Consider the following 57,671-nt stretch of genomic DNA (forward strand, 5'->3'; position numbering starts at 1 on the left):
GTATTTCGTTCGGCGGGTTTGCTTCACTACTTCTCCTGGTCGAAAGTGGTGATGCATTCACCGCCTGAACCTACCGCCCGAAAAATAGCCCGAAAGTGTCATAAACTCACACAGTTTCACATTTGCAGCCCGTAATTTCTGGGGTTAAAGGCCAAAAATGTGAGCCTTTCCGGCGGCGTGGTTATCTGACCCAGCCTTTTCGATGCCGCCTCCTCCCCCATAGTCACTACCGAGTAGCCACCAAGCCTGCATCCGCGGACTGCAGCTTGCCGTCAACCATCTCCACGATTCGGTCGGCACCGTGGAGCTGCCCCAGGTCGTGGGTGATGTACAGGGTGGCCACACCCATCTTCCGCGTCACATCCATAATCAGTCGCGTCACCGCCCCTGCACTCTTCTGATCCAAAGCCGCGGTCGGTTCGTCGACTAGCAGCACTTCCGGCTCATTCATCAGTGCGCGCGCAACATTGACGCGTGCCTGCTGACCACCGGAAAGCTGGCTCACGCGACGTTCTCCCAGCCCAGCCAGTCCGACTGCCTCGAGCAATTCATCTGCGCGCTTCTCCGCTTCACGACGGCCACCCGCGGGCCACCCGAAAACACGGCCCAATCGCCGCATTGCGATGAGCTGCTGCTTGACCGTCAGCGCTGGCAGAAGATTCGGCTGCTGGAAAACGATGCCGATGTGTTCGCGACGAATCTTGGCAGCATCCGCGCCGCGAGCGCTCAGATCAATGGCCTTCCTTTCCGCACTCTCGTCCGCGCCTGCACCGTTCGCGTCCTGCTTGTTGGAGTACAGCGTGACATGTCCGGTATCGGCACTCTTCAAACAACCTGCGATGGTCAACAGAGTCGACTTGCCGGAACCCGATGGTCCGACCAGTCCCACTACCTCGCCTGCCCGGATCTTCAGCGAGATGTCATCCAAAATGGTGCGTTTGTTGTCGCCATCTTGGACGGTCAGCGAAATGTTCTTCAGAGCGAGTGCCACGGGAGCCTGGTTGTCGATGTAGGTAGTCATTTTGTCCTGAATTCCTCAATTCCTCAGTTGAAGGTTGTGCATGATTAACGCGATGTGAGTGTTCTGTGGGAAGCCGCCGTGCTAGGCCGTACTAACGAGCCACTACGCATTCGCCAATGCGGTGGTCGGATCGACGCGGAATACCGGCACCAGTGCCAGCAGCGCACCAACTACGCCGGTCACGGCCAGAATGAGCCCCGGCACGACGGTCGTGGAAGCATCGACCACAATTGGCATGACGTCGCCGCTCTGCAGAGCCCAGCCCGCCGCTGCAGTCACCGCAACACCGCCACCGACTCCGATTGCCAGCACGGCCAGGACCTGCGCCAGAGAGTCAGCCACCAGCACGGAGCGGGACGCACCGAGCGCCGAGGAAATGGCCACACCACGCAGTCGTTGAACGGTCCACACGGTGAAGAACGCGCCTACCACCAGCGCAGACATCACATACAGCATCGAGGTCATCGCGTTCAGCGAGGTCTGCTCACCCTGGTAGGAAGCCGACAGGTTATTGCGCTCGCCGTCGCGCAGAATGGTTCCTTCCGAGACATTCGGCAGCTGCGCCGCGGACTCGTCGACAACCATCGCCGCTGGCACCATCTGCCCCGGCGTCAGGTCTTCCATCACGCCGCGCCCGGCATAAATGACCGCTTGGTGGTCCAACCACTTATCTCCCGCCACGCGCGCAACGGTGGCCTCGTGCTCGCCCATCGCGCCAGACAGGGTCAGCGAGTCACCTTCCGCAATGGCGGTTTCACTGACGCCGTCGGTGACGGCCACCTGGTCGTCGTTAAGCGAAAAGTCGGAGATGACGGTGACGGGCGTTTCATCGACGCGCGCACGACTGACGTAGACATCGCGGACATTTGCGCCGTTGTCGCTCGCCCATGTCTGGACGCTCTTTCGCGCCGTCTCGCCGATGCTTGACGACGACAACGACGTAGCCCCCTCGGAGACGACGACGGCATCGTTTTTGCTGTAGACCTCGTCAAGTGCGGAGACGGACTGGGCGGACAGGCCTGCAGCCAAAGCCGAGAGGAACGTGACCATCACAGCAATCATCCCGACGGTGATGGTGATCAGTGCGGCACGGCCTGGAGCGGCTCGAAGTTCTTTCATTGACTGGTACATATTCATTATGGTCGTGGATTCAAAGGCGGATTTAATCGCCATGGAGGTTGAACTTCGTCTCCAACTTTCGGTTGATGTTGACAATTCCGGCTCGTCAGCGGTGTTTTGGCAGGCGGAACTGCCCTAAGCTCGAGAGCGTGGATACTCCTGAGACTCTGAACCGCAGCTGGCAATTACTGCGGTTTGCCCTGGATGTTTTGGTGCTGGTGCTGCTGGCGGTATGCGTGGTTCCGGATCCGCAGTGGCGAATCATCACCTATGCGGCGTGCTTTCTAGCGGTGTACATCGCAGGTTCCATTGGGCCGATTGGGCGGGCTCGGCATGGCAACGTAGCCAACGAGGTCGCGCTGACTAAGCCGCGTGGCCTGCTGTTGGGCTGGCTTGTGATTCTGCTGCTGTGCTGGGCGGCGTTGGCGTTTGCAACGCTGGATGCCTCGTTCCTGGTTTTCCCACTGTTTTTCGTAATTCTGCAGGTAACCGGCGGTCTTACGGCCGTAATCATGGTAGCAGCGACAACGGCGACGGCAATTGGCGCTATCGCTATTCATACTCCGCTGACATTTGGTGGTGTCCTTGGCCCCATTCTGGGCGGGACGTTTGTACTTACGGTGGGGCTGGGGTTCCGGCTCCTGCAGAAGGAGACTATCGAAAAGACCAAGGCGCTGGAGGAGCTCTCAGCCGCCCGCGCCCACTCGGAAGCACTGTCCCGTCGTGCCGGTGAGCTGGACGAACGCGCACGCCTCGCAGCCGATATTCATGACACCGTGGCGCAGGGGCTTTCCTCCATCCAGCTGCTACTGCATTCGGTGGAGTCCCGCATGAAAAGTGCTTCCACTCAGCATGACCAGACCTCGGTGGATTCGCTACAGCTCGCCCGCAAGGTTGCGGCCGACAATCTCGCCGAGACCCGGCGCATCATCGCAGCACTTCAGCCGGCTCCCCTCGAAGGCGCAGACCTATCCGGCGCGTTGGAGAAAGTCTGCTCCTCCACGGTGCTGGGCGATGCTGTCAGCTTCTGCGTCGACGGCACACCCACGCGGCTGCCGGCCACCGTCGAAGCAACCATCATCAGGGTGGCCCAGGCGAGCTTGGCGAACGTCGTCAAGCATGCACACGCCACGCGTTGCCGTGTCACCCTGACCTACCAGCCCGACGAGATTCTGCTCGACTGCGTCGACAACGGCATCGGCTTCGACCCCACCGCACCAACTAACGACGACAGCGTGGGGATCGCCAACGCGCGCCGACGCGTAGAGAAGCTCGGCGGCACCTTCACCATCGAGTCGGAACCGGGGCGTGGCTGCGGTGTCAGCGTCAGCATCCCGCACGAGCTCGCCTCTTAAAGTCCCGCGCCTGGTATGCAGGTAGGAAACGACCATTCACATCACCCGAGGAGTTAGCCAGGTGACCAAGCCCATCGGAGTCCTCATCGCCGACGATCACCCCATCGTCCGCGCTGGTCTTCGCGCAGTCGTTGAATCGGCGCCGGATATCGTCGTGGTTGGCGAGGCGGCCAGCGGTGACGAGGCGGTCGAGAAGGTGCGCGCATCGCTTGACGACGACTCTTGCGACCACATCGATCTGGTACTCATGGACCTTCGCTTTGGTGAGGCCCCTGGCACTGCTACCCGCGCAGGCGGAGTTGATGCCACCGCAGCCATCCGCGCACTGGCCGGGCGCGGCGCAAAGGCTCCAGAAGTGTTGGTGGTGACCAATTATTCTTCGGACTCCGATGTGCTCGGCGCTGTCACCGCAGGCGCAGTTGGTTATCTGCTGAAGGATGCCGCTCCGGAGGAGCTCATCGATGGTATCCGTCGTGCCGTTCGCGGCGAGACCGTGCTGAACACACAAGTGGCCGGGCGCTTGATGGGTCGGATGCGCAACCCCAATACAGCACTAACCCCGCGCGAACTCGAAGTGCTCGAGTTGGTCGCGCGGGGTATGTCGAATAGAAAAATTGCAGAACAGCTGGTGCTCACCGAAGCGACTGTGAAATCGCATCTGGTACATATTTTCACCAAGCTAGACGTCAGCTCCCGCACCGCGGCTGTTGCTCGGGCGCAGGAGCTGGGAATGTTGGGTGATTAGGAAACGGACTAACCCGCGTGGCTTAAATGATGGCCTCACTTAGAGGACATGGACTACCAAGAGCTGGTCTCGTCGGCGTTGCCCTTCTTCCAGGTCTCCCACGGGATGTTCCAGTCACCGAGTCCATCAACACCGGAGAGCGTCTCACCAATCGTATTCTTCACAATCACGATGTCACCGCGCTTAGTGTTGTCCAGGAACCACTTAGCGTTGGCGTCAGTGACGTTGATGCAGCCGTGAGACTGGTTGACGCTGCCCTGTGCCCACGTTGACCACGGTGCACCGTGGACGTAGATACCGGAGTAAGACATCTGCGTTGCATAGTTAACCGGCGTGACGTAGCCACCGTTTTCCAGAGACAGGCCGTAGGTACGAGAGTCCATCACCATGGTCTCGTTGCGATCACCGATGATGTACTGGCCATTCGGAGTCGGGTGAACATTCGACCCCATAGAGATAGGCATGGAGTTTACGACTTCACCGTTCCTCTTAATGACCATGGTCTTCGTCGCGTCATCAGCGATAGCAATGACTTCATCACCGATAGTGAAGCTGGTTTCGGCGGACTCCGCACCGTACATATCGTCACCAAGATCCGTGCCGTAAATATCGGACTTCACAGTAACCTTGGTCCCCGGCTTCCAGTACTCCTTTGGACGCCAGCGCACCTCACTGTTATTCAGCCAGTAGAAAGCGCCTTCCACCTTAGGCTCGGTGGTCACCTTAATTGCTTCCTCAGCAGCCTTGCGGTCCGAAATACTCGCGCTGAACTTCACAGCAATAGTCTGACCGACACCCACGGTGGAACCATCCAGCGGGGACAGATAACCATTTACCTGAGAAGTCGGCTCGACGGTGGTGAAAGAAGTAGCCAGCTTTTCTGTGCCCGAGGTGGCGTTAATCTCATAGGTCTTTGAGTAGCCCAGGGGTTCTGCAGTGGTCCACTTGGTACCACTGGAGTCGAGCTTGCCCTTGACCTCTTTGCCCTCAGGGTTGGTCATAACAACCTTGTCCAGGCGATGTCCCTCTTCCACCTGAACCGAAATCGGGTCAACCACCGAAACATCGGTGGCGTCGTCCTTCACACTGGCGACAAGACCAACGTCTGGCTTCTCCGCCTCTTGCTGCTCGGCATTATCTCCGCCGACGGTACAAGCAGCTAGCGAGATGGTGGTCGCAAATGTCACCACCGCCATCGACAGGCGCTTAAAAGATTGCCGCATGATCGTGCTTCACTCCAACAGTGCAATTATTAAGTAGTAAGTCCCGGGGACACACTGCGACACACAGCGGAGTCCTGCTACAGCCCCTGGTGCGCCCTCGAAAAAGGTCAGACTACCCTGCAGCGGCACTAGCCACCGATAAAACGCTCGCCCTAACTGAAAAGCCTTATTGACTGCCCAATCGCAGTCATCAACCCCTCACAGGGCGCAGCACGCAAAGTAGCCCAACGGTTCCTACAGTTAACCCTCTGGAAAATTGCTGTGCAACCCCAAAAAACCGGGGCACTTCAACCGACCTGGGAAAACAGCGCCCCCTTGAAGCTGCGTTACCGAAAAGTAATCAGTTCGCTATTCAAAAGTGCCACCGGACGCTTCCGGACGTTACTGAACACTGTCGAACGTAACTCCGACATCTATGCACACTCCCAACGTTGATGGCATTGATACAGGCCCTACCCCACTTTGAGGATTTCCAAACTTTTTTTGAACTTTTTTCAAACGGTTGCGCAAAACCTTTCAAAAAACATGCAAAAACACCGACCAAAAAACAGGGCCTGACCAGCCGATTTTACAAACAATCAGAAACCTGGTTATATATCTTCTCGTTGCCGGCGAGGAGCTCACACAGAGAGCACCAAGCAGGAAACAGTAAGCGCCATTAGCTCAACTGGCAGAGCAGCTGACTCTTAATCAGCGGGTTCGGGGTTCGAGTCCCTGATGGCGCACAATACAGACCGGGAAGGTAGAAATACCCTCCCGGTCTTTTTGTTGCATAACAAGCGTAGGCGCCAACTTGCAGCCCTCGCTCGCACCCCACGCCTGACTCAAACAAGGGTTAGATACGCAAAAGCGCACGGCCCCAGGTAACTACCCGAAGCGCGTGCGCTAACTACCGAAAAACTACTTAGCAGCAGTCTCAATCATCTCGCGAATGCGGTCGATTTCCTTGCTGCGGTTACGGTTGCGACGAATGCCCATTGCGATGCCGCCAACAACAAGTGCGGCAACGACACCCAGTGCTGCCTGCACCTTCGGCTCATTCAGAGCATCGAGAACGCGGGTCTTTGCGTCATCCGCAACGTTCTTCGGATTCGTTCGCACGGTTAGCTCATCCAGAGTACGGGCGAGCTGGTTACGGTTACGCTCAATATCGCGCTGGATATCTTCAATGCTGCGAGCCACGTAAACTCCCTAAAAAGTTGAATATCTAAAGTGATTGTTCGCCTAAAAGACTAACACTTCCACTACAGCAACGTGGGCGAGCACGGGGAAAAACTCAACGCATTGCTTCAGAGTCGCCACGCACCGCTCCAGAGTCGATACGATTAAGCCATGACTACTTCTTCCTCCAGCGACAAAGAATACGGCCAGAACAACATCCGACTGGAACCTGGCAATCCCGCCCCAGCGTTTACTCTTCTCAACGACGCCGAAGAGCAGGTTTCTCTGTCGGACTACGCGGGCAAGCCCGTGCTGATTTACTTCTACCCGCGGGCCAACACTCCAGGCTGCACCACTGAGGCATGCGACTTCCGCGATGAATCCGCAGCCCTGAATGATGCCGGCATTCCTGTCGTAGGTATTTCTCCGGACAAGCCGGCGAAACTCGCAAAGTTCCGTGAGGACCACGGCTTGAACTTCACCCTCCTGTCCGATCCGGACAAGGAAACCATGACCGCGTTCGGCGCTTTCGGCGAGAAGAAGAACTACGGCAAGATTGTCCAGGGCGTCATCCGCTCGACTTTCCTGGTCAATGCCGATGGAGAAATTGAAAAGGCCTGGTACAACGTTCGCGCCAAGGGGCACGTCCAGCGCGTACTGCGTGACTTGGGTGTGGAATCACAGGCTTCCGAAAGCTAACTAGCCGCAAGGCCTACTCTGACCCTGGCCCCAAACTCTCCTCCCACATCATCCCGATTAGACGGTTTCGTAGTAGTGACTCAATCCCAGGACGCACCGAATATTCTTCGTCCCCGTCGCACTCCGGCTCAGCAACGCAGCCGAGAGCGGTACGCACGCATGCTCAGCTCGGCACGCACAGTGCTCATCGAGCACGGGTTTGAGTCTTTCACTTTCGACGAAGTCGCTCGCATCGCAGATATCCCCATTGGCACGCTCTACCAATTCTTCGCAAACAAGTATGTGATGATCTGCGAGCTCGACCGTCAGGACACTGAGGCCGTCATCGAGGAAGTCTCACGTTTCGGAGAAACAGTCCCCACCTTGAAATGGCCGGAGTTTCTCTCGGAGTTCATCGATCACCTGGCAAAGCTCTGGCGCGAGGACGTTTCTAGAAGAGCCGTATGGTTGGCTGTTCAATCAACGCCCGCCACACGCGCAACTGCAGAAGATACGAAGTCACGCCTGGTCAACGAGATTTCAAAGGTGCTGCGCCCGCTGGTGCCGTCGTCAAGCGATGCGGAACTGAACTTCATCTCCGACCTCATGATTAACGCCACGTACGCCCTGCTGAATTATGCGGTGGACCATCCGGGAAGCGATGTTGAGCGGGAAGCTCATTACGAGCTGACGGTGCAGGAAATCAAACGCATGACAATCTCTTATCTCATGAGCGTCGCGGAGGCCGCAGACTAGAGAGCGCCCCTCGCCCACCTCGGCAGGGGCATTTATTGCCCTTATCAATACGCGGAGGGTAGGCTTGCCTTAGTTTACGCTTTACTCTGGTCAGCGCGGTGGGGTTCCCTGTTTTTCGCCGCGCCTGCGCCGGAACTCCCAAACAGAATCAGAGGTTCACATGTCCACGACGCAGGGCGCTTTCCGACGGAGCCTGCTTCCCCGCTCTATTGTTCTAGCTTCGGCAATCGTAGTGAGTACGGGATTTTTACCCGCAGTCCCCGCATCGGCACAGTCACTGCCATCGATTGGACAGCTCGGCGGTTCGCTCCCCGGCATCGGCGACCTTCTCGGCGGCAGCACCGATCAGTCTGAGCGCCAGCTCTCTGTGACCCCTGCCACCGATCTGTCCGACGGCGCCACCGTGACCATCAAGGGAGTCGGCTACCCCGCTAACGCAAATATTTACCTGGCCCAGACAATCGAGAAGCCAAAGTCGGGCTACCCTTCGACCTACGGCGAAGCGGCCAAGGTGACAGTCGGCGCTGACGGAAGTTTTACGCAGGAGATGAAGGTCGCGACCAGCTTTGGCGATGTCGACTGCACCTCCACCCAGTGCTACGTAGCCTCCTTTACTGCGTTCCCTAATCTTTCTGACCGCAGCAATGACCAGTGGGTCCCCATCACCTTCAAGGCGGGTGCTACTTCCCAGGCTGCTCAATCACAGGGTTCCACCAGCGCGGCACCGAGCGGTGGCCAGAGCACTGGTTCGGGCTCCCAGTCACAGTCGGGCTCGCAGTCACGGGGTAACGCATCGGTGAGCCTGTCCAAGACCTCAGACTTGAACCCGAGCGGCGACACCATTCGAGTCGAAGGCAAGGGATTCAAGACCTCTGGACCGGGCATCTACGTCGGTATCGCGCAAAATGACCAGATGGATGTGACCAACGCCGATTCCTTCGGCCCGGATACCAAGTTTGTGTCTACCTCCCGCGGCAACCTGAAGTCCGACGGCAGCTTCAGCGTGGACCTTCCGGTCAGCGCGAAGTTCGGCACGGCAGACTGCATGCAGAACGCTTGCTCGGTCTACACCATTGCTGCTCACGGTTCCTCCGACCGCAGCCAGGACACGGCGACCGCGGTATCGTTTGCCGGCGGAGCTGCCAAGCAGGACGCTACCCTGCCCTCCGGCGGTGGCTCCTCACAGTCCGCAGGCAGCGCAAGCTCCGGCACCAGTGGCAGCACTGGGTCTAGTGGAACGAGTAGCACCACCGGTTCCAGCGGCTCTAGCAGCTCCAACGGCAGCAGCTCCTCGACCGGCACCCCGTCGGTAAGCCTGTCCACCACGGAACTGAACCCGTCGGGCAGCACCGCAATTACCGTCTCCGGCACCGGATTCAAGACCAGCGGCAACGGCATCTACGTCGCAGTGGCTGAGAAGAACAAGTTCTCCACCACCAACGCTGATGCTTTCTCCGCCGCTGAGTTTGTCCGCACCTCCCAGATGTCCTCCGACGGCAGCTTCTCTACAACGCTCAATGTCGAGGCCGTCACCTCGGCCGCCAACTGCGTCGAAAATGACTGCGCACTCTACACCTTTGCTGCTCACGGTTCCTCCGACCGCAGCCAGGACACGGCCACGGACCTCAGCGTCGGCGGCTCCGCCAAGGAACGCGAAGAAGCTGTGAAGGCCGGTGCCTCCAAGACCGGAGAGTCCAAGGCCAGCGGCTCATCCAAGGCATCTGGCAAGGCTTCCGCAAAGTCCAACGCTTCCGGCAATGGCCTCGACGAAGTTGATGTGCAGACTCAGCAGGCCGCGACCAACTCCCCGCTCCAAACCGCCGCAGTCGCCGGAACCGGCGCAATCCTGGGCGCGCTAATCTTCGGTGCCGGCATCTTGGTCGGTCGCCGTCAAAAGTCCGTCGATTAGCGCGGTGCCGGACTAGTCCAGGCGTACGACGGCGATTGCGTAGTCGCCGTCGTGCGAGATGCTTAACGACGGCCCCAGCTGCCACTCCTGATCGTGGAAATGGCGGCTCACAGCACCGTGGAGACTGATGCTCACGCGACCGTAGGCATCCGGCTGCACCTCTATTTCCCGCCAGTCCATCTGATCGCGCGCAATCGGCGGTTGGCTGCCAAAGAGAGTCTGCGACCAGGCCTTGATGAAGGCTTCCTTCGCAGCCCAGCGGCCCGCTAAGTGACGCGCCAGCGCGCCGCCGACTGCTCCGCGGCGCCTAGCTACCAGTAGCTCCGCAGGTGTGAAAACCGCCTGCGCGAACTGACTGCCTGGCATATTCAGCTGCTCTTCGAAGCCCGGAATATAGACGAGGTCTACGCCAATCATGGCTGGAGGACACCATCGATCAGACGGGCGCCGTCGGAAAGCAGAACTGCCTTTTCCAATGCAGCGGGTGAACCGAACCGACCACCGTCCGCCAGGTTTCGCTCGCGTGGACGCTCGTAGAGAGCTTCCCCACCGTAAATCGCCTCATCAATGCGACGCAGACCAGCCGCTTCGCGGTTGTGCGCCGCGGACCGCCAACGCTCCGCAACCTCAGCGCCATCGTGCTGCACTATCGCTTGGTAGAAAGCTTCCGGGTGGACGACTGCCACCAGTGCCGAGACATGTCCGAACCCGAGCGAGGTAACAAAGCCAGCCTTCAGCGGCAACGTATTGCCGAAATTGACTGCCTTCGTTGGCCATACCAGACGCGAATGCTCAGCCAATGCGGGATCGACGCAGTCCAGCGATCGATTACCTGGCACAATGCCGCTGCGCAACACCTGGGTCAGACCAATGATCTGGAACGCTGCAGCACCACCCTTAGCGTGTCCCGTCAGCGATTTCTGAGAGACCACCAACAGCGGGTTAGAGCGCTCGCGACCGAGTTCATCTGCAATGCGTTCATGCAGTTCGGACTCATTTGGGTCGTTGGCATTGGTCGAGGTGTCGTGCTTGGACAACACCGCGACCTGATCCGCAGTGACATCGAGTACTGCAAGTGCGCGAGCCAATCGAGACTTCTCGCCGCCCTGAGCGGCCGCTAGCGCGCCCAAACCCGGCGCCGGAATGGATGTGTGCGCGCCGTCGGCGAAGGACTGGGCGTATGCGACGACACCGAGCACGGGGAGCCCCATGTCACGGGCGATGTCTCCGCGAGCCAACAGCACCGTGCCACCGCCTTGTGATTCCACGAAGCCTCCGCGTCGACGATCATTCGGCCTGGAGAAGTACTCATGGTCGATGCCTTTGTTTTCCATGGTGGCGGAGTCAGCTGTGGCGGCCATGTCGCCGAAACCTGTGATTCCCTCTGTGGATAGGTCATCAAAGCCACCCGCGACAACAAAATCTGCCTTACCCAGGGCAATCTTGTCGACACCCTCCTCCACCGACACCGCTGCCGTCGCACAGGCTGCCACAGGGTGAATCATCTGCCCGTAGCCACCGACATACGACTGCATAACGTGGGCGGCAATAACATTTGGCAATGCCTCCTGCAGGACGTCATTGGCGCGCGGTTGCCCCAGCAGACCGTCGATGTAAAGACTGCGCAGCGACTCCATCGCACCAATACCTGTGCCCTGTGTCGACGACACTCGCGCCGGGTTGACCGCTTCCAGCAGCTGCGCTGGGCTAAAGCCCGATGACAAGAAGGCATCGACAGTACAGACAATGTTCCACAAGCTCACGCGGTCCAGATTGTCCATCATGTCTGCCGGAATACCGTATCGTGCCGGGTCAAAGCCCTGCGGAATTTGACCGCCAACATAACGGCTCATCGCCATTCGGCGCGGTACCTGAACCGGCGTGCCAGCGGCCCGTGTCACAAGCCACTGCCCTGTCTCGGCATCGAAGCTCGCAGTGGTGTTGTCCGGGTTGGAACTGACAAAAGTCTCCGCTGCCGCGCGGTCACGCACAGCAAAGCTCAACGCACGATCCAGGTAGACCGTGGTCAGCTCAGTCATCGTATTATCAACCAAATCGCCATCATCGGCGTAACGACGCACACCAACTCGCGCCAGCACTTCATCGCGGTAACGCGAAGCAATATCGCTTTCTGCCAACGGTTGCCCGTCGGCGTCACGCCAGCCACCCTCATAGGAAATCAACCCCATTGACCAGGCTAATTCCACAATTCCTGCTGCAGAAATATCATCAACTTCAGCCTCAAAGCGCGTCCGGGAAGAACCGTACGGCCCAAGCTCACCGGCGCCCACGATGACCACCATGTCCTCCAGAGCCGCTGCGATGTCACCAAAGGTCGGTGTTGTCTGCGCAATTGGTCGGCGTGGGCTTGGCAGGCCGCTCAAAGCACGGCTTGACGACGGCTCCTGCGAGCGCGCCCCGCTAGAGATCTCAGAGTTTTGAGCTGCTGGGGCAGCCGCCTGTGCAGCCTCCTGCGCCAATTGCGCAATGTTGAGGTCGACGTCACCCAATCCGCCGGTGAGATCGGCCTGAATCGGGCGGGTTTGTGCCTTCTTCCGAGCCTCCGAGCTCGCGAGCTCAATGAGTTCAGCTGCCATTTCTTCGGTGGAGAAGGTGCGTACTCCCTTTGCTTCCACTGCAGCAACCAATGGGTCGTTTCCACCCATCAGGTTGGTGCCTCGAACCCACCCAATCTGTGCATGAGCCAGAGTGGTGCGGGTGCGCCAAGCGTCCTCCACATTCCAGCGCGCCACCACGGCGTCGAGTGCGGCCTTGGCTTCCCCATAGGCACCATCACCGCCGAAGCGACCACGGTTCGGTGAACCCGGCAGCACCACATGCAAACGATGCTGCAGATTATTGTCCCCGCCGAGTGCTGACATCCCTGCGATGAGTCGTTCCACCGACCACAGAAGCAGACGCATTTGGGTCTCGGACGCAGGACCGGCATCGGCAAGCGAGCCTGAGACCGTAGGCGCCGCGAACGGGAATAGCAACGTCGGTGACAGTGCAGGCTTGGTCACAACCACTTCCGCACCAATCGTCGTAGTCTGCTCGGTTCCGATCCAGTCGATAAGGGAATCCAGGTCCTGGAAGCTGGACAGGTTCGCCGGTACCACCCACAGCTTCGCCTCGCCCTGCGCATGCATACGGTAGAGCTGCTTGTAGAAGCTCAGGCGTTCGTGTCCAAGGCGTGAGGTAGTGACAACAACGGTTGCTCCCTGAGACAGCAACTGTGCAGTCACAGCGGAGCCAATCGAATTTGGCGATGCGCCGGTCACAACAGCGATGTCGGCATTCATCGATAGTTCGTCCACATTCGTGATGGACTCATCCGCCAGCTGTCGGTAGATACTCGCCAACTGTGTCCGCCCTGCCGCGTCTGCCTTGGCAGCCCACCACTGTGCCTGCTCGACTGCGGTTTCATGGATACTGCCCGGCGCGGTTTCAGCCACGTCTTCATCAGCGGCTGCCCAGAGGCGCGCTAGGTCATCGCGGGAGGTGGCCCAGCGGTCGTCGAGAAGCACTGCCTTGGTGGGCGTAAACGTCGGGGTGACCAGCTTCGGCCAGTCCGCACCGAGTTCAGCGGTGACAAGATTTACCAGGTTGCTGTCGGCGTCTTCGGCATCGAAGTCAATGGCACCGGTAATCTCGTGACCGAGTTGCTCCAGAATCGTGCGTGCAGCGGTGGCAAGAATGCCTCGCTGACCAGTCAGTTTATCTGCAAACTCAGTGAGCGCAGCCGAGTCGACCATTCCAGCACTGCTGTCGCTTGCCGACGGCTTAGCGACAGATACACCTCGCTGCGCGGCGACCGCGAGGATTGCTTCATCGATCAGCTGGTTGAGTTCAGCAGTACTGGTTGGGGCGGCCGGTGCCAGATGCGCAAGATCACCGCCGCGCAGGGATGCGCCCTCGCGAGTACCGAGCATCATCTCGGCGCTAACTGCGGTTGCCCACCCCTTGCCGAGCTGGCATTCATCGACCACATAGTCATCGATGTAATTCGCGCCTGCACCGGCAGGACCGGTAATCCGGCGAATACCGTCGGCAATGGCTTCGGAGAGAATCGGACCGAATGCCGAATACCCACTGGCCAAGCTATCAATCTTGTCCTTTAGATCAGCCAGTTCCGCATCTGCGGCCCCTTCGATTGAACCGAGGTCGAATTCCACTCCGAGATCGAGCAGCAGTTGATTGCGTCGAGATGAGACTCCATCGACCAGAGTCTCAATGGAGTCGGCGGCGCCGAGCTGGTCGGGGCGCACCTTCGTCCATTGGCAAATAAGAACTTCCAGCGCTTCTGCCGGGCTGACTGCGATATCAGCAACTTCGGCAGCCGGAGTGGCAGCACTCGTGATCGTGGTTGCCTGTTCGGTCGCCGCGGATTGGTCTGCGGATACCGCCGGCGCCGCTGATCCTGCTTCTCCCGATGCTCCTGCTGCTCCAGATAGGGTCTGCGCCGCGTCCTGCTCTGGTGTCACCTCCGACTCGGGCTCAGTCTTTTCCGGCTGAATTTGGTCGCGCATAAACGCTGCATCAGCATCACGCTCGAGATTGAGCACTCGAATGTCACGGCTTCGGTGGCGGGGCAACTGGCAGGTACGGGCAGCCAGGTTTGCCAGTGTGGGCGCTGTACCTACACCGACTTCAATAATGCGGCTGACACCGAGATCCTCAAGCAACAGATCCTGAGTTTCGACCCACCTCACCGGTGAGCAGAATTGCCAGGCCAGCAACTCGACCAGCAACATGCGGGCCAGGCGCGCCGGGTTTTCAGCAGCAGTATCAAAGTCGGCAAGGATGTTTTCCAGAATGTCTGAGTCGACGACTGCAGCCATCTGGCGGACGAACTTCTCGGTCAGCTCAAAAGAGGTCGCGGTGAGATTCGGGATATAGCGTCCCACCAGGCGTTCTGGAGCGATTTCCGCTGGCAGCAGCCGCTCCAGGTGTTTACGGAAGGAATCCACACCGTCGCGTAGGACACTGGAGTGGAATGGCACATCAATACCTGGGATACGCACGTATCCCTTGCCGTCCGAGCTGCGGCGCTCGCACTGTTCAGCCAGTGCCGCAAGGCCCGCGACGGTGCCGGCGACGGCGTACTGCTTGCCTGCCAGGTTGAGATTTACGACTTCGAGGAACTCACCGGTTTCCTGCGACAACCGATTAACAAACTCAGTGACCTCGTCCTCGCGTACGCCGATCTTGTCCGGACGCAGGGCGCACAAACCATAGTTGGACCTCCCCTGCTCATCACGTTCGACCAGTTCATGCATGGTCAAACCGCGGCGGTAGACAACCTCCAACACGGCATCTGCGTCAAGCGCACCAGCGAAAGCCGCCAGCGCGTTGTACTCACCGACAGAGTGTCCCGCAAAGTGAGCTGTTTCATCCAGCAGCCCTGCTTCACGGAGCTCCGCAACCTGCGCCAGCCCCAACGTCGCCATCGCAACCTGGGTGAACTGAGTCAGATTCAGGACACCTTCTGGGTGGAAATAGCGCACACCATCCACAACCACCTCTACCGGGTTGTCCCGAACAATAGCCAGTACGGAAAAGCCAAGCTTCTCTCGGGTCATCGCATCCGCCTGGTCCCACACGCGGCGGGCCGCTACGCTGCGAGTCCGGGCAGACAGCCCCATCCCCTGTGATTGAATCCCCTGGCCAGGGAAGACATATGCAGTCGTCGGTGCGGCAATTACAGCAGTGGCAGTCAGTACCAGCTCGCCCTCTACTGTGGCCGTGACTTCACGGACTTCACCGGCGCCTGGACGGTCATCAAAACCACGGCGTTCGACAGAGAATTTCACTTCCTGACCAGGTAGAACCGGACTCAGCATAGTCGCGGTGAACTCAATCACCCGATTGCCAATGCCGGCATCCGACGTGGCAACAGCCGCATGCTCGGCCATCGCCGACAGCCACATTCCATGGACAATAACCCCTGGTAGACCAGCGAGCGCTGCTGCCCGGGAATCGACGTGGATAGGATTGCGATCGCCTGTGACACAGCTAAATGGCTCCATCGCCTTAGGCGCTTCCACGGTCAAGGCACCGCGGAAACTCCGTGGCGTATCCGTGACCGTTGGAAATGGCACAGTATTGGTCCGCGCTGTCTCGCCGCCGTTTCGGCCACGAATGGCAAAGCGTTCACTCAAGGTGGCGAGCAGCGTATCGCCATCACGAACCTCCGCGCGCACCACAACTAACCGCCCTAAGTCCGTATCAACGACCTCGTCGACACGCGCACTAATCCGCAACGTTGTGGTTTCCTGAGGCAGAGCCCCAATCATTCGAATGTGATGCTCAAGGTGAACAAGCGCGAGCATGCCCTCAACAACATCAATGCCGGTCTCAGTACGCGCCTGCGCGACTGCCGCAAAAATCGCTGGCCAAGCATGCCCGACCAACGCGTCCGGCACCGTCGCCTGCGACTCATCGCCGGCAGCTGCAATAGTGACCGCATCGTAGTCAGCCATCGCCATCGGATCCCACACGGATTCCCACTCCGCGACCCCATCGACGATGTTTGCAAGCTCACCGCCAGCCGCGATTCGCGTCAGCTCCCGCATCGCGGCTGCCGCATCCTCATGCTTGACGACGGGCACTGCGCCCACCGCTGCACTCTGGCACAGGCGAATTCGCAGTTGCGTATTCTCCCCCGCAGCATCGGGCAGCGGAACGGTCAGCTGTGCCCAGACGAGCTCCTCCCCGCCCTCATCATTGCTGCCATCAGCTCCAATGGTCTCCAAAATGGCACCAGTACCTGGGTGCTCCAGGCGTTGTGAACGAGAGACATCACTTGCGTCAGATACACATACCCACTCATGTTCCGCGCCAAGTGCCAGCGCCGGATTCGGCTGCTGTCGACCAGCCCACCAAATCACAGGTGCTGCGAGCATCCGGCTGAGGGCGTCAACAGGTGCCTCCGGCAGGTAGCCGGTATCCATCAATGCCTGTGCAGTAGCTTTTTCAAACCGACCCAGAATTTCCGCTACTGGCTCATTCGCGCGGGTAATGCCCGAAACAGCCTGCGGCCCTGGGATGATGCAGACTTGATCCGCATCGTAGCGAGAGTCATGCGCCTGCCATAGGGAGTCCGATCGCCACCAGCGACGAACCTCATCATCGATAACCGGAACGAATGGCACAGGTTTGCCAGGTGTGCGGCAGAGCTCAGAGATAAAGAAGGTGACATCTGCTGGGTGGAGCTGGGTATCCAGATCCAGCAGGCCGGACAGTCGCGAGATTTCGTTCTGCGGCTGGGTGCGCAAACTATCGCCGTCGGCGAGCGCGTCAAACGTGCCCGCGTCGACTGCATTCAATCGTGCCTCTACTCGGTCGACGAGTGCGACAAAGCGCGTCGACCACGTCGGATCGAGGAACGTCCCTTCAGGCGCGCACAATTCGAGATAGCGGTTTAGCACCTCGGCATACGTCATGGTGACGACATCCCCGAAGTACGGCTTCGCGGTGGCGTTAATTGCCTCGATGATCTCTGCGCGTCGTTCGGTGACCTTAGTGAGGTCACCTGCGACTTCGTCAAGCAATCTGCCTGCGCGTGCTGCGGCGTTATCAATTTCGTGGATATCAGCGCCCAACTGGCTGCGCCCCGACGCCATGCCATCCATGGCGCTACCAGCGGGGATCCAGTTGTCAGTGCCGACGGTGTCGACCAGCATCTGTTTCACGGACTCAGAGGCGGTCGACTCCTTGGCTGCCATCGCAGCTGTGCCGATGATGACAGCATCGACCGGCATCGGCGCCAATCCGTACCGTGTCGACCACGTGCCCATCAGATAATCACGGGCCTGTTCTGGCTTGCCGATACCGCCGCCAACAGCAAGCACCACATCTCGCTTGCGGATCTTTGCGTAGGTGTTAATTAGCAGGTCATCGAGGTCTTCCCAGGAATGGTGGCCGCCGGCACGCCCACCTTCAACCTGCATGATGATTGGATACGGTGTGCCCTGCTGCGCCAAGGTGTCTGCAATTTCGAGCACCGACTCGATTTGTGCGATTGTGCCCGGTTTGAAGGAGATATGCGGAATCCCGCCCTCACGCAGCTGCTTTACTAGCTCAACTGCCTCGTCCACCTCGGGGATTCCCGCGGAGATGGTGACTCCATCAATCGGTCGCCCCGCTGCCACTGCGCGCGGGAGCAAACGGCGGCTTCCAATGTGCAAACCCCACAGGTACGGATCCAAAAACATGGTGTTGAACTGTGCACTGCGCCCCTCCTCGAGCAGATCGGAGAGTCGCGCCACATTAGCCTCGAAGATTTCCGGCGTGACTTGGCCGCCACCGGCCAGCTCCGCCCAGAACCCCGCATTCGCAGCAGCCGCCACGATCTCAGGGTCAACGGTTGTCGGGGTCATACCGCCGAGCAGAATTGGCGAGCGCCCGGTCAACTTGGTGAACTTCGTCTCGACACGGGGCTTGTCTCCAGTGACCAGACGCGGCGCAAACTCCAGCCACGATGTCGGATGCTCAATGTCGCTCTCAGACAGGACGCCCCTACCCGCAGCTGTCGCCGCAGGAATCACCGCCACGCCATAGCCTTCAGCGTTACGTTCTGTCAGCTTGACGACGCCTGTGTTCGGCCCCAAATCCAAAATGGTGGTTGCTCCTTGGTCGATGAGCCCCCGTACCTCGGCGCTCCAGTCACTGGGGTCAACCAAGATTGCACGCGCAAGCCGGTCCGCCGTTTCCGCATCTAGCCCAATGCGCTCAGCTCGCTCCACTACCCATGCCACAGCAGGTACCAGCGCTGGGTGATGGAATGCGCCACTAACTGGCAGAACTGTACATTCGACTTTCCGACCCTTCGGCTGCTGCGTTGTGAGCTGCTCTGCCAGCTGGTCTAGTTCATCCTGCTTGCCGATAACTACGCTGGTAGTCTGCGTATTCTTCAGACCGATGACACAGCCCTGGGGGAGGAAAGGCTCCAACTCCTCGACCGTCAGGCCAGAGATACTCATCATCGGCGCGCGCCCAAATCCGGCTACTCGGCTTCCGCGCGCACACGCCACACCGATGAGGCGAGCTAGCGCCAGAAGCTCTGCTGCCTTCTCTGGGCGAGCGACAATCTCAGCGGCAAGAACACCTTGCGAATGACCGGTTACCGCTACCGCTTCGGTGATATTAATTCCCTGCTTTTCCAGCAACTCGACAATGCCCAACTGTGCCAAGACGATGCCCGGGACGCTGACCGCAGGGTTGGTTGTATCTCCGGTAAATGGCTCGTCTGTAACGAGTGAGATTGCCCAGCCGAAGGGGTCGAAACCTGCGGGAAGCTGGCCGATGAGATCGTCGTCAAGCGGTGCGAGCAGTTCCTCAGCGCGAGTGAAAACTTCCCGTAGTTTCTTTGAGTTGCCACTGGCCATGACGCTGGAGAGAGTGTCCAGCCATGGTTGCGATTGACCGGCGAAAGTGACTGCAAAAGTACCCAGGTCTGGAGCAGTTACGACATTGGTCTGCAAAGTGGCGAGTTTTTCGTATTTCACGTGGCTGAGGTCCTTGTCTTGTGGAGTACGAAATGAAAACATCTTTTGTTTCCAAATCCTTGCCAGGACACTATGCCATAAATCATGAGGAATCCATCATGTTTTTCTCGTGCGGTTTTGTGATGCCATCAACGCGAAGATAATTTGCAACCCCAAAACGAGAGGCCGAACACGGCTGCGAAATCAGCGAGTACAACGCTTCTAAAATGAAAGAACTTCGCAGGTAGAAAACAGTGTTCCCCTGTCGAGAAATTGCTTGCACTTCACCACTCTGTCAGCACCGGCAGTGGAAAATGAAGCCCGGAAGACTGAGCCAATTTATGCCCAATCGGTGATGAACATCACACCCGGAATGCGTGTCAATGGGCGCCGAGAACGCTCAATCTTTCCTCGATTAATCGCCTAGCATATCCAGAATTGTGGACTCCGCTTCTTCTAAGCGCCGCTCTGACTCTTCAAGGTCCTGCTGCGACTTACCATCGCGCTCGACCTTGCCGTCGAAGATTGCGCAGGGATCATCGTTGACCACAGTGTCGTCGGGAACTATGCCACGACGCGCCATGTACTCATCCAGATGCATCGAGATGCTCATGTTGCCTCCCTGCTTCCACCTTACGATTCAAGATACGATTCGATCAGCGTCATTGTATCGACAGATTCGATTGCCCTACGCAGTGGAATGAGCGAACAAAGGTTTCCCAGAATGGCACTCACGCGCGCTGTGCGACTGCCCCGTCTTGCGTTCCCCTTCCCGATGCGAAAACTGTCGCAGGTCTACAGCTGGTCTGGTGGCCAGGGCTTTCCGTCAGGGAAGTATCTGTCATATTTCCAGCCCAGACGGAAGGGGAGGACGTACTTCTGGGGACTGTTGTTCGCTTCCCACATTGACTTTGGTTTGGTTGCCCGCTCGGCTTCTTCCCGGTCGGTGTACACCCCGTAACAGATAGGGTCCCAGAAGTTGCTATCGGTGATTTCGAGAGTGGGGGTGCCGGTGAATACTCCATAGAGGAGTTGGTCGCGGCTTTCGACCTCGACCTCGAAATCTTCCCAGGTGCCCATCATTCCGCCGGGTTGCGCGCGCCACCAGTTGTCAATCGCGAGGGCGGTCTCCTCGGACTCGACGAACCCGCCGAGAGGTTCAGTGTTATCCGGATAGCGGGGATAAACGACGCAGACAACAATTTTCATAGTCATGGTTCTACACCGTGCACGGGAGATTAGCGACCTTGGAATAGCTTCGGGCGGGAAATGGGCCAGATTTTGGGCACGCAGCGTAATGAGGGCGAAAAATCTGGCGGGCTGGAGAACGAAAACACCCCGTGACCTGCATAGTCACGGGGTATTTATGTGTGCGCCTGGGGAGACTTGAACTCCCACGCCCTAAGGCACTGGAACCTAAATCCAGCGCGTCTGCCAATTCCGCCACAGGCGCCCGTCGCGAATCCGTGACAGTTACGTACAGTCCCCGTAAGCATGGACTACCTATTAGCCACCTACAGGCACAACGAACTTTCACAGCTCATTTGGACTGTACACACTTTAACGGGTTTGCCGCAGATTTCCTAATGTCCCATCCCCTGCCTATCCAGCGAGCGCGCTAGCTTGGCAGGTCACGGACTAGCTATGGTGGTTATGTGTCCACTTCACAGCATTCCAATACCACTGACAAGCCAGCGAAGATTCCCACTCGTACCCGCGTGATGCAACTAATCTTCTTGGCTCTTGCAGTCGGCGCCACTCTTGCACTCGCCTACTGGCAGCTCAGCAGGTGGAACACAACCAGCTCATTCCAAAACCTGGGCTACGCACTGCAGTGGCCAGCTTTCGGCCTGTTCTTTATTTGGGCCTACCGCAAATACATGGAGTACGAACGCGAACGCCTGAGCGGCAATAGCGAGGCCGCATTTGAGGCTAAAGACGATGTCATGACGGAAATTCCAGACGAATTCCTGCCGACCAACCCAGATGGCTCGCGAAAGGTGCAGCGTGTGGATGAGACACAATCGACGGATTCTGGCACCAACGCCTAGGCGATAACTGCTTATTCGAGAAAAGGACTTTTAGTGACCAACATCAATCCAGATCGTCAAGAGCGCGTAAGGAAGGCACTGACGTACTTCTCCGTCACCGCCTACTTCACGGGTGTGATGCTGCTCTTGCTGTGTGCCGAGATGATTTACAAGTACCTCATCCTCGACAACTCCGCCGACGCGCCGCGGTGGTTCTTCTACACCGCCCAGATTCACGGCTTCGGCTACATGGCATTCCTCATTGCCACCGTAAACCTGGGTACCAAGGCCCGCTGGGAACCAGCAAAGTGGATTATCACCGCGCTCGGTGGCGTGGTCCCGTTCCTCTCCTTCTTCGTCGAGAAGAAGCGTCGTGAGGAAGTCGAGACCGCTTTCCAGCTGAAGTAGCGGGCTCTCGGCAGCCCGAGGGCTACCCCTTAGCCTCAACCTCAGCCAGAATTTTCAGCGCCGGAGTCAAGGCACGCAGTGCACGCCCCCTGTGGCTAAAAGCGTCCTTGTCTTCGGCGCTCATTTGTGCCGCAGACAAGGCCCCCTCAGCTTCGTTGCCCTCCCCAACTGCGGGCGCGAACACCGGATCGTAGCCGAACCCATTGTCCCCAACAGGCTCGCGCAGAATGGCGCCAGGCCAGCGGCCCTCTACAACCAGCAGCAGATTACCGGCTTCATCGAGGACGGCTGGGAAACCGCCGTCGGCAAGCGCGGACGGCACCTCCTTGACACCGGGGACGACCAACGCGCAGGCGGTACGGAAGGACGCCGTACGACGCTCATCTGGGCAGTCCCCCATCTGGGCGAGCAGCAGCTCGTAGTTAGCGACATCGTCGCCGTGAGTGCCCGACCAGCGCGCCGAGAGCACACCCGGCATGCCGTTTAGCTCATCGACGCTGAGCCCCGAATCGTCTGCCAAGCACGCGTAGCCGGTGTGTGTCGCACCATCGAAAGCCTTGATGTAGGCGTTGTCCGCAAAAGTGCGACCGGTTTCGGGGCGCTCTGGGTACTCCGGGACGTCGCTAAGCGAAAGAAGTTCCACCGAATCAATACCCGCCGCACGCAGGATGCGGTCGAGCTCGACTAGTTTTTTAGAATTTCGGGTAGCGACGAGGAGCTTCACGGCAGCTCACCCGGGTACGGCGCACGCAGAACTTCCTGCTGCAGGGCAACGAGCTCACGCAGACCCTTTTCCGCCGAGTCGAGCATGTCATTCAGCTGACCTCGGTCAAAGGTGCCTTCCTCGCCAGTGCCCTGGATTTCGACGAACTTACCCTCTGCGGTCATCACCACGTTGAGGTCGACCTCAGCGCGGGAGTCCTCCTCGTAAGGCAGATCTAGACAGACACGGCCGTCAATAATGCCAACCGAAACAGCTGCGACTGGTGCCTTCAGCGGGGTGCCCGGAACTGCACCCGCTGCATGCAGGTAGGTCAGGGCATCAGCCAGCGCGACGTACGCACCGGTGATGGAAGCGGTTCGAGTACCACCATCCGCCTGCAGAACATCACAGTCGATGTTGATGGTGTTCTCACCGAGTTCCTTCAAGTCGATAGCAGCTCGCAAGGAGCGACCGATCAGACGGGAAATCTCGTGAGTGCGACCCTTGACCTTGCCGCGCATTGACTCGCGGGGCATGCGCTCGTGGGTAGAGGCCGGCAGCATGGAGTACTCAGCGGTCAACCAGCCCTCGCCGGAGTCACGCTTGAATCGTGGCACCGACTGTTCGACGGAAGCGGTGCACATTACACGCGTATTGCCGAAAGTAACCAGCACAGAACCTGCCGGATTGTCGGTGAAGCCACGAGTGATGGTCACCTTGCGCATTTCATCAACCGCGCGTCCATCGGCACGGCGAAAATTGGAATTAGCTGTAGTCATGCCAACTACCCTACCGCCCGGCGCGAAAGCGGTGCGACAGCTGTATGGAAACTCGATAATCGCTGTGACTAGCCGCCTAGCTCCATGCCCAGGTAGGCCAATTCAACGTCACCGGCAAAGGTACTCTTCGCAGCACGTAGTGCTTCTTCACCGTCGGCGTATGGCGGAATGTGAGTCAGCACCAGCTTCTTGACCCCCGCCAGTGTCGCTGCCTTTCCGGCCTCAAAGCCTGTCAGGTGCATGTCCGGCGGTGTGCCCTCTTCGTTGCTGCACCATGTGGCTTCGCAGATGAAGATATCCGCATTCCGCGCCAGCTCCACCAGTTCATCGGTCCACGCAGTATCTCCGGTGTATGCAATGGTCAGACCATCTGCTTCAATGCGGTATCCAACAGCTGGCACCGGGTGGACCATGTTATACGGCGTGACGACGGCGCCTCCGTCCGCTTCGCCCCCGCCGACTAACAGTGGTTCACCGGGGCTACTCACAACCTGGTCAAAAGTGTCTTCCAGGTTGGCATCTTCTTCACTTCCCAGTGCTTTGCACATGGTGCCTATCCGGTCGTGAATGTCTCCGGGGCCAACCAGGAGATTCCGGGAACTCGCTGGGGCTGTCGGGTGGAAGCGACGCCAGACGAGCAGCCCTGGAATGTCTGCAGTGTGGTCTGGGTGGACATGAGTTAGTAACAAATCACAAGCTGCAGGATCAGAGATCTTCTGCAATTCGGCGAGGACACCGGGACCCAAATCAATGACAAAGGTTCGACCGTTATCCAGCTCAATGAGGTAGCCAGATGCTGGCGCCGATGGGCCACCCATGCTGCCTGTACATCCCAGAACCTTCAATCGCATACTTCAAGCTTGCCATGTAATTGATCAAAACCGAGCAAAAAACCAATGGAGTGTCTGGATTTAATAAGAAAGGTCACATTTGGGAATGCATAGTGACCTGGCTAATACCGGGCCCGAGGAAGCGCTTTGCCAGTGATGCAAAAACTTGCGGATCTCCAGTGGATTCAAATGTGCGCACAGGGTTCGGATTACTCTCCGGGTCAGCGAGCATGTCGGTCTTTGTGAGGATGCGCAGAACGTCCTTCGACGTCTCCTCCGCCGAGGACACTAGGGCGACGTCCTCCCCCATGGCCAGCTGAATCACACCAGACAGCAGCGGATAGTGGGTGCAGCCCAGCACGAGGGTGTCCACACCATCGGCCTGCAATGGCGCGAGGTAGCCCTCTGCAAGTCCCAGAATCTGGCGACCAGAGGTAATTCCTCGCTCGACAAAGTCCACGAATCGCGGGCAGTCGACCGCGGAGACATCCACACCGGGCACTGCATCAAAGAGATCTTGGTAGGCACGGGAGCGAATCGTGGCGGCGGTACCGATCACACCGACTTTTCCGTTCCTGGTGGTCGAGACCGCACGGCGCACAGCGGGCAGAATGACCTCGACTACTGGGACTGGGTAGCGCTCGCGGGCATCACGCAAAAATGCGGCCGAAGCAGTGTTGCAGGCAATGACAATCATCTTGCAGCCGCGTGCAACCAGTTCATCGGCAATCGCTTCCGCGTGCTGACGAACCTCGGCGATGCGCAACGGGCCGTAAGGGCCGTTGGCAGTATCGCCGATGTACATAATCGACTCGTGCGGAAGCTGATCCATGATGGCACGTGCCACTGTCAGCCCACCGACGCCGGAGTCGAAGATGCCAATCGGCGCTGTTCGGTCGGGGAAGCCGCTATCCTGCGCTGTCAGCTGATTGACTACCTGAGTTTCTGCTCCTGCTCCCACCGCTATCTGGACTCCTCATATCGTTGGTCAAACACCGAAGCTCCTATTCTAGGCCGATTCCGCCAGGAGCTGATGCCACGTACCTCGGGCTCTTAACCACGTGCACTCTTAGCCACGCGCACGACCACGCTTAAACATCACCGCAGCCCAGATGCCCGCAAGCCCGCCGAAGAGGTGCATCTGCCAACTAACAGCCATCTGTGTTGGCAGCACTCCCCAGATAAGACCCGAATACATCGATGCCAGAATTACGCCCAAAATAATCTGCATCACCCGACGATTCACGAAACCGCGTACCACCAAAAACGCCAGCCAGCCGTAAATCAGGCCGGACGCACCGATGTGGACGGTATTTACACCGCCGACCAGCCATGTCAGACCGCCACCAACGACCGTAATCAAGAGTGTGACCTGCCAAAATAGCCGCTTCGACGACATTGCAATCAAACCGGCGAACAACGCCCCGGGCAGAGAGTTCGCCACAATGTGCCCGTAATCTGCGTGCAGCAGCGGTGCGGTCAAAATTCCCCACAGCGTCGAGGTTTCGCGTGGGCGCACACCGAAGTTGTTCAGCGCCCCACCAAAGATGAATTCGTTGACAAGAAAGACCGTCCAGATAAGTGCCAGGTACCCAATAGCCGTACTGATGGCCGCCCCGAGCCCGCCGTCGCGATCCTGTGGAACAATCTGATTATTCCGCCGCGTCTGCACGGGACCGCCCATCGGGTACTGCGCATAGTTCTGGTAATTCTGCTGTTGTCCCGAGCTCCATTGCGGATTCATTGGCGAACTTCCTTCACTACTTGTCCAGCATCTCTGACAGCGCGGCTACTTCCGCGCGTCCCGTTGCACTCATCACGGCATCGACAATAGCCATCTGCACCGCATCGGCCGCCATCGCAGCCAACAGGGCCACCACATCCGAGCCCACGGGTTCAGCGTTTCCGCTATCCGCCGCCTCGGCCGAGCTGAGGGCAAACAGCGTGTCACCGTCCATCGGCGCATGGGCCGGCCGAATCGCTCGTGCCAGCCCATCATGACCGCACATCGCCAACCGCTTCAACTGCGCAGTTGTCACCGGCGCATTGGTTATCAACGTGCCAATCGTTGTGTTTCGCGTGCTTGCCGACGATTCCCCGTCGCCAGCCGCATCGGCGAGAATCTTGGTTCTACCGACGAAAACCTGGTCCAGCTGGGCCAATGCCTCCTTGCTGGCACCGGCAGCCGCCGGCATTCCGTAAAGGTGTCCCTCCGGGTCAATGACCGCACCAAAGGAGTTCACCACCATTGCGGCAGCCACAAAGTACTTACCATCGGCGGAGGTCACACGGGCTTGTCCAAAACCACCCTTGATTGCCCCAGCCATAGCGCCGACACCGGCACCTACTGTGCCGGAGGGAGTGTCCTCCGGGACGTCGTCAAGCGCGTGAGACAACGCCTCGCGCCCTAGCGCAGCGGTGGGCAGCGTCGGCTCCCCCAACAGCAAGTCGAAGATGACAGCACCGGGAACGATGGGCACGAGGATATCCGGACGAGTTGGGGTGACCTCAAAGCCAATGCCGCGGTCGCGCAGTTCACGCATAACTCCGTCGGCAGCTGCGAGGCCGTACGCGGAGCCGCCAGCCAAAACGACAGCGTGGGCGCGTTCGACCGTATTCTCCGGTGCGAGCAGGTCGGTCTCGCGGGTGCCCGGACCGCCGCCGCGGACATCGACAGCGCCGACAGCGCCGCCTGGAGCGGCGATGACGGTGACTCCGGTATCCCCCTCAGCAGCATGGCCGATGGAGATGCCGTCGATGGAGTCGAGACAGCCTGCGCCGATGTCGATGCTCGTGCCCAGCGCAGCACTGCTGGCTTGGTGTCGAATGTCGGTGGGGCTGATTGCGAAGATCTCAGAATTCATTGTCGACCACGGCACCTTTCACCACAGTTCATGGCAGCTAACCTCAGTTGATTACTGCATCTTTTCGGGGTTTTGCTCGGATTCGCTACTCACCCATGAGCTGGTCCAACAGTGACTCTTGGTTGTAGGACAGCCACTGGTACATCGCGTCGGTCTGCTCAATCTGTTCGATGGAGCCATTGAGGTTCTCCATGGAAACATGCAGGTAAATACGTAAGTCATTGATACCCGCTACCCAGGCATGGGCATCACTTTCCGAAATGGATACCTGCCCCGACTCGGCGGGCTCCAGGGCATCGATAATCGCACGCAGGGAATGGAGCTTGCTCTCTACAATCTCCGATTCATGCAGCTGGCGCATGAAAGCGTTTTCCCCCTCCACGCTCTCCTCACCCGGCTTGGTGAAGTCCGGCAACAGTCGCGCAAGCTTCGGATCGGATGGGGCTTCGGAGTGTCCGACAGGCATTCCCGTCATTTCCGCGAGCTCATCCTTCGGCGCCGACCGGGCTCGCTCCATCAGCGAGTCCGCCACAGTAGCAGCCAGATTCAGCAGCAAATCCCGCTCCGTGCCTTCAAAAGCCGTGACGTACTTGACGCCACCGCCGAGAAGGGATCGCTTGCGCTTCCAAGGACGCATGTAAATTCTCTCCCGCTGTCGAATATCGGCTTAGTCAGCCTGCTCCATTGTTGCCCACAAGCCTGCCTTGTGGAGCTTCTTCACATCGGCCTCTACCTTGTCACGCTCACCGGAAGACACGATTGCCTTGCCCTCCGTGTGAACCGTCATCATCAGCGCGTGCGCCTTCTTTCGGTCCATGCCGAAGAGCATCTGGAACACGTAGGTGACATAACTCATCGAATTAACCTGGTCATCCCACACAATGCACTGCCAGGGTCGGTTCGATTCCGTCACGACATCGGCATCCATAGTGGGCATCGGTGTTGCTGCTGGCATGCTCATAGGCACCAGGATAGTACGGAGTGGCGCGCGCTCGCCGGAACCGACTGCCCCGGCCAGCTTCAGCCGACTAGACTATTGACCGTGATTGATAAGCATTCCTCCACCGCCCTTCTCACCGATAAGTACGAACTGACGATGCTGCAGGCATCGCTTGCCGACGGATCCGGCGAGCGCCAGGTCGCCTTCGAGGTGTTTGGCCGTCGTCTGCCGAATGAGCGCCGCTATGGCGTTGTCGCTGGGACAGCGCGTGTATTGGATGCTATCCGCAACTTCCGCTTCACCGAGGAACAGCTGGCTTCGCTGGACTTCCTCGACGACCGGACGCTGGATTACCTGCGTAACTATTCCTTCAGCGGCCAAGTCGACGGCTACCGCGAAGGAGAGCTCTACTTCCCCGCCTCGCCCATTTTGACTGTGCGGGGCACTTTCGCCGAGTGTGTCATTTTGGAGACTGTTATTCTCTCCATTCTCAATGCGGACTCCGCCATTGCCTCGGCAGCGACCCGAATGGTCACGGCTGCCGGTGGGCGCCCGATTATTGAAATGGGTTCGCGTCGTACTCATGAAGAAGCAGCTGTGACTGCTGCCCGCGCCGCTTACCTGGCAGGTTTTAGCGCCACCTCCAACTTGGAGGCAGCGGCACGGTACAACATCCCAGCCTCCGGTACCGCTGCGCACGCGTGGACTCTGTTGCACACCAACCCAGATGGCACGACGAACGAGGCTGCGGCCTTCAAGGCTCAGATTGACACACTGGGAACCGACACCACTTTGTTGGTGGATACCTACGACATCACCGAGGGCGTCAATACGGCCATTGAGGTCGCGGGTCCGGAACTCGGCGGTGTACGTATTGACTCCGGTGACCTCGGAGTTCTCGCTCGCCAGGTGCGTCAGCAGCTGGACTCGCTGGGTGCACACAACACCAACATCGTAGTGTCCTCTGACCTCGACGAGTTCGCCATTGCGGCACTGAGGGCCGAGCCGGTCGATGTCTACGGTGTGGGCACCTCGGTAGTCACTGGCTCCGGCGCACCAACTGCGGGACTGGTCTACAAGATGGTCGAAGTTGATGGGGTGCCCGTCGCCAAGCGCTCGTTGGACAAGCGAAGCCACGGTGGCGTGAAGGCGGCGATTCGTACCTGCCGCCGTTCCGGTACCGCCGTGGAGGAAATCGCTTTCCCGCTCGGTTCGGAAATCCCGGATGTGGGCAACCTGCACTACCGCGATCTAACCATCCCGATGATGCGCGATGGCGAGGTCGTCGATGGTCTACCGACCTTGGAGGAGTCCCGCGATCACTTGGTTAAGGCGCTGGTCAGCCTCCCGTGGGAGGGGCTCGCACTTTCCCGTGACGAGCCGGTACTGTCCGTCCGCTTCCACGGCGTTTAGGCGGCGGGGGAACTGTGTCGGATACTCCCGAGCACGCAGATTTTGCTGAGCTATCGGACGGCTTTGAGGACTTTGACGATGTTGATGGTGCAGACGAGCTAGCTTCACCGAGAGCCAGCGTCCATGACTCGGATAGCATCGAAGCTCTTCTCGATGCAGCAGTGAAGGGACTCGGCGGAACAACTCGCCCGAATCAGGTCAAAATGTCCCGGTCAGTGGCCTCCGCCTTTGCGCGCGAGCGACACCTAGCGGTACAGGCCGGTACCGGTACTGGTAAGTCACTGGCCTACCTGGTGCCCGCCATTGTGCAAGCAATGGAGTCCGACGAGTCAGTAATCGTTTCCACGGCGACCATTGCTCTGCAACGCCAGCTGGTCGAACGCGACTTGCCGCGGCTAGTCAGTTCGCTAGAGCCACACTTGTCCCGCACGCCAACCTTCGCAATCCTCAAAGGCCGCTCAAACTACCTGTGCAAGTCCAAGGTCGGAAATGTCATCAAAGATCCCGTCATGGACGGTGATGAATCCGAGCAGGCCAGCTCAGGTGACGCCGTTGGCCCCACTGCCCTCCTCAGCGAAGCGCAGCTCAGCCGAACCGCTGCCGAGGTCATGCGGCTACGCGAGTGGGCCAATGACACCGACACCGGCGACCGCGACAGCCTGGACAAGGGCGTTTCCAACGAAGCCTGGCGGCAGGTCTCCGTCACGGCTCGCGAATGCGTCGGTGCCATTTCCTGCCCTTTCGGCGAGGAGTGTTTCGCCGAACAAGCCCGCCGCGAGGCCTCCAACGTTGACATCGTTGTCACCAATCACGCACTGTTGGCCATCGATGCGCTCTCCGACGCCATGATTTTGCCGCAGCACGACTGCGTTGTCATTGACGAGGCTCACGAGCTCGACGGTCGAATCACCTCTGTTGCCACCGACGAGCTCTCCCCTGCCGGTATCACCATGATGGCCCGGCGCGCCCGCAAATTCGGAGCCGCAGAGCAGGTGGATGATGTCACCGATGCCACGGATCTACTCGGCGAGACCGTCGCATTGCTTGCCGACGCCTACAGCGGCGCACTCGAAGAAATTCCCGGTGAGCTTGGAGCGGCGCTAACTTCGCTCCGCGATAGCCTGTGGCAACTACAGACCACGCTAGGCACCTCTAGTTCAGGCAGCTCTGGCGGGTCGGGCTCCGGTGGTTCGAGTTCTGACTCTGACAACACTGAGCGCCAGACCGTCCGCGCTGCCGTGGAGAATATGCACGACACAGTCGTGCGAATTCTAGAGTTCAGTAGCGACGATGTCGTATGGCTTGGCGAGAACAAGACAGTTTATGTCGCTCCCCTGTCCATCGCAGCACTGCTTCGCGAACGCCTCTTCGGCGAATCCACCGTCGTTTTGACCTCAGCAACACTTGCTCTTGGCGGCAAGTTCGATGCCATGGCCGCCGCTTGGGGGCTTCCCTCCGGTGGGTGGGATGGCTTGGACGTCGGCACGCCCTTTGACCCGCAGAAATCTGGCATCCTCTACGTCGCACGCGACCTGCCACGACCTGGACGCGACGGCGCCACACCGGAGCAGTTCGCGATCATGGAGCGCCTCATCCGCGCCGCTGGTGGGCGAACGCTCGGGCTGTTTTCTTCTCGCCGAGGCGCCGAGGCAGCGGCGGAGGAAATGCGCAAGCGCCTGCCTTACGACGTGCTGTGCCAAGGCGATGACTCTATCGGTGCTCTGGTTGATCGCTTCGCAGCTAATCCGCAGACATGCTTGTTTGGCACGCTGACGCTGTGGCAAGGCGTCGATGTTCCTGGCCCATCGCTATCGTGTGTCATCATCGATCGCATCCCGTTCCCCCGCCCCGACGACCCGCTTTTGTCCGCGCGCTCCGATGCGGCTAATGCCGCTGGCCGAAACGGTTTTATGGAGGTCTCAGCGACACATGCAGCGCTGCTGATGGCGCAGGGTTCTGGTCGTCTGCTACGCCAAGTCGATGACCGCGGGGTTGTTGCGGTACTGGATTCACGGTTGGCTACTGCACGCTATGGTTCCTGGATTGCCGCGTCGATGCCTGACTTCTGGAGGACGACCAACCTGGATATTGCGGCTGGAGCGTTGCGGCGGCTGACCCAAGGCTGATTCAGGGGACTCGTCTGGGCTCACGAAGTAATGCAGGATCAGGCATAGTTTCTGGAAAAACTTCCACGCTTTTCTATCTAATACATTATTGTGATGTGTAACACAGCACTGCTGCAGCGACCTAGCTAATGATGCAGGGCACTTGGCAGCCGTGCGCGAGATTAGAAAGGCGATTTCCTGCATGCCCCTTTCCAGCAACCTCCCCGACATCGACATCCCGGAGACCTCGCTCTTCGAGTTTCTCTTCGGAGAAATTGAGCCGCGTCACCAGGACAAGCTTGCAATCGTTGACTCAGGCTCCGAGGTCACCTTCGGTGATCTGAAGGCCAGCATTGAGAAGTTTGCGGGTGCGCTGGCAGCACGTGGGATTAAGAAGGGCGACGTTGTGGCTCTCCACTGCCCCAACTCGACAACCTTCGCGGTCGCTCTTCACGGTGTCCTACGCGCGGGGGCTGTCTGCACGACGGTCGCATCGCTGGCAACTGCGGAGGACATTGAAAACCAACTCCGGATGTCTGACGCGAAGATGATGCTGACGACCTCCTCAATCGGTTGGGCTGGCGCCCACGGCGCTGAGGCTGCTGGTCTGCCGGAAGAGATGATTATCGGCCTGACGGGTCTCCACGGCATGGGCGAGCTGCTTGCCGAGGGGCACGCAGCCCCGGACGTCGACGTATCACCCGATGACGTTGCCGTGATTCCGTTTTCCTCGGGAACCACCGGTGTACCGAAGGGCGTCCAGCTCACTCACCGCAACTTGGTGGCCAACGTCGCTCAGGCGGGTGGAGCTACAGTCAACGCGCTGACCGAGGACACCCCGGCTGTCACTATCCTGCCGTTTTTCCACATCTACGGCCTGACTGCGCTGCTGAATCTGTGCCTGTGGCGCCGCACGACGCAGTACACCATGGGCAAGTTCGACCTCGTCGATTTCCTGTCCATCATCGCCGAGCACAAGGTGAAGTTCGCGTTCATCGCACCGCCTGTAGCTGTGGGCCTGGCCAAGCACCCAGCTGTCGATTCCTTTGACCTGTCCAGCCTGGAGACAATCTTCTCGGGTGCCGCTTCTCTCCAACTTGACCTCGCGGAACAGGTGGAAAAGCGCCTTGACTGCGTGGTCGCACAGGGCTTCGGCATGACCGAGTCCTCGCCAGCAGCCCACATCCGCATCGGCCACGATAGTCCGCTGGACTCGATCGGTCGCGCAGTCCCCAACACTCAGTACAAGATTGTCAACCTCGACTCCGACAGCTTTGAGGAAATCCCGGTTCCCGCCGAGGGGCGCTCGGAGGCAGGTGAGCTATGGATTCATGGTCCACAGGTGATGAAGGGCTACCTCAACAACCCGAAGGCGACGGCAGAGACGCTTGTCGACGGTTGGCTGCGTACCGGCGACGTTGCGGAACTCGACGAACACGGGAATGTGTACATCGTCGACCGCTTCAAGGAACTGATTAAGTACAAGGGCTACCAGGTTCCGCCGGCCGAGCTCGAGTCCGTGCTGCTCAACCACCCGGATATTGCCGATGCCGCCTGCAGTGGTGTCGTTCGCTCCGACGGCGAGGAGATTCCTAAGGCTTACGTCGTCATCAAGGCGGGCGAGCAGGTGACTGAAGACGAGATTATGGACTACGTCGCCGACCGCGTCGCACCGTACAAGAAGGTGCGAGCAGTCGAGTTCATGGATGAAATCCCGAAGTCGGCGACGGGCAAGATTCTGCGCAAGGATCTCAAGGCCATGGAGGCAGCACGCGCTCAGTCGTGAGTTACTGCCCCAGGGGTCACCGCCACGGTGACTGAACCGGGTGCAATCTCGGTAAACCCGGCATCCTGAACCTCAACCGCGCGGGGCTCTGGCGCTGGCCACTGCTCCCGCGGTACTTCTTTCACATCTAACGCATAACCACTTTGCGCCCACGCCCAAGCGTCCTCGACCGACAGGCTGGCCGCATAGAGCATCGAGCCGTGTCCAACTTGCGCGGCCACCTTTCCTACGGACATATTCAGGTTTTTGTCCACCCAAATCACTGGCGGAGCAAAGGTGTCAGCGCTCTCATGGTCGCCCGGGGCGCCGGGAGATGTGTTCTCCGGGTCGTCGTAAGGCAAATCGGTGCCGGAAATTTGTAGTTTGGCAATCTCCGGGTAGGTTTCGTCGACAGGCGTTGGCACTAGTGCGCGAGCTTGCGCGCCGTCGACGTCCACGGTGACACCCGGTGCAAGCTGAGCGCGTTGCCAGCCGATATTGCGAGCGCGACGTGTGAGCTTGCGGATGCGCGCACCGTACCAAGACGCCAGACCTTGTTGATAGGCAGAAGTGTCATCGCCTGCGCGTTCGTCCAGGCAACAAGCAACCACAGCCATCGCGGCAGCGCGGAGCAGCGCAGTGCGCGAGGGGCGTTCCTTCTTCGGAACCTCAAGCACAATAGCCATTGCCCACGGCACATCCTCGCCGTGGTCTTCCCTATCAGGTTGCGGCAGGAGGTTATGGGCGATACGGAACCACTCCGGTACCGATGATGCGTCCGTGACAGCTGGATTCTTGTGATCCTCGCGTTGCACTACTGCTCCAACGGCACGCGGCGGAAGGTGCCATCTTCGCGGTCGGCATCGTCGATTTCATCGCGGGAAATGCCCAGCATGAACAGAATCGAGTCCATGAATGGAACGTTGACGGACGTGTCAGCGATTTCCTTTAGCGCCGGCTTGGCATTGAAAGCAATACCAAGGCCTGCGACCGACAACATATCGATGTCATTGGCCCCATCGCCGACCGCAACGGTCTGATGCATCTGAAATCCCGACTCTGCGGCGAACGTCTTGAGGCTGCGGGCCTTCTCCTGCCTATCGACGACATCGCCGACCACGCGTCCAGTCAGCTTTCCGTCCTCGACCTCGAGGGTATTCGCCTTGTAAAAGTCCAGACCGAGATCCTTTGCCAGCGGCTCCAAGATCTGGATAAAGCCACCGGAGACAGCACCACACTTGTAACCGAGGCGCTTCAGCGTGCGGATCGTGGTGCGGGCGCCTGGAGTCAGCTCGATGGAGTTAGTGACTTCCTCTAGGACGCTGACCGGCAGGCCAGCCAGAGCCTTAACTCGCTCATGCAGTGACTCGGCGAAGTCCAGCTCACCGCGCATAGCGCGCTCTGTAACCGCTGCAACCTCCGCCTCGCGACCAGCATGGGCGGCCAGCATCTCAATGACCTCACCGGTAATCAAGGTCGAGTCCACATCGAAACAAATCAAGCGCTTGGAGCGGCGCTGCAAACCAGCGCGTTCAATTGCGATGTCAATGTCCTGGTCCTGTGCAAGCTCGGCCAGTGCCTTACGCAGCGGAATGCCCGCACCCGGCTTCGGGTCCGGAATAGAGACCAGCAATTCCAGGCCAGTGACTGGGTAGTCAGCAATACCGCGAATGGAATCGATGTTTGCACCGTAATCAGCAAGAGTGCGGCCGATACGGGAAATATCCTCAGCGTTGACCGGATTGCCCAACACGACAAGTGCGTGGGTGGAGCCATCGCTGCGCTCAATCGGCGCATCCAGCTGGAAACTGACAGTCATGCCGTGAGGCTTCAGTGTTTCAATGAGTCCCTCACGGAGAACACCGACCTTTTCTTCTGTGACACCAACAAGCGCACCGAGGCTCAGATTAGAGCGGAACACCGACTGTTCCACATCCAAAATTTGAACTCCGTGGGCCGCGAGCACGCGGAAGAAAGCTGCGGAGACACCCGGGCGGTCTCGGCCAACAGCGGTAATAAGCACCGGAGCTAGTCCCGGTGCCAACGAAACCGATAGAGCATCGGTATCTACAGACTGACTGGGAGAGGTAATTACCTGTTCATTCACCAATCCAGTATCGCATGAAGCCCCGGCAGAGCGCTCATCGCATAGTGGGATTCCGCACTTCAGTGGGTGGCCAGCGACAGGCGCTAGCCATCGCCTTGCTCTCTTGCCCTTCTGGCGCTCCCTGCGCCCCCCCCTGCTCTTACTGCGCTCTCTTACTGCCTCTTCCCTAGGAAAGACTCTCAAAGACAAGACTAAGGCCCCATCACGGAGAACCGTGATGGGGCCGTAGCTTCGCGTAGTTATTAACTCAGAGTTGCATCAGCCATGTAGCCACTAGCTCTTAGAGCTGGCGACCAACGTGGGCCTCTGCGCGCTGACGCTCAACCATGTGCGGGTAGTGCAGCTCGAACGCCGGGCGCTCCGAGCGGATGCGCGGCATCGAGGTGAAGTTGTGGCGCGGCGGCGGGCAAGAAGTAGCCCACTCGAGGGAGTTACCGTAACCCCACGGGTCATCAACAGTGACGACCTCACCGTAGCGCCAGGACTTGAAGACGTTCCAGACAAACGGGATAACAGACAGACCCAGGATGAACGCACCAACGGTGGAGATCATGTTCAGGGTGGTGAAACCGTCAGTCTCGAGGTAGTCGGCGTAACGACGCGGCATACCCTCGTTACCCAGCCAGTGCTGGACCAGGAAGGTCAGGTTGAAGCCGATGAAGGTCAGCCAGAAGTGAACCTTTGCCAGCTTCTCGTCGAGCATACGACCAGTCATCTTCGGGAACCAGAAGTAAACGCCCGAGTAGGAAGCGAAGACCAGGGTACCGAACAGGGTGTAGTGGAAGTGCGCCACGACGAAGTAAGTATCAGAGACGTGGAAGTCCAGCGGTGGGGAAGCCAGCATAATACCGGTCAAACCACCGAACAGGAAGGTCACGATGAAGCCGAGAGCGAAAGTCATCGGAGCCTCGAAGGTCATGTGGCCACGCCACATGGTGCCCATCCAGTTGATGAACTTAACACCGGTCGGGACCGAAATCAGGAAGGTCATGAACGAGAAGAACGGAAGCAGAACGCCACCGGTCACGAACATGTGGTGTGCCCACACAGCCATGGACAGACCTGCAATAGACAGGGTTGCGAAGACCATACCTGCGTAGCCGAACAGCGGCTTACGGGAAAAGACCGGAACGACCTCGGTGATGATGCCCACGAACGGCAACAGCAGGACGTAGACCTCTGGGTGACCGAAGAACCAGAACAGGTGCTGCCACAGCATTGCGCCACCGTTTGCCGGGTCGTAAATGTGACCGCCCAGCTTACGGTCGTACAAAACACCAAGAGCAGCTGCAGTCAGAATCGGGAAGATCAGCAGAGCCAGGATCGAGGTAACCAGGATGTTCCAGGTGAAGATTGGCATACGGAACATGGTCATGCCTGGTGCACGGAGGCACAGGACAGTGGTGGTCATGTTAATGGCGGAAGCGATGGTACCGACACCACCAACACCGACACCGACAATCCACAGGTCAGAACCGACACCCGGAGAGTGAATCGGGTCAGACAGCGGGGAGTACATGGTCCAACCGAAGTCAGCAGCACCACCCGGGGTCAGGAAGCCCGACAGCATCAGAATGCCACCAATGGTGGTCAGCCAGAAGCCGAAAGCGTTCAGACGCGGGAAAGCCACGTCCGGAGCACCAATCTGAAGTGGCAGAATGTAGTTAGCAAAACCCCAAACAATCGGGGTACCGAACAGAAGCAGCATCACCGTGCCGTGCATGGTGAACATCTGGTTGAACTGCTCGTTAGAAAGGAACTGAAGTCCTGGGGCGAAGAGCTCAGCACGGATAAGCAGAGCCATCAGACCGCCGACAAAGAAGAACGAGAAGGACATAATGATGTACATGATGCCCAGCTTCTTGTGGTCGGTCGTGGTCAGCATTTCCCACGCCCAGCTGCCCTTACGCTCATGTCCGAACGGCTGCGGCCGTTCCGGCGCTACAACGCCATGATCTGGACGAGGCGCTACTGCAGTCATTCTTCCTCCTTACTACGCGAAGATTTCCTGTAACTCACTACAGGGATTTTAAGTTTTGTCCTTGTGAGAATAGTGCAGGCGAGTACGCGACGGCGAACCCACCTACCGCTATGTGCCAGATTCTAGTCTGAACCTTGGAAAAAGTTAAGGCTAAGGGATTTTCCGGCTCACTTCCCCACTCAGCTAAGCACACTATTAGTTTCCTGAGAATTGTCTTAACCTGGGCTAACGCCTATTTAGCAGGAACCGTCGAGGCTAGGACTACTACCCCCGTGTGTGTGCTGTCACCAGAGTGAGGCTCGATGCGGAATGTTCCCTACACCTGTGCTTTTAGAAGTCCCAGTCCTCATCCTCGGTTACTTCAGCCTTACCCATGACGTAGGAAGAGCCGGAACCCGAGAAGAAGTCGTGGTTTTCGTCAGCATTCGGCGACAGGGCCGACAGGATCGACGGCGAAACGCGAGTCTCGTCGGCCGGGAACATACCCTCATAGCCCAAGTTGTTCAGAGCCTTGTTGCCGTTGTAACGCAAGAAACGCTTGACATCCTCGGTCCAACCGAGTTCGTCGTACATCTCTTCGGTGTACTGAATCTCGTTGTCGTAGAGATCAAACATGAGGTCGAAGGTGTAATCCTTCAGCTCGTCACGTTCGGCCTGGGTCAGACGCTCCAGGTTGCGCTGGTACTTGTAACCGATGTAGTAACCGTGAACTGCCTCATCACGAATGATTAGGCGAATAATGTCCGCGGTGTTGGTCAGCTTGGCGTGGCTGGACCAGTACATCGGCAGGTAGAAGCCCGAGTAGAACAGGAAGGACTCCAGCAAAGTGGAAGCAACCTTCTTCTTCTGCGGATTATCGCCCTCGTAGTAGTCGAGGATAATCTTGGCCTTCTTCTGCAGGTACTCATTCTCCTCGCCCCAACGGAACGCATCCTGAATTTCAGGAGTCGACGCCAGCGTCTGGAAAATCGACGAGTAGCTCTTTGCGTGCACCGATTCCATGAAGGCGATATTGGTGTACACAGCTTCCTCGTGCGGAGTCAGCGCATCTGGAATGAGTGATACTGCACCTACCGTGCCCTGGATGGTGTCAAGCATGGTCAGACCAGTGAACACGCGCATCGTGGTGCGCTGCTCCAGTGCGTTGAGCGTATTCCAGCTCTTGATGTCATTCGACAGCGGCACCTTTTCCGGCAACCAGAAGTTACCGGTCAGACGATCCCAAACCTCGAGATCCTTATCATCAGGAATCGTGTTCCAGTCAATAGCCGCAACTGGGCATGCACGCGACTCTGGATTCTTCTCACGGTGGGCCGGAGTCGAGGGTGGGCAATCATCGAAACTCACGTGGAAACCTCTCCCTTTTTCATTGATATTGCCGTTTTTCGAACACACCTTATATATAAGGAACGTCCTTCACTCTTTACGAGTTCAAACAGCGACTGCAGCGGTGGCTATTCCAGCCTTGTCCCACTACAAAACGTCAGGCTCCCGATGAAAGGAGCCACTACCCTTAGCAGCTTACCCACACCCGCATTATTAAGCACGCGGCCTAGAAGAAATCGCCCCACTTGCCGAGTCTTGTTCCCGGTGCCCCTCCCCTAACCCCACGTCACACAAAGAACAAGGTGCTTGACGACGCAATGTCCGTCGTCAAGCACCAAGCGCAAGATGTTGCGCGAACCTAGGCGTGAACCTTCTCTCGGTTTTCCGCCGTGTCGTTGATGATGCGGTCGGAGATGACGTACACCAGCAAACCTACGACAGCCATGAGCGCGAGCAACCAAGCGATGGTAGCGGAGACCCCTTCTGCTTCAGACTGCGCGATGGAGAGGGTGCTGAAGAAGGCCGGTCGAGAATCAACAAGCATGGCCGTTAACGCGATGCCAACCGGGACGGCAATGTTGATCGTCAGATTGTAGAAACCGATTGCCACACCGGACTTGGCGGCAGGAATGTTCTGCAGTGCGGTCGCGACCAACGGCGCATACATGAGCGCGAACCCTGATGGGAACAGAATCATGGAGACGATAACCGTGGCAACACCGGCCCCCGGCAGCACTGCGGGGATGAGCAACGCCACGATGATAATGCTGATAGCTGCGACAATGGCCTGCTTCGAGGGCAGGAACTTGGCAACCTTGCCAGACATTACACCGACGATGACAGCGCAGAGGTAGCCCGGCGCGAGGATATAGGCAGCACCGTCGAGATTGATGCCATAGAGCTCGTCGACCATGTACGGCAACAGAATGGCCGAATACCCCAACTGGACCATGTAAACCACGAGCACAACAATCAGCGCGCAAACGTAGCGAGCATTGGTAAAGAACGACGGGCTGACCACGGCGTTGTCGTGCGCCCGGATATGCCAGACAAAGAGCGCGACACCCAGCGCAGCGGCCACCAGCCACCACCATTGGAACCGCTGCATGAACAGCATCACCGCAGTGGCGATGGCCGCGATGAGGAACAGGCCAAAGATATCCAGGTGACTCTTCTGCTGCTGCTCCTCCGGAACTGTCTTGATCAGGAAGGGAATGGCAACTATCAGAATGAGCGAAATCAGGAACATAGCTGGCCAGGAAATGTAGGTAGCCACGATTCCCGAGGTCAACGTTCCAATCAGCAGCGCGGCTTGGAAGGCCGCGGTGGAAAAGCCGAGGTAGGTTTTCTGATCTTCTGGGCTTAGGTACTTGGTGACATAGATGACGTAGAGTGTCTCAGCCGCCGCCAGGCCGGCAGTTTGAATAATGCGGGCAGTAAGCACGATTGGCCATACCCCCTGGAAGAAATAACCCAGTAGAGAGCCCACGGCGACGAAGCCGATACCGACAATCATCAATTTGCGGATACTGATGCTGTCCGCCAATGCGGCGTACACCACCGCTCCAATGCCAATCAAGATACCGGCGAGTGTCGCCTGCAGACTGGCCGTGGAGACACTGAGGTCCAGAGATTCCGCAATCGGCTTGGTCATGAACTTAAAGCCATTGTCCAAGACCAAACAGAATACAAAGGAAAACAGCAAGACCGGGACTGCGGCCTTAGGGTTTGGCGCGGCAGCCTTGGATGCTGCGCTTTCACGGGGATTCACGTTCAAGCTGGTATTGCTGGCGGGATTGCTCATCGCACTGTACCTATTTCACACTTCAAGCCAATTGATTGCGGACCAGGACACTAGAGTCGAGCCAGCGGCAATGCCAGCTCCATCATCGTCGTGAAGGCCTTCTCACGTTCTTCCGGAGTGGTCTTTCCACCGGTGACGATGTTGTCCGACACAGTGAAGATTCCCATGGCCTCCACACCGGCCTCGGCGGCAGTGGCATAAAGGCCAGCTGATTCCATCTCCACCGCCAGCACACCCATGCGTGCCCAACGATCGTTCACATCATCCTGGAAGTTGTAGAAAATATCGCTGGACAAGATGTTGCCGACGTGCGTAGTGATGCCCTGCTCACGGGCGCGATCGCGAACATCTTCAATCAGACGGAAAGATGCGGACGGGGCGAATGTCCCCGGCAAGTTGTACTGCGATAGAAAATTGGAGTCCGTCGACGCCGTCTGGCCGATAACCACGTCATACAGGTCCAGCTCCGGCTGCAACGCGCCGCAGGAACCGACGCGAATCAGCTTCTTGCAGCCGAAAACATGGATAAGTTCCCAGGAGTACAGCGAGATAGACGGAATGCCCATACCGGATCCCATGACGGACACTTCCTGCCCCTGGTAGGTGCCGGTAAAGCCCAACATGTTGCGAACTTCGTTGAACTGAACGACATCATCCAAATAGGTCTCCGCAATGAACTTGGCACGCAGCGGGTCACCTGGCAACAAAATGGTTTCTGCAATCGGCGCACCCTTTGGGTTGATGTGTGGAGTGCTCTTACCAGTGGTATCGGACATGGCTTCCAGCCCCTTCCCCCACTAGCCGTGGGTGAAAATTATGCGAACATTGGTGTACCACTGCCCAGGTTAATTACCTGGATTACAACCGTCAATAGTGATATTTACATTTGTTCCCAATTGGGTGGAGCGACGAAAAAGGCGCGAGAATCTCCCGGCAAAACTCGGGGAAATTCTCGCGCCTTCAATGCGCTACAACTGAAGTACTAGATGCCTAGCCCTCAAGCACGCTTGCTTAAAGCATGCAGGATACGCAACCCTCGACCTCAGTACCCTCCAGCGCAACCTGACGCAGGCGGATGTAGTACAGAGTCTTAATACCCTTGCGCCATGCGTAAATCTGCGCACGGTTGAGGTCACGAGTGCTCACCGTGTCCTTGAAGAACAAGGTCAGCGACAGTCCCTGGTCAACATATTTGGTAGCGACCGCGTAAGTGTCAATGATCTTCTCGTAGCCGATTTCGTAGGCGTCCTGGAAGTACTCACGGTTGTCATTGTCCAAGTGCGGAGCCGGGTAGTACACGCGACCGATCTTGCCCTCCTTGCGAATCTCAATCTGAGATGCAATCGGGTGAATCGACGAGGTCGAGTTGTTGATGTAGGAAATCGAACCGGTCGGCGGCACTGCCTGCAGGTTGCGGTTGAACAGGCCGTACTCCATGACGTCGGCCTTCAGTTGCGCCCAGTCCTCAGCGTCCGGAATGTGCGCGGTGGAGTTCTCGAAGATCTCCTTGACGTGCTGAGTCTTCGGCTGGAACTCTGCCGGATCGAAGTTATCGAAGTACTTGCCGCTAGCGTAGTCGGAGTTCTCAAAGTTGACGAACTTCTGACCGCGCTCGCGAGCAATCTTGTTGGATGCGCGCAGGACTGCGTAGAGCACTGCTGCGAAGTAGGCGTTGGTGAAGTCCAGGCCTTCTTCCGAGCCGTACATAATCTTCTCGCGACCAAGGTAGCCGTGCAGGTTCATCTGCCCCAGGCCGATGGCGTGAGATCCGTCGTTGCCCTTGCGAATCGATGGCACCGAGTCAATAGAAGTCTGCTCACTGACCGCAGTCAGGCCACGGATGGCAGTCTCGACAGTGCGACCAAAGTCCGGCGAGTCCATGGTCATCGCAATATTCAGCGAACCAAGGTTACAGGAAATGTCCTCACCCACGTGCTCGTAGGACAGGTCCGCATTGTAGGTCGACGGGGTGTTGACCTGCAGAATCTCCGAGCAGAGGTTCGACATGTTAATGCGGCCCTCAATCGGGTTCGCGCGGTTAACCGTGTCCTCGAACATGATGTACGGGTAGCCGGACTCAAACTGAATCTCAGCGATGGTCTGGAAGAACTGACGCGCGTTGATCTTCTGCTTACGAATACGCGGGTCCTCGACCATATCCGCGTAATTCTCGGTGATGCTAATGTCCGCGAACGGCTTACCGTAGACACGCTCGACATCGTACGGGCTGAAGAGGTACATGTCGTCGTTACGCTTGGCCAGCTCGAACGTGATGTCCGGAATGACAACGCCGAGCGACAGCGACTTGATGCGAATCTTCTCGTCCGCGTTCTCACGCTTGGTATCCAGGAAGCGCATGATGTCCGGGTGGTGCGCGTGCAGGTAGACAGCGCCTGCTCCCTGGCGAGCACCCAGCTGGTTAGCGTAGGAGAAGGAGTCCTCCAGCAGCTTCATAACCGGGATGACACCGGAAGACTGATTCTCGATGTGCTTAATCGGAGCGCCCTGTTCACGCAGGTTGCTCAGCAGCAGCGCCACACCACCGCCGCGCTTGGACAGCTGCAGCGAGGAGTTGATGGCGCGGCCAATGGACTCCATGTTGTCCTCGATACGCAGCAGGAAGCAGCTCACCGGCTCGCCGCGCTGGGCCTTACCGGAGTTGAGGAATGTAGGAGTAGCAGGCTGGAAGCGTCCGGCGATGATCTCATCAACCAGGTGCTGCGCGAGCCCCAAGTCGCCGTCGGCAAGCGTGAGAGCAACCATGCAGACACGGTCTTCGTAGCGCTCCAAGTAACGCTTGCCGTCGAAGGTCTTCAGTGTGTACGAGGTGTAGTACTTGTAAGCACCCAGGAAAGTCTGAAAACGGAACTTGTGGGCGTAGGCCTGCTTAAACAGTGCCTTGACGTCCTCAAATTCGTACTTCTCCAGAACCTCGGCCTCGTAGTAATGGTTCTCTACCAGATAATCGAGCTTCTCCCGCAAGTTGTGGAAGAACACAGTGTTCTGATTGACATGCTGCAAGAAGAACTGCCGCGCAGCCATGCGGTCTTTATCGAACTGAATCTTGCCGTCTTCACCGTACAGATTCAGCAGCGCATTGAGCGCGTGGTAATCCAGCTTGTCCTCACCCACCGGCTCCGCGACCTGCTTGCCCATTTCCGACACGTTGACTCCTTTAATATTCATTTGCCTGCACAGGGTCTGTTCCAACACTGCCCAGAGCAATCCAATCTAGCTATTTTCCTCGCACACCGCTTTACGACGGCTTCCGCGAGCGTATCCATTCGGTTGTCCTCAGTGCCCCTTCCCTCGACACTGAGGCTTGCCAACTTAGGCGCTGGCTCTACCGTGGAAGAATTCCTCTAGCCCTTCTCGGACTCGCCGCACATCGTGGTCGGTTCCCATCAGCTCGAAGCGATATAGATATGGAACCTTGCACTTGTAGGAGATGACATCCCCTGCTTTACAGAAGTCCTCACCGAAGTTGAGATTGCCGGCAGCAATCACACCTCGGATGAAAGAGCGGTTGTGCTCATTATTAAGAAATTTGATGACCTGCGGAGGAACTGGCCTTGAGTTACCACCGCTGATGGAAACGCCACCACCATAAGTCGGACAAATGAGGACATAGGGCTCATCGACGATAAGCTCCGGCTCATTACGACGGATGGGAATGCGGGCATTTTTGATACCTAGCTTTTCAACAAACTTGTGTGTATTCCCCGTCGCCGAGGAGAAATACACCACCAGCATGAGAGCTTCACCCTTTACATCGCAAAACCCCCGCAATCTTCGCTTCCCGGGTGGTCAACGAAATCTGCGGAGAGGTGTGTGATTCTTACGCTGCCTGGAGAGCCTTGATGCGATCCGGACGGAAACCCGACCAGGTCTCAGTGCCAGTGTCAACGACCGGCGCCTGGAGGTGACCGAGAGCCATGACGTAGTCCCGAGCCTCATCGTCCATGGTGATGTCGACGATATCGTAGGCAATTCCAGCCTTATCGAGGGCACGAGTGGTAGCGCGGCACTGGACACATGCAGGCTTGCTGTAAACGGTAACCATGACTCTCACAAACTTTCTGGCTTTGGGTAAGACCAATGAATCGGATCGACTTCGTACAAACAACGGAAGCGGCCGAGGAATCAGCGGATTGGTTGAATGACCGAAAGCTCCCAGGGTTCATGAGAAACCGAGTACGGGTGGCAGACAGGTCCTTTTAGCTCTCCTTGGCTCGACATCGAAAACACTACACTTGGTGCCTAGAAAACTCTAGTCATACTAGATGTAGTACTCACAACCATGGTATTCCCTGTTCGGAGATCTCTGGCGCACAAGATGTTGTACACAGACGCACCACAACCTTGTAATTTCACGCTAAAAATTCTAGAAAATCGTAGAAAAACAACTATCGGTGGATTTTGGTTAAACCAATTACTGCATGACGCCCCGCAGCCGACCGCACCGATTCCAGGCGCCGCAGTGTCCCCGCCCTGCCTTTGTCCCTCCCCTACCCAACTTCGGATTCCGCAGCGATCTCAAAAATCGCGGGCTGCACATATGAACACGGGCTGCACATATGAAACTGTGCGAGTTTATGACACTTTCAAGCCAATTTTCGGGCCAATTTTGACATAAACGCAGTCAGTAACTTCCATCGCCCCACCGCCCCCAGCCATAAACGCTGTCACCGCCTGAACCTACCTCCTCCAAAAACCAAAAACCGCAACCTTTGGCCACAGTAAAACTGCGACTTCAGATTGCGGTTTTGGCAATAAATGAGGAAGCTATTTGCTTCGCGCTAGCCTAAATAAGGCTTAGCCCTGACGGGCCTTGAAGCGCGGCTCCTTCTTGTTGATCACGTAGACCTTGCCACGACGGCGCACGACCTGAGCGCCCGGCTTGTTCTTCAGCGACCGAAGGGACTTGCGGACCTTCATTCGGGCGCTCCTTTCTACTCGGCTCCGAAACGGGAATGTGCACACTGCACTCTCCCCGGACAATCACCCCAGTGACTGCCTGGCAACGCACCCTTCCTGATAATCCGAAGAAATATCAAAGAGGATGCGTTACGACACGAGTTGCCATACTACCTAATAAGCGGAATAACTCCAAAAATCCGGGGAAACATGTTCTTTGACGGGCAACCCCAAGATCGCGACTCCCCACGTTGCAACTGCTTCCACTTCTCTACTTGGCAGCGGCAATCATGTACTCGCGGACCTCGGCAAGCGTCTTACCTGAGGTCTCCGGCACCGCCTTGATGGTGAATACCAGCGCAATTGCGCCCGTAATGGCAAAGAAGAAGAACGACCACGCACCACCGACAGCATCCACCATCGGAAGAAAAGCCTGCGCCACAAACCAATTCGCAACCCATAGCGCGAGCCCTGCCAGCCCCATACCCAGGCCACGAGCCTCTGTCGGGATGATCTCGGAAATCAGGAGCCAGGTCGCCACCGACACAGCCGCCTGCTGAAACACGATAAATACGGTCATCAGCAGAAGCGACATCATGGCACCCGTCGAAGAGTTACTCGACAAACCATAGACGGGCGCCAGCACGAGCAGCGAGCTTGCACAGCCCACCAAACCGATAATCAGCATTCGCCGACGACCAACGCGGTCAATGATGCTCATACCAATTGCACACGAAATCACCGAGGCGATACCGATGATGATGGAGGTATAGACAGAGCTTTCCGTCGACAAGCCAACCTTGTTCATCATCGTCGGCGCGAAATACATAATCGCGTTCGCGCCCGTGACCTGTTGCGTCACACCAATGAGCATCGCAATAATGACGGTGCGTCGCACCCACGGGGTTTTCACGGCAAGGCGCTCGGCTGCACGCTGATCGGCGCTTGACGACGCCTCATCAACGGCAACCTCAGCCAGGGTCGCCTCATCTCCCTGCATCTGACGCAGCACGGCCAGCGCCTTGCCCTCCTGTCCTCGACGGACGAGGTAGGCCGGAGTGTCCGGCAGAACCAGCATGCCGATGAGCAGCACGATGCCGGGGACAGCGCCGAGTCCAAGCATGAGTCGCCAGTTACCGGAGGAGGCTAGGGCGGAGTTGGTGAGGAACGCCACCAGCTGACCAATCACGATCATCAGCGAGTTCAGGCTGACCAGGCGTCCACGCACATGCGGTGGTGCCATTTCGGAGATGTACATCGGTACGACGATGGAAACACCACCGATACAGACGCCGAGCAAAGTACGCGCAGCACCCAGCGAAAACGCACTAGTAGCGAAAGCACACCAGATACTGCCGATGATGAAGCCGACCGCTCCGAGCAGGATGGTGCCACGGCGCCCCAGGGAGTCCGCTACGCGACCGCCCAGGAACGCACCGATAGCCGCACCGACCAAGAGCATGGCGGTGACAGTGGACTCCTGTCCTGGAGTCAGCTCAAAAGAGCGCTGGATATACAGCAGCGCGCCCGAGATGACACCGGTGTCGTAACCAAAGAGGAGGCCGCCCAGAGCGGCGATGATAGCCACGGCTATCGACCGAGTTGTGGTGGTTTCCCGGTTCGGTCCAGTCTTATTCTGTTCGGTTGTACTCACGCTGGAAATCTTGCCACCGTCCGGCCAAAGACCCCCTATCCGAACAGCACTTACTCGATAAAGATGAGAGTTTTGGCACTCTTCTGGCAGGAAAATCATCCCTTTTCCCGTCCTGAACTAGCGGTAGAGTGAGGCTCATGACACCAGTAGGCACACAGGATTTCCCACACCCCCTCCAGTCGGAGATTATTAACGACCTCCACGTCCAGCCCACCATCAATGCCGCCGAGGAAATCAGCCGCCGAGTCGATTTTCTCTGCGATTATTTCCGCGCCGCGCACGCCAAGGGATTCGTGCTCGGAATTTCCGGCGGTCAAGATTCCACGCTAGCCGGACGTCTAGCGCAGTTGGCCGTCGAAAAGCTTCGCGACGGCGGCGAGGACGCCACCTTCATTGCCATTCGCCTCCCCCACGGCGTGCAGGCCGATGAGGACGACGCACAGGTGGCACTGCAATTCATTCAACCTGACCAAAGGCTAACTATCGATATCGAACCGGCCACCGCCGCGATGACCGCCCAGGTCACCGATGCCCTGGCCGGCAGCGCTATCAGCGACTTCAACAAGGGAAATATTAAGGCCCGCATGCGCATGATTGCCCAGTACGCAGTGGCGGGTGTTGACGGCGCTTTGGTCATCGGCACAGATCACGCCGCGGAGGCTGTCACCGGCTTCTACACCAAGCACGGCGACGGCGCCTGCGACCTCGTTCCGCTGCAGGGGCTGAGCAAGCGCCAGGGCGCGGCCTTACTCCGTCACCTCGGCGCACCAGCCAGTACGTGGGAGAAGGTGCCGACGGCCGACCTGGAAGAAGATCGCCCTGCGCTTCCCGACGAAGTTGCACTCGGGGTGACCTATACCGCCATCGACGACTACCTCGAAGGCAAGGCCGTCTCAGATGAGGATGCCGCGCGAATCGAGTATCTCTACTCCATTTCCCGGCACAAGCGAGCCGTCCCTCCCGGACCGGCCGATTCCTGGTGGCGCTAGGCTACTGCCCCGGGCCACCGATCCAGCGTCCCGGACAGAGCAGCAAACCCCTTAAGAGAAGGCCTCCGCGCCAGCGTCCCAAATAGCCCCAACTGCGGCCAAGCTGTCTGCCGCACCGGCTTCAGCGCTGGGTTCCAGCGCAGGTGAACCATCCTGGACGAGCTCGGCGGTCACCAAACCGTGGGCGAACGCCCACATGGCCAATCCCTTAGGCTCATCGCCGGCAACCTTAATGAATGCATCACGAATCCAGGCATCCAACGACGAAGGCGAGACGACATTCACGAAATTAGTGCGACTCATCAGCCGGTAACCATGCGGATCGTCGAGAACTGCCTGGCGGTACGCCTGCAGCAGAGACGCCGAAGTGCATTCCTCATCAATGGCAGCATGAATACGCTTGCCCAGATTCTCGAGGCTCTCGGTCAGCAGCAGCTGAAGGAGCTCTTCTTTGCCGCTGATGTGCTTGTACAGCGATGGCGCCTTCACATCGAGCCGCGCCGCTAGGCGGCGCATGCTGATAGCACTCCAGCCCGATTCGCGCAGCATCGCGCGCGCTTCATCTACGATCTTCTGCATACGTGGGGACTGCCTGCGCACATCGGGCTGCGCTGGCACCCCATCGGTCGATTCTATGGTGCACGTCACATTTGCGACTGTAACGCGTTGAATCTCACTTAGGGCGCTTTTGGGTAATTTAACCCAACAATTTTTAAAAAAACAGCTAACGGCGGTGCTCAGTCACTAAAAGCTGCCTTTGCACGCTGCTATCTCTGCTTCACGACGGAGCCCCCACCGTCGTCAAGCAAAAGCGCCGTATGCCGCCGCTACGCTTCGTAGCGATTCGGCTCCTCCCCGAGGTGGAAATGGCGACCCGAAACATTGTTCGGGGTAATGCGCACGTAGTTGTACTTCAACGTCGGCAGCCAGGGCTTCAGCGGCAGCTCATCTGCAGCGTTAATATCAGCGCGGGAGGTGAGAACCTCTGCGTCCCCCTTAACGATGACCGACCAGGCCTTCTGAGCATCCTTGTCAACAAAGTCGGCCTCAAAAAGAACATCGTGGTTCAGAGAAACAGTAAAGAGCTTCGACCCCTCGGCAGTGCGGAAGTAAATGTTCCCCTCATGAACGACGTAGTTCAGTGGGAAAAGATCCATATCGTCTTTACGACGAACAACCAGTCGCCCAAAAGTCTGCGTAGCCAGCAGCTCAAGGGATTCTTCGGTGGACAGTTTCTGAATAACGGAGTCGTTGTGTGCCATACCCCCAGTATTCCACCGTTCAGACAAAGTTGCTACAGCCATACGGATTACCAATCATTGAGGTAAACGGCGAGCACACTACCCAGGGGCAGATACAAGAAAACCCCCGGTCATAACGACCGAGGGTTTTTCTACTGGTGGAGCTAACGGGGCTTCACGAAAAATCCGCTCCCCTGCAGGTAAACAGGCATTTCCCAAAACTCACTGCGCCGCGCGTGCCAAATTTATGCCAAATCCGCGGACGTGCCACCGCAAAACACCAGGTCAATTTTTCGCCACCACACCCGCCCGGCGCGACGATTACACACCCCGCCGCCATATGGGAAACATGGCCTAGCCGTCAGCAACCGTACGACAAAACCGCCCCAGCGCTTCAGGCAATAGGCCAACAGATTCCTACCGCGAATGTTCAGCCTCCTATAGGTTCACCCCCGCGCCGGGCGTATCCCCCATTTCTGCTTCCAGTTCCGCGCGTACCGTAGCTTCAGCTATCCCTATGAGGTTATCCACGACGGTATCTAGGTCGAGGTCTTGGTTACCGGCTATCTCGACACGTTGGGGCATGTCCAGGCCGAGTAGCTTAATCCGTCGATCAATAACGCTTAGGACGATTTTTGCGCTGTTCGTGTCCCCGTTGAGCGCGTTTTCCCAGTGCGCTTGATTCAGTGCGTCTAGCCGGGCGGCTTCTAGCTTGCGTAGTTCATTGGCTTCTTCTTTGGGTATGTCTGCCAGTGCGGTTGCTACGTCAGTGTGTGCGGTACCGAGGCTTACCCCGAGTGCCCCGGCTATTTCCCGGAAGGTCGCGCCCGCTAGTCGTAAATCGAGTGCTTTTTTCCGTCGTTCTTGGATTTCTTTTTTCTGTGCAATCGGCGTGTTCATTGCCGTGCCCCTTTCTTCTTGTTTGCGGCTTTCTGCCGTTAGCGCCTATGACAAACCCTTGGGGTGCCCGGCGCGTCAGCTTTCTTATGTTGGTTAGGACGCTTATTTTCTTACCCCCTGTCCTAAGTGTCCTATGTGTCCTATGTGCTGGTCAGCGCGTTTTTTAGTGTCCTATGTGGTGTCCTATGGTGTCCTATCTTCGTATCCGGGGTTAGGACAGTTAGGACGGGATAGGACGGTAGTTAGGACAGTGGAAACTGCCTTCTACCTGGGGTTAGGTCAGTTAGGACAGTTAGGACGGGGTTCTAAGTGAGTACACAAAGGCCTGCCATGCTTCGCCCTTGCCGATAACCCAACACTGCTCATCGACGTAGCGAATAGCTTTAGCGTCTACCAGTTCCGCAATCATGTCCTTAGCGTCATTACGCCACCTGCGTTGAGGGTTGGTAATCGTGCTTACACGCACCTGCTCACTGTCCCGTAACTTGTCGTAGACCAATTGATGTAAGCGTCCCCTACGTGTTGCGTACTCTGTTTCTTCATGCTCTATCTGTTTGACCACGGCTGAGGTCTGCAGGCGTTCGTTACAGGATTCACGTACTTTCTTTGAGTACGCTACGAGTGCGCCCGCGCGCCGCCAATCATCATCGGTAAAGCCTTGTTCTTGCGCGTGGCCGCTAAGTATCGCTAGTGACGCTGCCAGCCGTATTCGGGCTAATACCAGGTGCGAGTCAAGCCCTCCCGTATGTCCCTTTTCCAGCCTTAAGCGGCTGTTTCGGTTTACGAGGCTACGAGCCGTGTTGCACGCTTGAATTACCGTCCCCGCTTTAGGGAATTGCACAACCTCCAGTTTGGGGCTGTGTCCGGGCACCTGTGCCGGTAGGTTGGGGTCAAGTAACTCAGTCCACACAAACCGGTGGGGTAATCCATCATCGGGATTATCCAGTAGCGCCCCCACCTTGCCGCGCTGCGCCCCGATAATCAGGCCGGTGGAATATGTGCCCCCTTCTACGGTGTCCACACTGTTTTTCGTGGCATTACCCACCGTGCTACCGCTGTAGAGCTTCAGCAGATTTGCCCTTAGCGTTGCTCCGTCGCGCTTCATCAATGTTTCGGCGTTACTGATTTCCGTCTCTGTAAACAGCACGCGGGGGTTGGGCTTGGGAGCCGGGTCGTCTTTATCCACCACGGGCGGAACAAACGCGGATACCAGCGATTCGCCCGAGCCTAACGGTCGCTCTTGCGGTTCCTGTGGAAAACCGGTGCGCTCCATCGAGTAAGCATTAGCGGACTTGTTAATCACGGTGTCTTTGCCCATACCGGAATCACCGACCAACACCAGGAAAGTATTCAGCGGTGTTGCCCCTAGCCCTGCGTCAACGGTAATAGGGTGGCTAGCCGCCGCAATGCGGGTTAGCGTAACAAGCAGAAACGCAATCGGTGATACGTGGTGAGCACGGGCGTAATCCCGTAGGGTGCATAGCCTGTCCGAACCGTCGAATACGTCCCTATGTAGCTGCTCCCACCCCTGCGCGGTTAATACCGAGTCCAGTGGAATATCCGCACCGGCTTCAGACACTGCTTCTTGCGCGGGCTGCATAATCTTTTTTACGTCCTTTGTGGTCATTTTCTTTTATGCCACCGCCCCGCCCGCACCGGGAACCGACCCCCGGCATTGATCGATAAGCCCGGCGCGCTGTCCTGCGTCTTGGGCTTGCTGAAGGTGTTCTATTGCGCGGCCAATGCCGGTAAGCGTTGCGGTGTCTAGACACTGCTGTGTCTGTGCCTGCGCTGCCTGTAGGTGCTGGAAAGCTGCTTGGCTAGTCAGCTGTGCAAGCGCGTTGTTAATCAGCCCCAGCTCTGCCATACCCAGCGGGTGGGCACTGTAGCCGTTGCTGTTGCTAATGCGCCGCCATACCCGCGTGCCTGTGCTGTGCTGCTTTTCCTGCAGGCGTTGACCAAACTGCACCATATCCACGCGTTCCGAGGCATTACTCGTGTTGATGTGTTCCTCAGCGCATTCCAGCAGTACGAGGTACGCCGGGCGATACAGACGCGGGAAATCAGTGGCCGTTACGCCGCGTCGGGCGGTAGCGTACTGCACCATTTCAGCGGTGGAGGATACAAGTAGGGCTAATGCCTCTACAGCTAGTGTTTCCCACACGCTAGGCATGCTGCGCCGTACTTGGTTACGATAGGGGTAACAGTTTTTTTGAATTTCCCTGCGTTCGACCGGCGCGGGGTTTTTCTTTGTGTCCACGGTTAGAAACCCCCGAAATCCGTGCTCTGGGATTGAGCAAGGGAATCCAGTTCATCGAGGTTCACGCGCAAGGTACGCGGGGTGAGTTTGTAACCGGTGATTGTTCCGGCGTTAATCATGCGCCGGATAGTTTTGGTGGATACTCCCCAGTGTTCCGCTGCCTGTTTTACTGTGGCCGGGCGGGTACATGGCTTTGAGTGGGTTACAGGATTCGGCATTGCCGTCGCTCTTTCTGCGCCCATTTTGGGCATGCAAAAGCGCAACTCACACTTCATACGAAATCTAAGTTGCGGAATGAGCGTCAACGGCAAATGCCATTGCCGAGCAGTGCGTCACCGCTCTGCCATCGGAGGGGTATTTGAATCTCCCTGTCCACAGGTTAGCACAACAGCCTTATTGAGTCTGCGAGTACGCCGCGATAGCCCTCTGCAACTGAGACGCGTCAATCTCTAAACTCCCCTGTGGAGGCTTCGCCGATTCACGAATCACTATGCGGTCTACATCGTTGCTTATAAGCCGTTCAAGCGTCTGTGCCACAAGTTCAGCCCGGTATCTCCCCGCCCCCGGAATCTGCACCATAAAGGCCATATCCATTTGCCCCACGATTTTTAGCGCCTCATCGTCGCGGTACGCGCTACCCTGCTCTAGATAATCGTGCTTCTTCACCGCCTCCGTGGTGTCCAGCGTGTTCTTGCCTTCACGGGCAACACGTTTCCCAAGCGCTTCGGACTTCACTTCTTTAATCGAATCTGCCCACACCCATTTACGACTAGGGGCAAAGTGAATACAGCCCACAATGCGCCGCCGCTTTAGCTCTGCTCTATCGCCGCGTACATACACGTGCCAGCATTTTCCATCGTTGCTAGTCATTACTCTCCCGCCTTAATAGTGGGGCTAATACTTGCGTCCACAACGTCCATAAGCTCCGTTGTCCGTTCAGCACGTACCTGCATGTAAATCTTCATGATTGTGTCAAGATCGTTGTCTCCCAGAATCTTGGCAATCTCTTTTACGTGCGCTCCCTTTTCCGCTAGCCGGGTCACTAACCAGCGCCGCCCCGAGTGAGGTTTAATCTGCTCAGACACACCCGCCCGCTTAGTGGTGCGGTCTAGCACCGACCTGTAGGACGTATCCATCAACATCGCCCCCTTGTCGGTTGTGGTCAACAGCCGCGTCGGGCGGGTACCTCCCCCGAGGTCTGCAGCAAGGTTCACGGATACGGGGGCGGTAGCAAGGTTCACGGATACGGGGGCGGTAGCAAGGTGGTTAGCTATGTGTTCCCATAGCACCGACACCATTGACGGCATAAAAGGAACCTCCCTGTTACCCGCCTGGCTCTTAGGCTTTTGCAGCAACATGTACGTGCTACCCCCGTCCGGTGTAATCCGTTGGGCGTTCTGCCTAACCCGAATCGAGTACCGAGGGGCATACGGAATCGGCGTATCGGAAATAACATCGTCTATCTCCAGGGCGATTGCCTCCCCGAGACGCAACCCGTGGAACAAGCACAGCACGGTCAGCAGCTTGTACGACGGCTTCATTGCGTCCACTACCGCGTGTAGCTCTTCCGTCTTTGGCAGATACGGTAATTCCCGCTCTACACGCCGTTTAGCGGCCGCTATCTCTACCGGGTTACGGTCTATCAGCTCACGCCGCACCGCTTCTTCACACGCCGCGTTAAGCCGCACATAGGCCTTGTGGTTAGTTTCCGGGGTGGCATAGGCGCGGGTGATACCGTCCCACCACGAATAAATGTCAGCTTTGGTTAGTTCCACAAGGGGAATATCAGCAAGCCGTGTAACGTCCGGGTCTTTGTCACCGGGTGGCCGTGGGTCAGTAATGCGGTTGCGGACGGTACGCCGATAAGTCTGCAGCGTGGACGCGCGGACTGTAAGGCCGTCGTGATACTGCTCTAGCCAAGCTTTGACTGTGAGGGCGTGGCGCTGCTTCTCTAGCTCCTTTTCCGCCGCGCGCTGCTCTGGCGGTGTCCATTCACCAAAGGCGATTAACTTTTCTTCTTCATTGAGCCAGCCCCGTGCCAGCCCCCGAGTCTTAAAAGTCCGGGGTGCCTTGCACTCAACTCCCGCGTACTTGTAGCGAGCTTGGTATCTGCCAGATGGAAGTGGCCGAATATTGCCGAATTTCATGCCGCCCCGCCGCCTTTCGTGCCAAATTCGTGCCAAATTTTTTCTGAAACGTGCCAAATTTGTGCCACTTCAAAGCCTACCCGTGCCCACACCTGGCGCTCTACACAAACCCAAAAACGCGCTACTATCAGGGCAGATACAAGAAAACCCCCGGTCATTTCGACCGAGGGATTTCCTACTGGTGGAGCTAACGGGACTCGAACCCGTGACCCCCACACTGCCAGTGTGGTGCGCTACCAGCTGCGCCATAGCCCCAGAATCAACATCGAAGTGGCTTTCACCCTCCGCTGTGGACTCCTCAAAGGCTACATGGCACTGTCATGTATCACCAAATCCGCATGTAGAACACTCTTTTACGTATTCGCCGAGTGCCCCAGAGTGGATCTGCCGAACATGAACTGAAGATGAATCGTGTGAGCGTGCACGGAACCTAGCGCAGGGCCACCTTGACCCACTGCCCCAGTCCGCCATCACCGGAAATGTTCTCCAGAATATCCTTGCCATCGACAAAGACGTGCGGTGAGGAAACCTTGCCCAAGCGCTTCTCAAGGTCATCGAAGTTGGCATTTGCGCTTGCCTTAGCCTCGGTGGTGTCGATGCCGGAACGGACTTCGCTGACAATTTCGTCAGCAACACCGAGCTGCTCCAGACGGTCAGCCAACTCATCATCGCTCCACGTGACAGAGTTCTGCTGGTCAGCCATCATCATCGTGCGGAAGTTCCAATATGCGCGAGCATCACCGGTCTCAGCAATCTTGCGGGCAACCGCGAAGACGCGAGTGGAGTGACCGTCACGCTGCTCCTTCTCCTGACCATCCAGGAAGTTCAGCGTGCGGTATTCAGCGACAAGCTTGCCGTCGTTTAGCGCCTTGAGCTCATCATCGTGGCCCTCTTCGCTCATCTGAGCACAGTAGTGGCACGAGTAGTCCTCAAAAATCGTGGCTGTTTTAGCCCCTTCGGCGCCGTCCTTGCTCAGTCGGATGACATCGCCGTCGAGTGCGACGGAGAAGTCGACGTCCTCATCTGGCAGTCCCTCAATCGGCTGCGACCGGCCGATGTAGATAACGCCACCAATAACAACTGCAACGACAGCAAGAAGAGCAATCAGGCCGACGACGAAGCCACTGCCCTTTTCATTTGGATTCTTAATCTTCTGACTCACACCGCTTACGATAGCGGTGTTTTCTTGCCAATGACACAATTGCGCCTGAGAAAACGGAAATGGTTGTTAGGCCGCATCGCTAGGCCCCATCACCTTGCCCCATTCCCCTGGCCTATCCCCTAGGCTTCCCCTCTAGCCAGCGGACTAGGCGTAAATGGCAAACTTCTTCCACGGCCACACGTACACAAATACAGCCAAGGCCAGAAAACCGATGTCTCGGGCGATTGACTTTAGATATGAAACCGCGTCAGCGTTCTCGTCGTAGCCACCGCCACCAAAGCAACCGCAGTCAATCTGCAGGCCGCGCGCCCACGCCGAGATAATGCCGCCGATAAACACCAGCAAGAGCGCGCCAGACAACACCGCTACCGGGCGCAGGAAAAGCCCCAATACCAGCAGGAGTCCAAGGATGACTTCGAAAGCGGGCAGCGCAACCGCTACCATCGGCACCAAATCGCTCGGCAGCAGCTCATAAGCTTGAACTGCCTGACGCGATTCCAGCGGGTTCAGCAGTTTGATAAGACCCGAGTACAACCAAACTGCAGCCAGGCCGAATCGTGCCACCACGCCTACGAAATTCTTCATACACAGAAATGTTAGTACAGGCTAACTGTTTACAGCTAGCCCAATGGTTACCGATTACCCGTTCAGGACTGCCGAGACCACGTCCTGCGCCTCAGCCTGAACCTGTGCCAGGTGATCCGCGCCTTTGAAGGACTCCGCGTAGATCTTGTACTTATCTTCAGTGCCCGACGGACGCGCCGCGAACCAAGCGTTCTCCGTAACCACCTTGAGGCCACCAATCGCAGCGCCGTTGCCCGGTGCTTCAGTCAGTTTGGCTGTAATGGTCTCCCCTGCCAGGGTGTCGGCCTTGACCTGCTCCGGCGAGAGCTTCTTCAGGATTGCCTTCTGCTCACGGGTTGCGTCCGCATCGGTGCGGGCGTAAGCCGGGGCACCGTACTTATCGGCGAGTTCTGCGTAGAGCTGCGATGGAGTCTTCTCGGTCACAGCCTTGATCTCGCTGGCCAGGAGGTCCAGGATGATGCCGTCCTTATCGGTAGACCACACAGTGCCGTCGTGACGCAGGAACGATGCACCAGCGGATTCTTCACCGCCGAAGCCGATGGTGCCGCCGAGCAGACCCGGGACGAACCACTTGAAGCCGACTGGAACTTCCACGAGCTTGCGGCCCAAATTGGCAACGACGCGGTCAATCATCGACGAAGACACCAGCGTCTTACCGACCGCGGTCTCCTGCGACCAGCCCGGACGGTGCGCGAAGAGGTAGTCAATGGCAACGGCCAGGTAGTGGTTCGGGTTCATCAAACCCGCGTCCGGTGTCACAATTCCGTGGCGATCGGAGTCCGCGTCATTGCCGGTGGAGATGTCGAACTTATCGCGGTTACCAATCAGGGACGCCATCGCATTCGGCGAGGAGCAGTCCATACGAATCTTGCCGTCTGTATCCAGCGTCATAAAACGCCAGGTCGCATCAACCAGCGGATTGACCACGGTCAGGTTTAGGTTATGCGCATCGCCAATTGCGCCCCAGTAATCCACCGACGCACCACCCATTGGGTCGGCGCCGATACGCACGCCGGCATCACGGATGGCGTCGAGGTTGACAACATTCGGCAGGTCCGACACGTATGCGTTGAGGTAGTCGTGCTTTACGACGAGGTCTCCGGCCTTATCCACCAGCTGGCGCTTAACCCCATCCAGGCCCTTAGCCAAGTATTCATTAGCACGAGCTGCAATCCAGTCCGTCGCATCCGCGTCCGCCGGACCACCGGTCGGCGGGTTGTACTTAAAACCACCATCCCGTGGCGGATTGTGGGAAGGGGTAATCACGATGCCGTCGGCACGCGCGGCGCTACTCCCCGTCGGACCT

Annotated in this window: 49 protein-coding genes and 3 tRNA genes (1 of these 52 running past the window's edge); 12 read left to right on the top strand and 40 right to left on the bottom strand. The window is 57.9% G+C overall.

What is annotated here, in order from left to right; genetic code table 11:
• Nucleotides 1–226: 226 nt before the first annotated feature.
• Nucleotides 227–1,021, bottom strand: coding sequence for an ABC transporter ATP-binding protein (locus tag QP977_RS04855; RefSeq protein WP_049172923.1), 795 nt, complete (start codon nucleotides 1,019–1,021; stop codon nucleotides 227–229).
• Nucleotides 1,022–1,123: 102 nt separating this feature from the next.
• Complete coding sequence (locus QP977_RS04860) at nucleotides 1,124–2,140, bottom strand: ABC transporter permease family protein (RefSeq protein WP_284847182.1); 1,017 nt, start codon at nucleotides 2,138–2,140, stop codon at nucleotides 1,124–1,126.
• Nucleotides 2,141–2,289: 149 nt separating this feature from the next.
• Here QP977_RS04860 and QP977_RS04865 point away from each other — a divergent pair, with 149 nt between their 5' ends.
• On the top strand, nucleotides 2,290–3,495 hold the full coding sequence (locus tag QP977_RS04865; RefSeq protein ID WP_070827483.1) for a sensor histidine kinase: 1,206 nt from the start codon (nucleotides 2,290–2,292) through the stop codon (nucleotides 3,493–3,495).
• A gap of 61 nt (nucleotides 3,496–3,556) precedes the next feature.
• Complete coding sequence (locus QP977_RS04870) at nucleotides 3,557–4,240, top strand: LuxR C-terminal-related transcriptional regulator (RefSeq protein WP_080969579.1); 684 nt, start codon at nucleotides 3,557–3,559, stop codon at nucleotides 4,238–4,240.
• A gap of 53 nt (nucleotides 4,241–4,293) precedes the next feature.
• Here QP977_RS04870 and QP977_RS04875 read toward each other — a convergent pair whose 3' ends face one another.
• The gene (locus tag QP977_RS04875) at nucleotides 4,294–5,463 is read right to left on the bottom strand and encodes a L,D-transpeptidase (protein ID WP_049172917.1); all 1,170 of its coding nucleotides are present in this window, start codon (nucleotides 5,461–5,463) and stop codon (nucleotides 4,294–4,296) included.
• Between the two features lie 652 nt (nucleotides 5,464–6,115).
• On the opposite strand from QP977_RS04875, the gene QP977_RS04880 reads away from it, so the two are divergent.
• Nucleotides 6,116–6,188 (top strand) — tRNA-Lys (locus QP977_RS04880).
• Nucleotides 6,189–6,363: 175 nt separating this feature from the next.
• Here the strand turns inward: QP977_RS04880 and QP977_RS04885 are convergent.
• Entirely contained in the window at nucleotides 6,364–6,645 is a 282-nt protein-coding gene (locus tag QP977_RS04885) for a DUF3618 domain-containing protein (protein ID WP_005511166.1), read from the bottom strand.
• A 150-nt stretch (nucleotides 6,646–6,795) separates the two neighbouring features.
• Between QP977_RS04885 and bcp the strand changes: the two genes are divergently transcribed.
• From bcp to QP977_RS04900, 3 genes are all read left to right on the top strand, one after another.
• The gene (gene bcp / locus QP977_RS04890; protein WP_070429772.1) at nucleotides 6,796–7,323 is read left to right on the top strand and encodes a thioredoxin-dependent thiol peroxidase; all 528 of its coding nucleotides are present in this window, start codon (nucleotides 6,796–6,798) and stop codon (nucleotides 7,321–7,323) included.
• Between the two features lie 75 nt (nucleotides 7,324–7,398).
• The gene (locus tag QP977_RS04895; RefSeq protein ID WP_502870947.1) at nucleotides 7,399–8,058 is read left to right on the top strand and encodes a TetR/AcrR family transcriptional regulator; all 660 of its coding nucleotides are present in this window, start codon (nucleotides 7,399–7,401) and stop codon (nucleotides 8,056–8,058) included.
• A gap of 160 nt (nucleotides 8,059–8,218) precedes the next feature.
• Nucleotides 8,219–9,967, top strand: a complete 1,749-nt coding sequence (locus tag QP977_RS04900) for a neocarzinostatin apoprotein domain-containing protein (protein ID WP_147722494.1) — start codon at nucleotides 8,219–8,221, stop codon at nucleotides 9,965–9,967.
• A 12-nt stretch (nucleotides 9,968–9,979) separates the two neighbouring features.
• Here the strand turns inward: QP977_RS04900 and acpS are convergent, their stop codons facing one another.
• The 5 genes from acpS to QP977_RS04925 form a co-directional block, all read right to left on the bottom strand.
• The gene (acpS, locus tag QP977_RS04905) at nucleotides 9,980–10,384 is read right to left on the bottom strand and encodes a holo-ACP synthase AcpS (RefSeq protein ID WP_070429775.1); all 405 of its coding nucleotides are present in this window, start codon (nucleotides 10,382–10,384) and stop codon (nucleotides 9,980–9,982) included.
• A complete protein-coding gene (locus QP977_RS04910) occupies nucleotides 10,381–19,476 on the bottom strand; it encodes a type I polyketide synthase (protein WP_284847183.1) in 9,096 nt (3,031 codons plus the stop codon). The genes acpS and QP977_RS04910 overlap by 4 nt, the downstream gene beginning before the upstream one ends.
• Before the next feature lie 394 nt (nucleotides 19,477–19,870).
• The gene (locus QP977_RS04915; RefSeq protein WP_016422270.1) at nucleotides 19,871–20,068 is read right to left on the bottom strand and encodes a hypothetical protein; all 198 of its coding nucleotides are present in this window, start codon (nucleotides 20,066–20,068) and stop codon (nucleotides 19,871–19,873) included.
• A gap of 182 nt (nucleotides 20,069–20,250) precedes the next feature.
• Entirely contained in the window at nucleotides 20,251–20,670 is a 420-nt protein-coding gene (locus QP977_RS04920) for a hypothetical protein (RefSeq protein WP_187400021.1), read from the bottom strand.
• A gap of 156 nt (nucleotides 20,671–20,826) precedes the next feature.
• A tRNA-Leu gene (locus QP977_RS04925) sits at nucleotides 20,827–20,908 on the bottom strand.
• Nucleotides 20,909–21,110: 202 nt separating this feature from the next.
• On the opposite strand from QP977_RS04925, the gene QP977_RS04930 reads away from it, so the two are divergent.
• On the top strand, nucleotides 21,111–21,506 hold the full coding sequence (locus QP977_RS04930; protein WP_259803117.1) for a hypothetical protein: 396 nt from the start codon (nucleotides 21,111–21,113) through the stop codon (nucleotides 21,504–21,506).
• A gap of 33 nt (nucleotides 21,507–21,539) precedes the next feature.
• Nucleotides 21,540–21,893, top strand: a complete 354-nt coding sequence (locus tag QP977_RS04935; RefSeq protein ID WP_005511118.1) for a DUF3817 domain-containing protein — start codon at nucleotides 21,540–21,542, stop codon at nucleotides 21,891–21,893.
• Between the two features lie 22 nt (nucleotides 21,894–21,915).
• On the opposite strand, the gene QP977_RS04940 is transcribed toward QP977_RS04935, so the two are convergent.
• The 8 genes from QP977_RS04940 to clpS form a co-directional block, all read right to left on the bottom strand.
• Nucleotides 21,916–22,617, bottom strand: coding sequence for a non-canonical purine NTP pyrophosphatase (locus QP977_RS04940; RefSeq protein WP_016422267.1), 702 nt, complete (start codon nucleotides 22,615–22,617; stop codon nucleotides 21,916–21,918).
• Nucleotides 22,614–23,375 carry a ribonuclease PH gene (gene rph / locus QP977_RS04945; RefSeq protein ID WP_284847184.1) on the bottom strand — a complete coding sequence of 254 codons (762 nt, stop codon included), beginning with the start codon at nucleotides 23,373–23,375 and terminating at the stop codon, nucleotides 22,614–22,616. Before rph ends, QP977_RS04940 begins: the two co-directional genes overlap by 4 nt.
• A 68-nt stretch (nucleotides 23,376–23,443) precedes the next feature.
• Nucleotides 23,444–24,226 carry an MBL fold metallo-hydrolase gene (locus QP977_RS04950; protein WP_284847185.1) on the bottom strand — a complete coding sequence of 261 codons (783 nt, stop codon included), beginning with the start codon at nucleotides 24,224–24,226 and terminating at the stop codon, nucleotides 23,444–23,446.
• 73 nt (nucleotides 24,227–24,299) lie between these two features.
• A complete protein-coding gene (gene murI / locus QP977_RS04955; RefSeq protein ID WP_370551064.1) occupies nucleotides 24,300–25,166 on the bottom strand; it encodes a glutamate racemase in 867 nt (288 codons plus the stop codon).
• 108 nt (nucleotides 25,167–25,274) lie between these two features.
• Complete coding sequence (locus QP977_RS04960) at nucleotides 25,275–25,949, bottom strand: rhomboid family intramembrane serine protease (RefSeq protein ID WP_016422263.1); 675 nt, start codon at nucleotides 25,947–25,949, stop codon at nucleotides 25,275–25,277.
• A gap of 16 nt (nucleotides 25,950–25,965) precedes the next feature.
• Complete coding sequence (locus tag QP977_RS04965) at nucleotides 25,966–27,069, bottom strand: P1 family peptidase (protein WP_070601156.1); 1,104 nt, start codon at nucleotides 27,067–27,069, stop codon at nucleotides 25,966–25,968.
• Nucleotides 27,070–27,154: 85 nt separating this feature from the next.
• Nucleotides 27,155–27,706, bottom strand: coding sequence for a DUF2017 domain-containing protein (locus QP977_RS04970; RefSeq protein ID WP_070546264.1), 552 nt, complete (start codon nucleotides 27,704–27,706; stop codon nucleotides 27,155–27,157).
• A gap of 30 nt (nucleotides 27,707–27,736) precedes the next feature.
• A complete protein-coding gene (gene clpS, locus QP977_RS04975; protein ID WP_005511165.1) occupies nucleotides 27,737–28,030 on the bottom strand; it encodes an ATP-dependent Clp protease adapter ClpS in 294 nt (97 codons plus the stop codon).
• An 81-nt stretch (nucleotides 28,031–28,111) separates the two neighbouring features.
• Between clpS and QP977_RS04980 the strand changes: the two genes are divergently transcribed.
• The 3 genes from QP977_RS04980 to QP977_RS04990 all read left to right on the top strand — a co-directional run bounded on the left by QP977_RS04980 (nucleotide 28,112) and on the right by QP977_RS04990 (nucleotide 33,313).
• The gene (locus QP977_RS04980; RefSeq protein ID WP_016422259.1) at nucleotides 28,112–29,422 is read left to right on the top strand and encodes a nicotinate phosphoribosyltransferase; all 1,311 of its coding nucleotides are present in this window, start codon (nucleotides 28,112–28,114) and stop codon (nucleotides 29,420–29,422) included.
• A gap of 14 nt (nucleotides 29,423–29,436) precedes the next feature.
• Nucleotides 29,437–31,548 carry an ATP-dependent DNA helicase gene (locus QP977_RS04985; RefSeq protein WP_410397586.1) on the top strand — a complete coding sequence of 704 codons (2,112 nt, stop codon included), beginning with the start codon at nucleotides 29,437–29,439 and terminating at the stop codon, nucleotides 31,546–31,548.
• A 181-nt stretch (nucleotides 31,549–31,729) separates the two neighbouring features.
• The gene (locus tag QP977_RS04990; protein WP_284847186.1) at nucleotides 31,730–33,313 is read left to right on the top strand and encodes an AMP-binding protein; all 1,584 of its coding nucleotides are present in this window, start codon (nucleotides 31,730–31,732) and stop codon (nucleotides 33,311–33,313) included.
• On the opposite strand, the gene QP977_RS04995 is transcribed toward QP977_RS04990, so the two are convergent.
• From QP977_RS04995 to QP977_RS05045, 11 genes are all read right to left on the bottom strand, one after another.
• A complete protein-coding gene (locus QP977_RS04995; RefSeq protein ID WP_147765851.1) occupies nucleotides 33,304–34,107 on the bottom strand; it encodes a peptidyl-tRNA hydrolase in 804 nt (267 codons plus the stop codon). The genes QP977_RS04990 and QP977_RS04995 overlap by 10 nt on opposite strands.
• Nucleotides 34,107–35,399, bottom strand: coding sequence for a phosphoserine phosphatase SerB (gene serB / locus QP977_RS05000; protein ID WP_048732992.1), 1,293 nt, complete (start codon nucleotides 35,397–35,399; stop codon nucleotides 34,107–34,109). The genes QP977_RS04995 and serB overlap by 1 nt, the downstream gene beginning before the upstream one ends.
• A gap of 280 nt (nucleotides 35,400–35,679) precedes the next feature.
• Nucleotides 35,680–37,380: an aa3-type cytochrome oxidase subunit I gene (gene ctaD / locus QP977_RS05005; RefSeq protein ID WP_005511131.1), complete on the bottom strand. Its 1,701-nt coding sequence runs from the start codon at nucleotides 37,378–37,380 to the stop codon at nucleotides 35,680–35,682.
• Nucleotides 37,381–37,710: 330 nt separating this feature from the next.
• On the bottom strand, nucleotides 37,711–38,727 hold the full coding sequence (gene nrdF / locus QP977_RS05010) for a class 1b ribonucleoside-diphosphate reductase subunit beta (RefSeq protein WP_016422253.1): 1,017 nt from the start codon (nucleotides 38,725–38,727) through the stop codon (nucleotides 37,711–37,713).
• Nucleotides 38,728–39,064: 337 nt separating this feature from the next.
• Nucleotides 39,065–40,510 carry an MFS transporter gene (locus QP977_RS05015; RefSeq protein ID WP_101739171.1) on the bottom strand — a complete coding sequence of 482 codons (1,446 nt, stop codon included), beginning with the start codon at nucleotides 40,508–40,510 and terminating at the stop codon, nucleotides 39,065–39,067.
• A gap of 50 nt (nucleotides 40,511–40,560) precedes the next feature.
• Nucleotides 40,561–41,286, bottom strand: coding sequence for a purine-nucleoside phosphorylase (gene deoD, locus QP977_RS05020; RefSeq protein WP_038627983.1), 726 nt, complete (start codon nucleotides 41,284–41,286; stop codon nucleotides 40,561–40,563).
• A 235-nt stretch (nucleotides 41,287–41,521) separates the two neighbouring features.
• The gene (nrdE, locus tag QP977_RS05025) at nucleotides 41,522–43,666 is read right to left on the bottom strand and encodes a class 1b ribonucleoside-diphosphate reductase subunit alpha (protein WP_172620253.1); all 2,145 of its coding nucleotides are present in this window, start codon (nucleotides 43,664–43,666) and stop codon (nucleotides 41,522–41,524) included.
• A 174-nt stretch (nucleotides 43,667–43,840) separates the two neighbouring features.
• The gene (nrdI, locus tag QP977_RS05030) at nucleotides 43,841–44,263 is read right to left on the bottom strand and encodes a class Ib ribonucleoside-diphosphate reductase assembly flavoprotein NrdI (RefSeq protein ID WP_049181994.1); all 423 of its coding nucleotides are present in this window, start codon (nucleotides 44,261–44,263) and stop codon (nucleotides 43,841–43,843) included.
• A gap of 85 nt (nucleotides 44,264–44,348) precedes the next feature.
• Complete coding sequence (nrdH, locus tag QP977_RS05035; RefSeq protein WP_005511161.1) at nucleotides 44,349–44,573, bottom strand: glutaredoxin-like protein NrdH; 225 nt, start codon at nucleotides 44,571–44,573, stop codon at nucleotides 44,349–44,351.
• 752 nt (nucleotides 44,574–45,325) lie between these two features.
• Nucleotides 45,326–45,448 carry a type B 50S ribosomal protein L36 gene (ykgO, locus tag QP977_RS05040; RefSeq protein ID WP_005511141.1) on the bottom strand — a complete coding sequence of 41 codons (123 nt, stop codon included), beginning with the start codon at nucleotides 45,446–45,448 and terminating at the stop codon, nucleotides 45,326–45,328.
• Nucleotides 45,449–45,698: 250 nt separating this feature from the next.
• The gene (locus tag QP977_RS05045) at nucleotides 45,699–47,180 is read right to left on the bottom strand and encodes a sugar porter family MFS transporter (RefSeq protein WP_141744329.1); all 1,482 of its coding nucleotides are present in this window, start codon (nucleotides 47,178–47,180) and stop codon (nucleotides 45,699–45,701) included.
• Between the two features lie 38 nt (nucleotides 47,181–47,218).
• Between QP977_RS05045 and nadE the strand changes: the two genes are divergently transcribed.
• Nucleotides 47,219–48,070, top strand: coding sequence for an NAD(+) synthase (gene nadE / locus QP977_RS05050; protein WP_070545790.1), 852 nt, complete (start codon nucleotides 47,219–47,221; stop codon nucleotides 48,068–48,070).
• Between the two features lie 51 nt (nucleotides 48,071–48,121).
• Here nadE and QP977_RS05055 read toward each other — a convergent pair whose 3' ends face one another.
• The 12 genes from QP977_RS05055 to pgm all read right to left on the bottom strand — a co-directional run.
• A complete protein-coding gene (locus tag QP977_RS05055) occupies nucleotides 48,122–48,718 on the bottom strand; it encodes a TetR/AcrR family transcriptional regulator (protein ID WP_224784081.1) in 597 nt (198 codons plus the stop codon).
• A 179-nt stretch (nucleotides 48,719–48,897) separates the two neighbouring features.
• The gene (locus tag QP977_RS05060; protein ID WP_070549916.1) at nucleotides 48,898–49,332 is read right to left on the bottom strand and encodes a pyridoxamine 5'-phosphate oxidase family protein; all 435 of its coding nucleotides are present in this window, start codon (nucleotides 49,330–49,332) and stop codon (nucleotides 48,898–48,900) included.
• Between the two features lie 417 nt (nucleotides 49,333–49,749).
• The gene (locus QP977_RS05065) at nucleotides 49,750–50,211 is read right to left on the bottom strand and encodes a hypothetical protein (protein ID WP_284847187.1); all 462 of its coding nucleotides are present in this window, start codon (nucleotides 50,209–50,211) and stop codon (nucleotides 49,750–49,752) included.
• Between the two features lie 292 nt (nucleotides 50,212–50,503).
• Nucleotides 50,504–51,838, bottom strand: a complete 1,335-nt coding sequence (locus QP977_RS05070; protein WP_284847188.1) for a hypothetical protein — start codon at nucleotides 51,836–51,838, stop codon at nucleotides 50,504–50,506.
• Nucleotides 51,839–51,844: 6 nt separating this feature from the next.
• The gene (locus tag QP977_RS05075) at nucleotides 51,845–52,375 is read right to left on the bottom strand and encodes a hypothetical protein (RefSeq protein ID WP_284847189.1); all 531 of its coding nucleotides are present in this window, start codon (nucleotides 52,373–52,375) and stop codon (nucleotides 51,845–51,847) included.
• A gap of 98 nt (nucleotides 52,376–52,473) precedes the next feature.
• On the bottom strand, nucleotides 52,474–52,746 hold the full coding sequence (locus tag QP977_RS05080) for a helix-turn-helix domain-containing protein (RefSeq protein ID WP_306297367.1): 273 nt from the start codon (nucleotides 52,744–52,746) through the stop codon (nucleotides 52,474–52,476).
• Between the two features lie 118 nt (nucleotides 52,747–52,864).
• Nucleotides 52,865–53,341, bottom strand: coding sequence for a hypothetical protein (locus QP977_RS05085; protein ID WP_284847190.1), 477 nt, complete (start codon nucleotides 53,339–53,341; stop codon nucleotides 52,865–52,867).
• Nucleotides 53,341–54,618, bottom strand: a complete 1,278-nt coding sequence (locus QP977_RS05090; protein ID WP_284847191.1) for a tyrosine-type recombinase/integrase — start codon at nucleotides 54,616–54,618, stop codon at nucleotides 53,341–53,343. The genes QP977_RS05085 and QP977_RS05090 overlap by 1 nt, the downstream gene beginning before the upstream one ends.
• Nucleotides 54,619–54,797: 179 nt before the next feature.
• Nucleotides 54,798–54,873 (bottom strand) — tRNA-Ala (locus QP977_RS05095).
• A gap of 175 nt (nucleotides 54,874–55,048) precedes the next feature.
• Nucleotides 55,049–55,780 carry a DsbA family protein gene (locus tag QP977_RS05100; protein ID WP_070429782.1) on the bottom strand — a complete coding sequence of 244 codons (732 nt, stop codon included), beginning with the start codon at nucleotides 55,778–55,780 and terminating at the stop codon, nucleotides 55,049–55,051.
• Between the two features lie 144 nt (nucleotides 55,781–55,924).
• Entirely contained in the window at nucleotides 55,925–56,365 is a 441-nt protein-coding gene (locus QP977_RS05105; RefSeq protein ID WP_048733317.1) for a MauE/DoxX family redox-associated membrane protein, read from the bottom strand.
• Nucleotides 56,366–56,419: 54 nt separating this feature from the next.
• On the bottom strand, nucleotides 56,420–57,671 hold the 3' portion of the coding sequence (pgm, locus tag QP977_RS05110) for a phosphoglucomutase (alpha-D-glucose-1,6-bisphosphate-dependent) (protein ID WP_048733320.1). Its footprint extends 404 nt past the window's final position; only the last 1,252 of its 1,656 coding nucleotides appear in the window; its start codon lies beyond the right edge, outside the window; its stop codon occupies nucleotides 56,420–56,422.

It is taken from the genome of Corynebacterium sp. MSK012, assembly GCF_030232435.1.
In the GTDB taxonomy this organism is placed as follows: domain Bacteria; phylum Actinomycetota; class Actinomycetes; order Mycobacteriales; family Mycobacteriaceae; genus Corynebacterium; species Corynebacterium jeikeium_D.

Excerpts from the sequence above, each read along its gene's own strand:
- QP977_RS04855 (WP_049172923.1), bottom strand. The coding sequence starts at position 1,021 with ATGACTACCTACATCGACAACCAGGCTCCCGTGGCACTCGCTCTGAAG.
- QP977_RS04990 (WP_284847186.1), top strand. The coding sequence starts at position 31,730 with ATGCCCCTTTCCAGCAACCTCCCCGACATCGACATCCCGGAGACCTCG.
- QP977_RS05045 (WP_141744329.1), bottom strand. The coding sequence starts at position 47,180 with ATGATTTTCCTGCCAGAAGAGTGCCAAAACTCTCATCTTTATCGAGTA.
- nrdH (WP_005511161.1), bottom strand. The coding sequence starts at position 44,573 with ATGGTTACCGTTTACAGCAAGCCTGCATGTGTCCAGTGCCGCGCTACC.
- QP977_RS05070 (WP_284847188.1), bottom strand. The coding sequence starts at position 51,838 with ATGACCACAAAGGACGTAAAAAAGATTATGCAGCCCGCGCAAGAAGCA.
- deoD (WP_038627983.1), bottom strand. The coding sequence starts at position 41,286 with ATGTCCGATACCACTGGTAAGAGCACTCCACACATCAACCCAAAGGGT.
- ykgO (WP_005511141.1), bottom strand. The coding sequence starts at position 45,448 with ATGAAGGTCCGCAAGTCCCTTCGGTCGCTGAAGAACAAGCCGGGCGCT.
- QP977_RS04920 (WP_187400021.1), bottom strand. The coding sequence starts at position 20,670 with ATGACTATGAAAATTGTTGTCTGCGTCGTTTATCCCCGCTATCCGGAT.
- ctaD (WP_005511131.1), bottom strand. The coding sequence starts at position 37,380 with ATGACTGCAGTAGCGCCTCGTCCAGATCATGGCGTTGTAGCGCCGGAA.
- QP977_RS04950 (WP_284847185.1), bottom strand. The coding sequence starts at position 24,226 with ATGCGATTGAAGGTTCTGGGATGTACAGGCAGCATGGGTGGCCCATCG.
- rph (WP_284847184.1), bottom strand. The coding sequence starts at position 23,375 with ATGACTACAGCTAATTCCAATTTTCGCCGTGCCGATGGACGCGCGGTT.
- QP977_RS04970 (WP_070546264.1), bottom strand. The coding sequence starts at position 27,706 with ATGCGTCCTTGGAAGCGCAAGCGATCCCTTCTCGGCGGTGGCGTCAAG.
- QP977_RS04900 (WP_147722494.1), top strand. The coding sequence starts at position 8,219 with ATGTCCACGACGCAGGGCGCTTTCCGACGGAGCCTGCTTCCCCGCTCT.
- clpS (WP_005511165.1), bottom strand. The coding sequence starts at position 28,030 with ATGAGCATGCCAGCAGCAACACCGATGCCCACTATGGATGCCGATGTC.
- QP977_RS04960 (WP_016422263.1), bottom strand. The coding sequence starts at position 25,949 with ATGAATCCGCAATGGAGCTCGGGACAACAGCAGAATTACCAGAACTAT.
- QP977_RS05060 (WP_070549916.1), bottom strand. The coding sequence starts at position 49,332 with ATGGCACACAACGACTCCGTTATTCAGAAACTGTCCACCGAAGAATCC.
- QP977_RS04915 (WP_016422270.1), bottom strand. The coding sequence starts at position 20,068 with ATGAGCATCTCGATGCATCTGGATGAGTACATGGCGCGTCGTGGCATA.
- QP977_RS05085 (WP_284847190.1), bottom strand. The coding sequence starts at position 53,341 with ATGACTAGCAACGATGGAAAATGCTGGCACGTGTATGTACGCGGCGAT.
- nrdI (WP_049181994.1), bottom strand. The coding sequence starts at position 44,263 with ATGCTGGTGGTGTATTTCTCCTCGGCGACGGGGAATACACACAAGTTT.
- QP977_RS05015 (WP_101739171.1), bottom strand. The coding sequence starts at position 40,510 with ATGAGCAATCCCGCCAGCAATACCAGCTTGAACGTGAATCCCCGTGAA.
- QP977_RS05105 (WP_048733317.1), bottom strand. The coding sequence starts at position 56,365 with ATGAAGAATTTCGTAGGCGTGGTGGCACGATTCGGCCTGGCTGCAGTT.
- nadE (WP_070545790.1), top strand. The coding sequence starts at position 47,219 with ATGACACCAGTAGGCACACAGGATTTCCCACACCCCCTCCAGTCGGAG.
- QP977_RS04875 (WP_049172917.1), bottom strand. The coding sequence starts at position 5,463 with ATGCGGCAATCTTTTAAGCGCCTGTCGATGGCGGTGGTGACATTTGCG.
- acpS (WP_070429775.1), bottom strand. The coding sequence starts at position 10,384 with ATGATTGGCGTAGACCTCGTCTATATTCCGGGCTTCGAAGAGCAGCTG.
- QP977_RS04860 (WP_284847182.1), bottom strand. The coding sequence starts at position 2,140 with ATGAAAGAACTTCGAGCCGCTCCAGGCCGTGCCGCACTGATCACCATC.
- QP977_RS05080 (WP_306297367.1), bottom strand. The coding sequence starts at position 52,746 with ATGAAGTGTGAGTTGCGCTTTTGCATGCCCAAAATGGGCGCAGAAAGA.
- QP977_RS04965 (WP_070601156.1), bottom strand. The coding sequence starts at position 27,069 with ATGAATTCTGAGATCTTCGCAATCAGCCCCACCGACATTCGACACCAA.
- nrdE (WP_172620253.1), bottom strand. The coding sequence starts at position 43,666 with ATGGGCAAGCAGGTCGCGGAGCCGGTGGGTGAGGACAAGCTGGATTAC.
- bcp (WP_070429772.1), top strand. The coding sequence starts at position 6,796 with ATGACTACTTCTTCCTCCAGCGACAAAGAATACGGCCAGAACAACATC.
- QP977_RS05065 (WP_284847187.1), bottom strand. The coding sequence starts at position 50,211 with ATGAACACGCCGATTGCACAGAAAAAAGAAATCCAAGAACGACGGAAA.
- QP977_RS05090 (WP_284847191.1), bottom strand. The coding sequence starts at position 54,618 with ATGAAATTCGGCAATATTCGGCCACTTCCATCTGGCAGATACCAAGCT.